This window comes from Roseibium sp. AWQ4_290, from assembly GCF_056160985.1.
The window spans coordinates 56,948-111,418 of the sequence record NZ_JBSWYG010000019.1; the positions used below are offsets into that span (position 1 = coordinate 56,948).

Consider the following 54,471-nt stretch of genomic DNA (forward strand, 5'->3'; position numbering starts at 1 on the left):
GCCATGTCCGATGAATGGCGCTGGCGATTCATGAATTATTCCTTCGCGACCCAGACGCCGCCGCCTCATGGGTCCACCTTGCGGGTGTCCCGGCACAAGAACGCACATTTCCATTTCGATCTGCCCGTGACCAAAGTTGAGGAGACCGGCCGGGGTCTGACGCTTTTTCTCGGCGGGAACAACATCTACGAGGCGGATTTTGTCATTCTGGGAACCGGCTTTTCCGTTGAACCCATGGCCCGGTCCGAATTCGGCCCGGCGGCCCGTGAAATCGAACTTTGGCGGGACGTCTATACGGCGCCGGATGAGGAAAAAAATGAGGACCTCAGCCTGTTTCCCTATCTGAACGGGGACTTCACCTTCCGGGAAAAGACACGTGGAAACGCGCCCTGGCTCGCCAATGTTTATTGTTTCAACTACGGCGCAACAGCCAGTCTGGGCAAGGTCTCCGGAGATATTCCGGGCATTTCTGACGGGGCCAGCTGGCTGGCCAAGGCCATTGCCTCCCAACTTTACCGGGAAGATACGCTGGTGCATTGGCAAGGGTTCTTGAACTATTCCAAGCCCGAGCTGGACGGATCTGAGTGGACGCCAACCCCGTTGCCGCAGCAGCCGTCGTACCCGGTAGGAGAAGTGTCATGAGCGCGGGCTGTCCTGAAAAAAGCACTTTGCTGGATCTGTTGGCCCCAGCGCGCACTGCAGCACTGTCGGATGCGCTTGACTTGCGCGGCAACATTCTGGCCCTGACCCAGGAGACGGAAGAGGCGGTTTTAACCCCTCAGGACCCGGGCGGCTGGACGCCTGATCTGCGGGCGGCGTTGTCCGCAAGGGTGGCCGCGCTTAATGGGGCGTTGGCCCTTTTTGACCGCTACAGGGCGCTGATCAGCGATCCGCACATCGCGAAGCTCGCCGATCCTGCTGAGACGGGCAGCGCGCTTGGCCTCGACCATGTGTGTGCCTTCATGGACAAAGTGACAGCCAAGACACGGGAGGTGGAAGCTGCGGACATCACGGCCCTGCAAGACAAGGGGGTGAGCGATGCGGACATCGTGCGCTTGTGTGAAATCAATGCCTTCATGTCCTATCAAGTCCGCGTCTTTGCCGGCCTGCAGCTGCTGAAAGGGATGGGGGCATGAGTGATGTCATCCGCAAGTTCACCCGGACCGTTCCCGAGTGGAGCCCAAGGGTGGCGCCGGTGAAGCTGGACGAGGCAACGCCCGAACAGCTCGACGCCCTGAAGGTGACCCCGTCCAACACGAAGGTCTCGGCCTATGTGCTGACGCTCGCCCATGATGTTGAAACGCTGAAAGTCCGCTCGCCGCTCTTCAACGCGATCATGTATGACAAGGGGGGACTGTCCCGGGACGAACGGGAGCTTGGCGCGCTTGCCGCCTCCATGGTCAATCACTGCATCTATTGCGCGGCTGTCCATGCCAGCCGCCATGTACAGATTGCCAAGGATACGGCAGTGACCGATGCGCTCTTTGCCAAAGGCACAGAGGCGGATCTTTCTGCCCGTGACCGGGCGATTTTTGACTTTGCCTATAGCCTGTCGAAAAGCCCGCCGGAGGCCGCGCCGGACCAGATATCGGCCTTGAAGGCGGCAGGTCTGGACGAAGCCGAGATCCTCGATCTTATTCTGTCCTCCGCCCTGTTTGGCTGGGCCAATCGCCTTATGCATGTGCTTGGTGATCCGGTACGAAAGGTGCCCTCATGATTGACCAGAAACCTCTCAAGGTCGGGATTGCAGGCGCCGGTTCGATCGCTTTCGGCACGTCAGCTCTGTTGCATCAATTGGGGCATGCGCCGATGCTCTGGTCGCCTTCCGGAAAAAGCACGGCGGGCCTTCGGGAAACGGGCACGCTAACCTCGTCCGGGGCCGTCGAACTCAGCTTTTCGCCCGCTATTGCGGTGTCGGCCCAGGAGCTGGCTGCAGCCAATGATGTGGTTCTCATCGCGGTTCCCGGCTATGGTCACAAACCGGTCATGGATGCCCTGGTGCCCCATTTGCGGGATCATCAGCCGGTGGTGATTTCCTCACATGCCTCTTTCGGAGCGCTTTATCTTGCCGATGCACTGGCCCGGCGCGGCGTTAGCCTGCCGGTGATCGCCTGGGGCACGACGGTGGTCACAGGGCGCAGACAGGGGCCGGAAAAGGTTCAGGTCAACACGGTGCGCTCTCTGGTCGACATGTGCGTGCTGCCGGAAAACGCGGTCGCTGCCGGTCAATCCTTGTGTGAACATATGTTCGGGAAGCGGTTTCAGCTGCGCGACGGGCTGCTCGCCATCAGCCTGTCCAACCTCAATCCCCAGAACCATATGGGCATTGCGCTGGCCAACATGACCCGCATGGAAAAGGGCGAAACCTGGGGCCAGGGCGAGAATGTCACGCCGACTGTTGGGCGGCTGCTGGAGGCGCTGGACGAGGAGCGCCTTGCCATTGCCCGCAAGCTGGGGCTGCCGGTCCGCACGATTTTCGAGCATTTTCATCTGTCCTTTCATGTTCCGGTGGCCTCCATCAGCGAGATGAACCAGGAAATGGACAAGCTGGGCCGGGGCGGCACCGGGCCGTCAACCGCCGACAGCCGCTATGTGACGGAGGATGTGCCGTTCGGCCTTGCCGTGACGGTTGCCTTTGGCGAACTGGCCGGATGCCCGGCCCGGCTCCACCGGGCTGGGGTCGAAATCTTCTCGGCCATGTATGGACGGGATTTTTTTGCTGAAAACGATCTGCTTCCCGCCCTCGGACTGGATAAGATGACGTTAGAGGACTTGTGCCGGGCGGCCCAGAGGGGCCACCTGGCGGGAGCGGCCGGTGAGGGCTGACCTGACCGGGCGGATGAGGGGACTGCGCCGCAAGACCGGACAACCGGCTCAAGGCGAAACATTGAGAACGACATGACCAAATTCACGTTGAACAGAAGAACCTTTCTTGGAACAGCTGCGGTCACCGGAGCCGTGCTGGCATCCCCAGCCTATTTGCGCCGCTCCCAGGCGGCTGGCGGGGAGGTGAATATCTGGACCTATGCCAATTTCGTCCCCGACGCGTTCAAGAAACAGTTTGAAGACGAGACCGGCATCAAGGTGAACATTCGTCTGGTGGATGATCAGGGTAAGCAGTTCAACCTGCTGGCGGCCGAAGCGGCGAACCCGACCGTCGACATCGTGACCGTGGCCGGTCACCGCTTCCTGCAATTCATCGACAGCGACCTTCTGGCCCCGCTGGACACCGGCCGTCTTTCCAACTGGGGCAATATCAACCCGGTCTATTCAGAAAGCGACTGGGCGACGATCAATGGCCACAAATGGGGGGCGCCGATCCTGTCCGGCATGGAGGTTCTGGCCTACAACACCGATCTGGTGTCGCCGGAGGATGCTGCAACCTGGGACACGCTGTTCTCTGAAAAATATGCCGGGCAGACCGCCTATGTGCTACAGGACATGATGTCCATCGTGATGCTGAAAATGGGCTATGACGGCAACATGGTCGCCTATATGGACGACCCGGAAAAAGCAGCCCGGATTGTTGCCGAAGCGCGAGACTATCTGATCGATAAGAAACCGCTGGTGCGCAAATATTATGACAGCGGCGCCGAGGTGCAGCAGATGTTCGTCAATCAGGACATCTCCCTCGCCTGTGCCTGGAACGGCCCGGTTGCCGCCCTGATGAATGACGGTTTCCCGGTCGCCATGAGCATTCCGAAGGAAGGCAGCTATGGCTTTGTTTATACTTATAACGTGGCCAACAATGCCCCCAACCCGGACAATGCCTATACGTTCTTGAATGCGCTGCTGGCATCGGGGGAAATCGGGGCGGAGATGACCAAGGCCTCGGGTTTCATCTCCACCTACAAGGACGCGTCGCAATTTCTGACGGATGCGGAAAAGGCCTCCACAAGCTTCCCGGAAGATCAGATTGCCAATCTGAAATTTTTCCGCGCCGAAGCCAACAAGATGAAATACGATCTTGTTGATCCGGCCGTGGAAGAGGTCAAGGCCGCCTAGGGACTGCCGCAGGGAGCTCCGCTTGCGGGGCTCCTTTGACGGATTGGCCGTCTTATTCAGCGCCGCTGCGCACAGGACTTGTTGCGCGGCGGCGGATATCAGATTTGCGGTCTGTTTAAAGGAAATATCAATGTCAGGAAAAGTTCCGCCTGGACCGGCGGCCGCTTCCCTGCGGCAGGATGATGACGGGCAAGACGGGCGCCATGACCGGCGGAGCTTTTGGGGCGCTGTCTCCAGCGCAGGGGTCTATCAGGCCTTTGCTGCTCTTCTGCTGAGTTCGCCCAGACGGCAATTCGCGCTTCTGGCGGCCTTCCCGGTGATCTGGGTGCTTACCCAGCATCTCGGGCCCATGATCCAAATGTTCTATGTGAGCTTTGTGGATGCCTATCCGGTTGCGCCCGGCCACCTGCATCACTACACGCTGGACAATTACACACGGTTTTTCGGCAGTTCCATTTTCCTGATGCCGTTTCTGCGCACGCTGCTCTTTGCCGCGACGCTGACCCTGGCCACCCTGATCCTGACCTATCCGGTCGCCTATTTTCTGGCCCGCCATGTGAAACGCTCCAACCAGATGGTGTTTCTGCTGCTGCTGCTGATCCCGTTCTGGGTTGGCGAGATCGTGCGCACCTATGCCGTCATGATCCTCTTGGGCAACAATGGCGCCGTGAACCTGGTGCTCAAGTGGGCGGGCCTGATCGACCGTCCGATCCCCTTCATGTATACGGGCTTTTCCCTGTCGGTCGGTATCATCTATCTGAGTGCGCTCTACATGCTGCTGCCCCTCTATTCGGCGCTGGAAAAACTGCCGCGCAGCTATACAGATGCCGCTGCGGATCTGGGGGCCGGGCCCTGGACGCGCTTCTGGCGGGTCACTCTGCCGCTGTCCCTGGAAGGGGTGTCGTCCGGCTGTACGCTCGTTTTCCTGATTTCGACCGGCTATTACGCCACCCCCATTTTGCTGGGCGGGCCTTCAACCACGGTCTTCGCCCAGACCATTGCCGGGTTTTTCCATACGGCCGGGGATGAATGGCCCACGGGGGCGGCCTTTGCCTGTCTGATGTTTGTCACCGCCCTTGCCATTAGCTTGGTCTTCGGCCGCCTGATGACGCGGCTTCAGAAGGGAACGCCCCGATGACCCGCCACACCCGCCTGATCATGGCGATGCTCTATTGGGCCTTTGTCCTTTATATCTTCGTGCCTCTGGCGCTGATGGTCCTGATGGGTTTCAAGGATTCCAAGTTTATCGGCTTTCCGATCCGCTCCTGGACCCTGGACTGGTACATGCGGGTGTTTGAAAACACTGAAGTCATGACCGCCTTCGGCTATTCCATGGTGATCGGGATAGCCTCCACCCTGGTGTCCCTGTGTGTCGGTGTCTGGATTGCGGTTCTGCTCAACGGGCGCGGTTTTGCCGGCAAGGGGCTGATTTACGGGCTGACGCTGCTGCCGGCTCTGATTCCGGGCATCATCTCGGCCATTTCCTTCCGGATCTATGCCCAGCTCTGGGGCATTCCTCCCGGTACCGGCGCCATCATCTGGTGCCACGCGGTGCATAATGTGCCCTTTGTCGTGCTGATCGTCTCCGCCCGGCTAAGCACGCTGCCGCCCAGCTATCTGGATGCGGCCCGGGATCTGGGGGCCGATCCGCTGATTGCCTTTCTCCGGGTGGTGCTGCCCTATCTGCGCCCGGCGCTGATCGGTGGCGGGGTGTTCTGCATGCTGATCAGTTTTGACGACTTTGTCCGCTCTTTCTTCCTGGGCGGCTATCAGCCGACCCTGCCGGTGCTGATCTTCGCCAAGTTGCGCTCGGGCATGTCTCCGGAAATCAATGCCATTTCAACCGTGGTTCTTGTTCTGACCGCCCTTTTGGGGATCTGGGCGGAACGCTCCATGCGCAGGCTGAAAAAAGGATAACAAGATGCCAGACATACATAACAGCTCTGCGCAAGACATCGTCCGGCTGGAGGGGGTCAGCAAGAGTTTTGGAGACACGCAGGCCCTTAAAAGCCTCAGCCTGTCGATCCGAGAAGGCGAGTTCGTCACCTTTCTCGGTCCGTCCGGCTGCGGCAAGTCGACCACCCTGCGCATTCTCGGCGGGTTTGAGACGCCGACCTCGGGCCGGGTGATCGTCAATGGTGAAGATGTCACCCGGCTGCCGCCGAACCGGCGCAAGGTCAATATGGTGTTTCAGGACTATGCCCTGTTTCCCCATATGACCGTGCGCCGGAACATTGCCTTCGGGCTGGAGCTGAAAGGGCTCGGCAAACGGGCGATCACCGCGCGCTGTGACGATCTGATGGGGTTTCTGGAACTCACCGCCCTGGCAGACCGGCTGCCCGATCAGCTGTCGGGCGGGCAGCGGCAGCGGGTGGCTCTGGCCCGGGCGCTGGCGCCGGACCCGGCGCTGTTGCTGCTGGATGAGCCCTTGGGCGCGCTGGATGCCAAATTGCGCGGCCAGGTCCAGGCGGAGCTGAAATCCATCCAGAGGCGCACCTCCAAGACCTTCTTTTTCGTGACCCATGATCAGGACGAGGCCTTGACCATGTCCGACCGGATCGTGGTGATGAACAAGGGCGTGGTCGAGCAGGACGGCACTCCGGAAGACCTTTATTTTCATCCGTCCTCACGCTTTGTTGCCGAATTTGTCGGCGAGACCAATCTGATCGAAGGGCAGGTAAATGCCGTCAATGGGGCTGATGTCACGTTGACGTGGCGCGGGCTGAAGCTGGCCGGGCGCCCGCCGATCTCCGGCGGGCTTCAGGAGGGACAGAACGTGGCCGCCTCAATCCGCCTGGAAGGGCTCATGCTGACCGCGGACAAGCCGGAAGCGGCACAGAACGCCGTGCCGGTTCACATTACCGGGCGAACCTTCAAGGGCAGCCGGATGGAGCTGGATTTGCGTGTGGCGGAGGCACCCGATGTCCTGTTGCGCGCCTATACAGACACATCAAAGGCGCGGGACTTGGGGGAGGCGGAGGTCTGGGCGAGCTGGTCTCAGGAAGCCATGGCGGTTTTACGGGACTGATCTTGCGCCGGGCTGCCGCCGGTTTTTGCGCCGGGAGCCGCTCACAGCCCAGGTGCGGACGCCGCCTGCCCATTCTTCAGGTTGTGGTTTCGCCGTGCTTTTTGTGGCAGTGCAGCATCTTGAGTGCTTTTTCTTGCCATGTGGGGTTTGAATTGGCCGTTTCAAGGCTGATTTTGCTTGAATTTCGCGGGGAAAGGATCATAGAGAGGGCACCTTTGGCGCCGCGGTCCGGTGCGTCCGGGCCGGTTTGCAAGACATCTCCTGGCCAGGTTCTGTTTGGACGAGCCGACCAGCCCGGCGAAGAAAATAGAGAAAGGACGAGATGGGACTGACCTGTCGCGATGTGATGGTACCGTCGCATATTCAGAAGACGATTCATCCGGATGAAAGCGTGTCCAGTGCGCTGGCGATCATCAAGGCCAGCAAGGCCCGGTTTCTGCCGGCAGTGGATGAAAAGGGCCTCTATGTCGGGCTCTTTTCCGCGCCGACCTTGTTGAAACTGATCTTGCCGAAAGCGGCGGCTCTTGGCTTTTCCTCCGGGCCCGGCCGTCTTCAGATGAGCAATCTCAGCTTCTTCAACCTGACCAAGGAAGACTTCAATACCCGCATTGCGCAGCTGAAGGAAGACAGGGTTGGCAACAACCTGTCAAACCCGGACAACATTCCCGTGGCCGCGCCGGACACCCCGGTGATGGAAGGGATTTTCCTGATCCATAACTACAAGCGGCACCTTGTGCTTGTCGAACCGGAAAGCTGGCGGTTTGTCGGCACGGTCAGCGCCAATTCCGTCCTCGACAACGTCCTCGACTGAACCTTCCTCCTGCGGACACTCTCCTCCCTCGGACCCTCCTATGACAACACACTCCATGCCTCACGGAGAGCACGCGTTCTCTGTTGCAGATTTGATCGGCATTTCCCCCCTCTGGCTCGCGACCGGCATCCTCGTCATCGTTTACGCACTGCTGATCACGGAAAAACTCAACCGTGCCATTCTTGCGATGCTTGGCGCATCGCTGATGGTCATATTCGGCATTCTCAATCAGGAACAGGCACTGGCCGGTGTTGATGCCAACACCCTGGCGCTTCTGATCGGTATGATGGTGATCGTTGCGATCACCTCCAAGTCCGGCCTGTTCCAGTTCGTGGCCATCAAGGCGGCGAAGTCGGTGAAAGCCAATCCGACCGGCATCCTGATCATGCTGACGCTGATCACGGCGGTTTTCTCGGCTTTGCTGGACAACGTGACCACGGTTCTTCTGATCGCCCCGATCACGCTGTTGATCACGGAAGCGCTGGAGACCCGGGTCTTCCCGTTCTTCCTGGCGGAAATCCTGGCCTCCAATATTGGTGGCACCGCCACCTTGATCGGTGATCCGCCCAACATCCTGATCGGCTCGGCCGCCGGGCTCTCCTTCAACCAGTTCCTGGTGAACCTCGCCCCGGTCTCAGCTGTCTGTCTGGTCGTGCTGACCGTGATTGTCTATTTCCTCAACCGCAAGGAACTGGCCGGAATTCCCCAGGAAGCCCGGGCGCGGATCATGGAATTCGATGAAAGCGGCGCCATCACAGATGCAAGGTTGATGGTCAAAGCCCTGTTCGTATTGGCCCTCGTCATTCTCGGCTTCACGCTTGGCCACAGCTATGGCATTCAGCCGGGCACGTCCGCGCTGTCCGGAGCTGCGCTGTTGATGCTGCTGGCCTATTGGGGCCAGGATGCAGAAGCCCAGTCGGAATCCGTGCACCACATTTTCGGCGAAGTCGAGTGGGTGACCATCCTGTTCTTTGGCGGCCTGTTCGTCATCGTGGCCGGCGTGGAAAATGTCGGTCTTCTGGAAATGTTCGCCGAATACGTTCTGCATGTGACCGCAGGCGATATGAAATGGACGGCGTTCCTGATCTTCTGGGCCTCCGGTTTGCTGTCGGCCATCCTCGACAACATCCCCTTTGTGGCCACCATGATCCCGCTGATCGAAGCAACGTCCGACACATTCGGCGCGCATGCCATCGAGCCGTTGTGGTGGTCGCTGGCCCTGGGCGCCTGCCTTGGGGGCAACGGCACCCTTCTGGGGGCAAGCGCCAACCTCACAGTTGCCGCCTTTGCCGAAAAGGCAAAGCAGCCGATCGGCTTCCTCACCTTCATGAAATACGCTTTCCCGATCATGCTGCTGACGCTGGTGATCGGAAACATCTATATCTGGCTGCGGTATTTCTAAGGCAAACCAGGTTTCAAGCCATAGGAACGCGGCCCGTTTCAAAGTCTTAAGAAGGGGGCGCTGGAGAGTTCTTCCAGCGCCCTCTTTGCGTTTTCCTGCCGCGCTGGCGGCACCGATCATGGCATTGTCTGGTGTTCCCGTCGAACGCCAGAAGAGAACTTCGCTCAGATGAGGTTGGTCTTACCCCCAGAAGCGCGGGGTCTCGCGCGTGGCGTCCCAATAGCCTTTTGCGTGCTGCCATTTGGTCTGGCATTGGGCCTCGTGCCAGCCGATGACAAAGCCGATGGCCTGGGTGGCTGCCAGAGCGGTCTCTGCGGGGAGTTTGCATTTTTCCGGCAGGCTTTCGGCCATGGCCACATCGTTGAGATAGCCAAAAATATCCTGCAGCTTCTTCATCCGTTTCAAAAACGGCTTCACCGTCTCTGGGGGGTAGAGGCTGCCGAAAAACTCAATGCCGTAGCGCATCTTCTTCATGGCCTTGCGCATGTCATGGCGCTCGGGAATGGTTAATTCTTCCAGGCGTTTGCCGTAGCCCAGAACCTTCTTCCACTGTTTGGCAAGCGCGCTTGAGGAGAAGGCCTCAATTGGCTGGGCCAGCAGCCCGGTCTGGCCGAAATTTTCCGGGTCCAGCCAGCCGCGCCCTTCCGTATAGGCGGCCAAGTCCAGAAGGAAACCATTGACCTCGGCAGAGCGCAAGTGCGTGGTAACCGCGCTGCGGGTGTCTTCACCGCGCGAGGCGCGCAGCGCATCCACAAGCGCGTCAAGGGGCACGCTGTCCGGGGCCTTGCCAATCAGCGGGGCCACGATCTCGTCTACGAGAACGTCCAGATCCCGCATGGATCCGGCTTCATTGGCAATGGTGCGGGCCATCTGGTCCAGGGGCGCTGCGGTTGCCGGGTTCAGCACGGGCTTGAACAGGCGGAAGGCGCTGCGCAGGCGCCGGAGGCCGACGCGCAGCTGGTGCGGGCCTTCCGGGTCCTCGCACGCCAGAACCGCTATTCGGTTTTCCGAGATCTGTTTCAGGCAGGAGCGCATGACATCGCGCAGGGCCAGTTCAACGCTGGTGCCCGGCGTGAAGGTGACCGCCTCGGCAAAAACCGGAGCGGGTGTTTCCGCCTGCTGGCCCTCGGCAAACCGGTAGCCGCGTTCGGCCTTGCTAAAGGGCGAAAAGCGAAAGGGCACATCCTTCAAAAGCGCTTTTGCAGCCTCGAAAATTGCCTGGCTTGGTCCCGATTTCAGCTCCATTTCCAGCTCCACAAGGGGCTGGCTGCCGGTGCCTGCCAGAATGTTGCCGGTGTCGAACGCCAATTCGATATGCGCGCCGTCGCTGTTCCGTGTCAGCTGGCGGGTGGTGCGTTTCATCACCGTCTCGAAACACTCGGACAAGGGCGCGTCGCCGATGATCCCGGCCAGGGTCTTGCTCACCTCCGGATCCTCAATCACCGAGAAGTCCAGCGCCCGGCCTTTCACGGGATGTTCCGCCTCCACGGCAGAAGACAGCCCGGCCACAACCCCGGTGCCGATCTTGACGGTTTGCACCCAGCTCTTGCCGGACTTGCGCACTCGCAACGAGACTTTCGCCTTGCGCAAAGCCTGGTCTGGCGTGTCGAAATAGATCGACTGCAAGGTCCTGGTCACTGCCCGGCTGGCGGTGAAGCCGTCAATTGTGCCGGACTGCTTCATGGCGTCCTGCACCGTTGGGTGCAGTTCGAGCTTGAGCTCGATCTCACGTGCTGATTTGCTCATGAATCCGTTTCTAGCCAAGGCACAAAAGCTTGTCCAGAAAAAGCGCACAATTTGCGCTTTCGTTCGCAGGCTAAGCAGTTGAGGTGAAAACCCGTTGCGGGACTGGAGGGGGAGGCGGCAGAACCCCAGTCACCTGATCTGGAGTTCGTCTCATTTTCCAGCGGGTTCAGAACGAACTTCAGGGTCATGAGGGTGACTAGCCAGCCTATGTTTCAAGTGTGGATTTCGGAATTGAAATACGGGCCGGCGCGCGCTGCGCAAACCAGGCTTGTTCAATTCCACCACACTAGCGCACTCCGCTCACCCAAGGGGTCTGCGCCGCCGGTGGATTCCGCCGCCGGTCAGGCAGCAATCGCTTGCATCGGCGAAACACCCATGATACCCACCCTCTCCGGTGTCAGTTGCCCCTCTGGCGGAACTGGTAGACGCGCGGGATTCAAAATCCCGTTCCTTCGGGAGTGCCGGTTCGATTCCGGCGGGGGGCACCATTTTCTTTGCGCTATCGCCTGTCGGCTGTTTGAGCGCTTGGATGGTCCCAGCGAATCCTTTCGCTTCCCTCTCTTGTCCCGCATGACCGCTTCAAGATCCGGCCGGCCGGTGAACTTTCCCAGCGATTGCTCGTTTGTGTGCAGCCGGTTTGAGACCACGGCCAGAACCTGTCAGACAACTTGCTGTCAATACCCTTTCGAGCGGCCCCTTGCCCGATGAGGGATCCGACATATTTACGTCACGATACCGTCCTACTGCGGCTTCATAGTTGATTTTGCGAAAGATTTTTTCGGTCTGCGAAGGGGTATCCCGATGAAACGGTTTTTGATGGTGTCTGTCCTCCTGTCCGCGATGGCGGGCCCGGCCCTGGCCTGGACAGTGCAACCTGAAGGTTCCAGCCTGTCCTATGTGTCCATCAAGAATGGAGACACTGGTGAGGTGAACAAGATTGCTGGTCTGAGCGGAAATGTTGAAGACGACGGGACTGCGGCGCTGGTGCTGGATTTGGCGACCGTGGATACGGGCATCGACATCCGCAACGAGCGCGTGAAGACAATTCTGTTCAATGTGGCTGAGATGCCGACGGCCGGGATCGCGGCGAAGCTGAACATGGCTGACTTCGAAGGCCTGAAGGCTGGGGATGTCGCAAAGGCGGAGTTTCCGGTCACCGTGACCTTGCACGGCCAGGAGGTCGAGTATGACGTCGACGCGGAAATTGCGCGCTTGAGCGACGATGAGGTTTTGGTCTCCACCACCGCGCCTGTTCTGGTGTCTGCGGAGGATTTTGAACTGACGGCCGGTCTGGATGAGCTGCAGAAACTGGCAGGACTGGACTCCATCTCACCGGTCGTTCCGGTAACGTTTACCCTGGTTTTGAAGCGCTGATCTTTTCAAAAGCCTCACCCGGTTTTGGCCGGGTGGGGCGCCTGTGTCTGCCCAGTCCGCTCGTCAAAGAGGGCTGATCCTGCTGTCAGACAGCGGGAGGCAAATCTGGTAGACCGTGATTTCCCGTCAATACACTGCGTCTCCGCATTCCCAAAGTCCCAAAAATATTCCACTCTCCAGATCTGGCCGGAAGGCGATCCTCCAACAGCTTAAAGGAGTGTGGAGATGTCGGGGCATGGGTATGAAACGGGCCGGTTGAACCTGCCCTTTGTCGGTATTTCCACCTTTGGCAAGCGGGACTATGTGGCCGACTGGGATGCGATTGACGCGGACGTGGCCGTGCTTGGGGCGCCGTTTGATTTCGGCTGCCAGTTCCGCTCGGGGGCCCGTTTCGGGCCACGTTCCGTGCGCGAAGCCTCAACCCTGTTCAGCTTCGGACATGCGGGCGCCTATGACCACGAGGACGATGCCACCTATCTCGGGAAAGACGTACGGATCGTTGACATTGGCGATGCGGATATCGTGCACACCAAAACGGAAGAAAGCCACGCCAATATCGAATACGGGGTGCGCAAGATCCTGATCGCCGGCGCGCTGCCGGTGGTGATTGGCGGTGATCATTCGGTCAACATTCCCTGCATCAATGCCTTTTCAGACGATTGTGCAAAGAAGGGCCCGCTTCATGTGGTGCAGATCGATGCGCATCTGGATTTTGTTGACGAGCGCCATGGGGTGACGGACGGTCATGGCAACCCGATGCGCCGGGCGATTGAAAAGGACTATGTGTCCGGCATGACCCAGCTTGGCATCCGCAATGTCTCGTCCACGGCGAAAGAAGGCTATGACGACGCCCGCGCCCGGGGCTCGGATATTCTGTCCGTGCGCCAGGTGCGCAAGCTGGGGCCTGAGGCTGTGCTGGCGCGCATTCCTGAAGGCGTCCGCTATTATGTAACGATAGATATCGACGCCTTCTGCCCGTCCATTGCGCCGGGCACCGGCACGCCAAGCCATGGCGGGTTTCTCTATTATGACGTTCTGGAATTGTTGCATGGCCTTGCCAAGAGAGGGCAGGTCGCCGGGATTGATCTGGTGGAAGTGGCCCCGGATTACGATCCGGGCCAGAGTACCCAGATCCTGGCGGCGCAGATCCTGCTGAATTTCCTTGGCTTCATCTTTCATCACCGGCGCACGGTTTCTTGAGAGACGCAGGGCGGGGGCGTCTGGCGGCCTGTTCGAGGCCTTGGCTCTAATCCAAAGACACCCAGAGAACCTTGGCATCCTCCGTGCTGGTGGACACGCAACCATGACCCATGCCGCTGTCATAATAGACGCTGTCCCCAGCCTTCATGGGCAGGGGCTTGTAATGCTCGGTGAAGAAGGTCAGCTCGCCGCTGATCACATACATGAATTCTTCGCCCCGGTGCCGGATCCAGCCGTCAAATTCAGACACGTCCCGGACCTTGATCGTGCTGATATAGGGGAACATGCGCTTGCTGGTCAGCTCCGTGCACAAAAGCTCGTGGCTGTAGGTCGGAGTTTCCTGCAGCTCGCCCGCGCCGGACAGGGTTACGTCCCGGCGGCCGGAAATATCGCTGGGGCCCGATTGCACAAAAAGCTGTGGTGTCTTCAGCTCAAGGGCTTTGGTCAGACGGCGCACAATGTCGAAACTCGGCCGGGTCTGGCTGTTTTCGATCTTGGACAGGGTTGAACGGCCGATCCCGGCCGCCTTGCCCGCTTCTTCCAGTGTCCAGCCTTTCTGCAAGCGCGCTTCGCGGATCATCTTGCCCAGATGCCCTGCGTCATTGGCGCCTGGGCGGTCGTCCTCGCCGGTCTGGGAAACGGGGCTGCTGTGGGAAGCGGGGTCCATGTCCGGCCTTTCTTTTGCGTGCCCGCTGTTTCGCATACCCGCCAAACAGCGTCAAATTTCTCAAACGCATTCTTTCGTTGCGTATGATGGAAAAGTTTCTTATAGGAAACAAATTGCAGATTAAGGGAGCGTTGTGGCGTTTGCGAACGCAGGCCGGGGTGATACCCTGCGCCGGACCGTGGAGGCCACAGGCACTGTCCATCCGCAGGATGGGCAGCAGGAGGCGCCAAAGGATAGACTTGGGGAGGAGCCCCTGAGAGGCGTATCCGGACTGTCTGAGGACGCTGCCCCCGCTGGAACCACAAGAGGACCGGTCTCATGGCTGATGCCCCCAAACGCACACCGCTTTACGATCTTCACCTGGACCTTGGCGGCAAGATGGTCGATTTTGCCGGTTGGGAAATGCCGGTGCAGTATCCGCTCGGCATCATGGGCGAGCACAAGCAGTGCCGCGAAAAGGCCGCGCTGTTCGATGTCAGCCATATGGGCCAGGTGATCCTGCGCGGGCAGGATGTTGGCCAGAAGCTTGAAGCCCTGTGCCCGCAGGCGTTTGCCACGCTGAAAGAGGGCAAGGCCCGCTACGGCTTCTTCACCAATGAGGCAGGTGGCATCATGGATGACCTGATCGTCTCCAATGCGGGCGAACATTTTTTTGTGGTTGTCAATGCCTCCATGCGACATCAGGACATTCCCCATATGGCGACCCATCTGGACGGGGTTGAGGTGACGGAGATATTCGACCGGGCGCTGGTGGCCGTTCAGGGCCCGATGGCAGAAGAGGTGGTTGGTAGCCTTTGTCCGGCCGTGCGGGACCTCACCTTCATGGAAACCATGACCGGCGACATTCTGGGCGCGGACTGCCGGATCTCGCGGCTTGGCTATACCGGGGAAGACGGGTTTGAAATCTCGATCCCGCAAGACCAGGCTCTGAAGATTTCCCGCGCGTTTCTGGCCCATGAAGCCTGTGAAGCGGCCGGGCTGGGTGCGCGCGACAGTTTGCGCCTGGAAGCGGGTCTGTGCCTTTACGGCAATGATATCGGCCCCGGGACATCACCGGTGGAAGCCTCTCTTACCTGGGCGATCCAGAAGCGGCGGCGCGAAGAGGGCGGTTTTCCGGGGGCAAGCCGCATTCAGCGTGAGATTGCCAGCGGACCGTCGCGCAAACTTGTCGGCATCCGGCCGGACGGCCGCGCACCGGCACGCCAGGGCGTGCGCGTTGCGGGCGCGGGCGGGGCTGATATCGGTGTAATCACCTCCGGCGGCTTCGGCCCGACGGCCGGTGGCCCGGTGGCCATGGGCTATGTGGAGGCGGCCTTTGCGGATGCGGGAACCAAAGTCGACCTGATCATCCGGGGCAAGACCCAGCCGGCCGAAATTGTCCCGCTGCCCTTCGTGCAGCAGAATTACAAGCGCTAAACCCGAGAGAGACCGCCATGACCACCTATTTTTCCGAAGAGCACGAATGGATCACCGTTTCCGGCGACACGGCGACGGTCGGCATCACGGCCCATGCGGCTGAACAGCTGGGTGACATCGTTTATGTGGAACAGAAAGACGCAGGCGACACGTTTGCCAAGGCGGATGAAATCGGCGTCGTGGAATCGGTCAAAGCCGCTTCGGAAATCTATGCCCCGGTGGATGGCGAGATCACCGAGGTGAATGCGGCATTGGCCGACAATCCGGCGCTGTTGAACGAAAGCCCGGAAGGGGAGGGCTGGCTCTACAAGATCAGGCTGTCGGCCCCGGACCAGGTCTCCGGTCTCATGGATCTGGATGGCTACAAGGCGTTTATCGGCTAACGGAAAGGGCTGCAGATGGCTTTCGAACTTACCACCTACCAGGCCTATGACTTTGCCAACCGACGCCATATCGGCCCGTCTCCTTCCGAGATGGACGAGATGCTGAAGCTGATCGGCTTTGACAGTCTCGATGCGCTGATTGATGCAACTGTTCCTGCGGCGATCCGCCAGCAGGAGCCGCTCGACTGGGGTGGACCGGGCCTGTCGGAACGTGATGCGCTGTTCCATATGAAAGAGGTCGCTGGCAAGAACAAGGTGCTGACCTCCCTGATCGGCCAGGGCTATTACGGCACGACCACCCCGGCGCCGATCCTGCGCAACATTCTGGAAAACCCGGCCTGGTATACGGCCTATACGCCCTATCAACCGGAAATCTCCCAGGGGCGGCTGGAAGCGCTGCTGAACTTCCAGACCATGGTGTCCGACCTGACTGGTCTCGACATTGCCAATGCGTCTCTGCTGGATGAAAGCACGGCGGCGGCCGAGGCCATGACCATGGCCAAGCGCTCTGCCAAGTCCAAGGCGGCGGCGTTCTTTGTGGACACCAATTGCCATCCGCAGACCATCGCCGTCATCGAAACCCGGGCCGAGCCATTGGGGATTGAGGTGATTGTCGGCGATCCGGACATGCTGGACCCGGAGACTGTCTTCGGCGCGATTTTCCAGTATCCGGGCACCTATGGCCATGTGCGTGACTTCACCGATGTGATCGCAGAGCTTCATGCCCATAAGGCGCTGGCCATTGTGGCGGCTGATCCGCTGGCTCTGGCGCTGCTGAAGTCCCCGGGGGAAATGGGGGCGGATATTGCCGTCGGCTCCACACAACGCTTTGGGGTGCCGATGGGCTATGGCGGCCCGCATGCGGCCTATATGGCCTGCCGGGATGCCCTGAAGCGCAGCATGCCAGGCCGGATCATCGGCGTGTCCGTGGACAGCCGGGGCAAGAAGGCCTACCGGCTGGCGCTTCAGACCCGTGAGCAGCATATCCGCCGGGAAAAGGCGAATTCCAACGTCTGCACGGCCCAGGCCCTGCTTGCGGTGATTGCCTCCATGTATGCGGTCTATCATGGCCCGGACGGCATCAAGGCAATTGCCCAGTCGGTGCACCGCAAGACGTCCCGCCTGGCCACGGGTCTGGAATCCCTTGGCTTCAAGGTGGAGCCGGAGGTGTTTTTCGACACGATTACGGTTGAGGTGGGTGCGCTTCAGGGCGTTGTCCTGAATGCGGCGGTTGCCAATGGCATCAACCTGCGCAAGGTCGGCGAGACGAAAATCGGCATTTCGCTGGATGAGCAGACCCGCCGGGAAACCATCGAAGCGGTCTGGCGCGCCTTTGGCGGCGACATGCTGGATGAACGCAAGATGAAGAGCGACTACCGCTTGCCGCAGCATGCTTTGCGTGAAAGCGCCTACCTGACCCATCCGATCTTCCACATGAACCGGGCCGAAGCGGAAATGACACGCTACATGCGCCGTCTGGCGGACCGGGACCTGGCGCTTGACCGGGCGATGATCCCGCTCGGTTCCTGCACCATGAAGCTGAATGCGACGATTGAGATGATCCCGGTCACCTGGCCGGAATTTGCCAGCCTGCATCCCTTCGTTCCGGAGGATCAAGCCGGTGGCTATCACGAGATGATTGCCGACCTCAATGACAAGCTGTGCCGCATCACCGGCTATGATGCGATCAGCCAGCAGCCCAATTCCGGCGCGCAAGGGGAATATGCGGGGCTGCTGACGATCCGCAACTACCACCAGGCGCGCGGCGACGGGCACCGGGACATCTGCCTCATTCCGACCTCGGCCCACGGCACCAATCCGGCTTCGGCCCAGATGGTTGGCTATAAGGTCATTCCGGTCAAATCGGACGACAAGGGCGATATCGATCTGGAGGATTTCCGGGCAAAGGCGGAAACCTATTCCGAAAATCTTGCAGCTTGCATGATCACCTATCCCTCCACCCACGGGGTGTTTGAGGAAACCGTGCAGGAGGTGTGCCGGATCACCCACGACCATGGCGGCCAGGTCTATATCGACGGGGCCAATATGAACGCCATGGTCGGTCTGTCGCAGCCCGGCGAGATCGGCGGTGATGTCAGCCATCTCAACCTGCACAAGACTTTCTGCATTCCCCACGGGGGCGGCGGGCCGGGCATGGGGCCGATTGGCGTCAAGGCCCATTTGGAGCCTTTTCTTCCCGGCCATCCGGAATATGGTTCGGCGGTCGGTCCGGTCTCGGCAGCGCCGTTCGGGTCACCGTCAATCCTGCCGGTCAGCTGGGCCTATGTCCTGCTGATGGGCGGGCCGGGGCTCACCCAGGCCACCAAGGTCGCGATCCTGAATGCCAATTACATCGCCGCCCGCCTCAAGGACGCTTATGGCATTCTCTATACGTCCGAAACCGGGCGGGTGGCCCATGAGTGCATTCTTGACACCCGTCCGCTGGCCGACAGCGCCGGGGTGACTGTCGAAGACATTGCTAAGCGTCTCATGGATAGCGGTTTTCATGCACCCACCATGTCCTGGCCTGTGGCCGGCACGCTGATGGTGGAGCCGACGGAATCCGAGCCGAAGGCGGAGCTGGACCGGTTCTGCGACGCCATGCTGTCCATCCGGGCCGAAGCCCAGGAAATCATCGACGGCAAGATTGATCCTGAGAACAACCCGCTGAAGAATGCGCCGCATACTGTCGCTGATCTGGTTGGGGACTGGGACCGGCCCTACAGCCGGGAAAAGGCGTGTTATCCGGCAGGGTCGCTGGATGTCGATAAATACTGGGTGCCGGTCAACCGCATCGACAATGCTTATGGCGACCGCAATCTGATCTGCACCTGTCCGCCCATGTCGGACTATGCCGAGGCGGCAGAATAGAAAGGTCCGGGTGGCGCCTGTGGCGCCACCTTTCCCGCCCGGCCAGGTTCAGGGCATTCAATGCCGGACTGTGGGCTGCACGAACTTTCGGCAAAGGGGTGCGACAGGCGTTTGACGGCAGAGTTTTCCTTGCCCTGGCGGGCGGGATGCTCTAACGGATTTGCCATGATCAGACGCCTCTATGACTGGGCCTTGTCCCTTGCCGCCGGACCTCGTGCACCTGCCGCGCTTGGCTCCGTTTCTTTCGTTGAAAGTTCGTTCTTTCCGATCCCGCCGGACATTTTGCTGATCCCCATGGTGATCGCACGGCGCGAGCGGGCCTGGTGGTATGCTCTGCTGTGCACGGTCACGTCCGTGCTGGGAGGCGTGCTCGGCTATCTCATCGGCATGTTCCTGTTCGAACAGGTGGCGGAACCGATCCTCACCTTCTACGGCAAGATGGACAAGTTTGACGAGTTCAGCGCCGTCTTCAACCATTGGGGCTGGTGGTTTGTCTTTATCGCCGGTCTGACCCCCTTTCCCTATAAGGTGATCACCATCGCCTCCGGAGTGGCCGGGCTCAGCCTGCCGGTCTTCATTCTGGCCAGCATCGTGTCCCGGGGGCTGCGCTTCTTTGTGGTCGCCGGGTTGCTGTATTTTTTCGGACCGTCGATCAAGGACTTTATCGAAAAGCGGCTCGGTCTCATGTTCACCCTTTTCGTCGTGTTGCTGGTCGGCGGATTTGTTCTGCTGCGCTATCTGTGATGAAGGAAACCCGATGACCCAAGAGCGTCTGGCGAGCAGCCTTTCCGGTCTTGTCCTGTTTGGCGGGCTTGCGGTGATTGCAACAGCCTGGGGGTTCCAGCTGTTTGGCGGCTATGTGCCTTGCAAATTGTGCCTAGAACAGCGTGTGCCGTATTATGCCGGATTGCCGTTGACGGCAATTGCCCTGGTGCTGATGGCGCAGGGGCGTGCGCGGCTGGCCCTGCTCATCCTTCTGGCGGTGGCAGCCGTCTTTGCGTATGGCGCGGGGCTTGGGGTCTATCAGGCCGGAGCCGAGTGGCAGTTCTGGGCAGGCCCAAGTGACTGCGGCGGGGGCACGGCAGCCCCGGCCTCTGCGGCCAATATGCTGCAGGCACTGCAGAATACGCGGGTTGTCAGTTGCACGGAAGCCAGCTGGCGCCTGGCTGGTCTTTCCTTTGCCGGATGGAATGCTGTTGCGTCCGCAGGACTGGCCGTTTTGAGCCTGTTTGCCGCTCTCCTGTTGAAACATAGGTGGAACAGGTCCACTTTAGCCGGATGAGCAGAAAGAAACAGCTGGATGATCAGCGGCGCGCAGAAGCGCTGAGGGCGATTCACAGGGTGCAGGCGGAAAGTGAATCGCTCGGCAGTTCGAGCTTTCGGCGTATGGCCGACAGGGCTAGCTCGCATTTGAGGGGCGCCGACAAGGATCAGGACGATCAGATAGAGGTATGGGGAACCCGGATCGGCCGGACCGCCGGTGTGATCTTTGCCCTGGGGCTGCTGATCTATCTGGCCGCCACGTATCTTTAGGCATTGTGACGTTCATTTTAAGAGCAGGCTACAGGCCGTCGGATTTGCCTTCCGCCGTTTGAAACCGGAGATTTCAACGCCAAAGCAAACCTGATTGAGCTTGAACCAAACGCGCCCGCTTCAAGGCCAAGGCAGAGACCCATGGCATCCGTCCGACCGATCAGCCGCAGTGGCTGGTCAGACCGCAAGGCTCCAGAGCTGTCCGATTTCGAGGAGATGGCAAGCGAAGTGCTATCCGGCCTGCCGGATGATGTGCTTCTGCGCTGTGGCCATATCCAGGTTAGCCTGGCCGACTATGCACCGGATGATGTTCTGGATGCCCTGTCCATCGAAGATCCGCACGATCTGTTGGGTCTGTTTGAAGGCCAGGGATTGGCCCAGGGCGGTGATGCGCAGTTTACCGGCCAGATGCCCAACCGCATCTGGCTGTTCCGCAGGCCCATTCTGGATTATTGGGCGGCCATGGACGAATCCCTGGGGGATGTGGTTGCCCATGTGCTGATCCATGAGATCGGCCATCACTTCGGACTGTCCGATCAGGACATGGAGCGCATTGAGGCCGCTGCGGATCTTTAAGGCGCACCGCGTTTTTTCAAGATCAATCTATTTTTCCGTTTGCGTTGAAATCTTTGAATTCAGGACGCGATAGAAAATCCGATTGAACGCGATGTGCTTTGAAGATCCGCACCGGCCCCGGATCCTGGATCAAGGCTGAGGGGCTGTCCCCCCAGCTTTATTCGGCAGCTTCCGTCCGGGCGCGCTCGATGGACTCAACGATCAGCTTCTTGGCTGCTTCCACGCCTTCCACACCGGTCACTTTTACCCATTTGCCGGGCTCCAGATCCTTGTAATGCTCGAAGAAGTGCTTAACCTGATCAACTGTGATCTGCGGCAGGTCGGTGATGTCCTGGACATGCTCGTAGCGTTTGGTCAGCTTGTTGCCGGGCACGGCGATGATTTTCTCGTCCTGGCCTGACTCGTCTTCCATCATCAGAACGCCAATCGGGCGGCAGGACATGATCGCGCCCGGAACGATGGGCCTCTGGTTCACGACCACAACGTCGATCGGGTCGCCATCGCCGCACAGCGTATGGGGCACGAAGCCGTAATTTCCGGGGTAGCGCATCGGCGTATAGAGGAAGCGGTCGACATACATTGCGCCTGCCTCCTTATCCATCTCGTATTTGATCGGCTCGCCGCCGACAGACACTTCTATGATGACGTTGATGTCTTCCGGGGGATTCTTGCCAATCGGCACCGCGTCGATACGCATCGCATAGCTCCTGTTGAATGTTGCTGCGTCTATCGCAATCCCGCCGGAGAAGTTCAAGCCCCAAATTTTGCATTGCACCTAATGGCGGAGAGGTGGGCGCAGCAGATTTGATGGAATGCGGACGCGGAACGCAGGTTGCCGGGTTGGGCTGATCGGTGGAGGCGTGCCGGGCAGGCTCACGTCAGGCCGGTTCCGGCGGGCCAGCAATAGATGGAAAGTTCCAGCCGGCGGCCACCAAGCCGGTGCCAGGACTTGGCCATGCGCTTGCCGCCAAGGGCGCGGTAGAAGTTGCGCGCAGGTTCATTGTCGCTCAGAACCTGTACGGCAAGGCCCGGCATGTTGCGGGCCTTGAGCGTGGTGCGGACCCGGCCAAACAGGGTGCGGCCGAAGCCGAGCCCCTGATATTCCGGCTTCAGGTACAATTCGTAGATCTCGCCTTCCATGGACGTGCCGCTGAGGCGGCAGGGGCCGAATGTGGCATATCCGGCTGGCGTGTCGGCCACGCTGAGCATCATGATGTCGACGCCCCGGGTCAGGGCGCCGCGCCACCAGCCTGTTCCCCTGCGGGACACCATCTTTTGCAGGTCGACGCCATTCAACACGCCCCGATAGGCTCCGAGCCAGGCTTCGTTGTGAATGCCGGCAAGCGCTTCGCAATCGGCGGCTCTGGCCGCCCGAAGATCGATCAGGTCCGTGGTCATGACACAAAAAAGGATACAACATGTCTGTCATCTGGAAAGAGGGAATCGGGGCGCGCGCGGAAAAAACCGTCCAGCGTCAGGTTCAAAAAACTGCCGTAGGGCAGGCAAGGTGGTCTCGGACGGGGTGGCGGTAAGGCGTGAAGGTCCTGGAAGGGGCGCGGGGCGCGGCCTGGGCAGGGCTTTGGAGCGGCTGCTGACGGACGGTTGCGTGTGCAAGCACCAGAAGGCTGAAACATCGGAAAAATAGGAAAAGGGCCGGCTTTTTGGCCGGCCCTTCAGTTGCCCTGATGTTTGACTCATTAAATCTGGTAGACCTTTAAGGACCCCGGGGGGCTGGGGGGCTAATGCATTCCGCGATCCTTATCGGTCTCACCCATCAGGGTATGATTGGAATATGGGAGTTCAAAATGGCTGGCCAAGGGCTGGATTGCGGCGAAATCATGAAATTTTGTTCATTCTTTCTGGGCAAGCTTGAAAGCGTTGCGTCAACCGGAAAACGTGCAACACTTGCCTTGTCAGAACTGCGGATTTTCTAAGCCGGAAAAATGTTTCTCCTGTCCCGGACTTGCCATTTCCTTCAAAGGAGACGCATCATGCAGACAGCGCGGTGCTGCTCAATGGCGGTCTGACAGGATTTTGAGCGTGCTGCGTGCGCTGCCCGGGCATCCGTCCCATGGCGTGGCAGGCGCGACAACAGATTGGAGGTGGAATGAGCGAAGCCGATGACAGCGCGTCCCAGCGCGGTGCGGTCCATACGCCGCAGCCGCACAGCCAAACGGCCTTGCCTTCCAGACCCGTCGTTTCCTTCAACCGGCGAGAACTTGATACGATCCTGCGGCTTTATGGCCGCATGGTTGCTGATGGGGAGTGGCGGGACTACGCCATTGACCTTCTGAAGGATCGGGCGGTGTTCTCCGTGTTCCGGCGCTCTTCGGAAATGCCGCTCTACCGCATCGAGAAAGACCCGAAACTGGCCCGGCGCCAGGGTGCCTATTGTGTGGTCGCCGCCGGGGGCATGATCCTGAAGCGCGGCCATGATCTGAGCCAGGTGCTGCGGGTGCTGGAGAAAAAGAAGCACCTTCGCGTCGTCGATGCCTGACCAGAGTGTGCCGGGCCGAGCCGAGGCCACTCTGTTTTTGCGTTTGGGTTGAAGTCTGTGGTTTCAGGCGGCGCAAAACAATCCCGATGAAACGCGACGCGCTTAGTGCGAAAAGTCTGCACCATTTGATGCTGTAAAGCAGATCTTTCGGCAAGGCGCTTCGCGCAGCGCTGCCGATGGGCTGCTTTCCAGCACCCGAGGGGCGGTCTGCTTTGCCTGCTGACATCGTTGGATCGAACTTGTGGTATAAAGCCTGGAAGGAGCTTTTGGCTCTTCATTTCCCTTGCACCGGCGTTCCGCGCTCCCTCATCTTGAAGAGGGCCTATGGACCGTCTCGAAAGATGGGCCGCAGAAACGGAACAAGGAGCCCGGCCTTTGAGGCAGGCTTGCGGCCGTCCTCTGGATGGGGATCGGTGTATGGCAGGCGTTGGAAAGGACCTCATTCCCTTGCATTCGGCACCGGCTTGATCGGGGACCCACGCACTCTTCCTGGATGAGGCTGTGGCTTGCAGTCCACATTGCCGTCATTGGTACAAGCGGTTGAACTACAGCGCTGCTGGACAACAAAAAAGCCCGGCGGGGAGCCGGGCTTTTCGCGTTTGGATGACATTTGCGCTGATCAGTCGCGGTTTCCGAACAGCTGCAGCAGCATCAGGAACATGTTGATGAAGTCCAGATAGAGGCGCAGGGCGCCCATGACCGACTTCTTGGTGGCGACTTCGCCGCTGTCACCTTCGTAATACATCTCCTTGATCTGCTGAGTGTCATAGGCGGTCAGGCCGGCAAACACGAGCACGCCTATCACGGACACGGCGAATTGCAGGGCGGAAGACGCCAGGAAGATGTTCACGATCGAGGCGATTACAATGCCGATCAGGCCCATGAACAGGAACGAGCCCCAGCCTGACAGGTCCTTCTTCGTGGTGTAACCGAAGAGGCTAAGGGCGCCGAACGCGGCCGCGGTGATGAAGAAGACGCGTGCAATCGATCCGCCGGTATAGACCAGAAAGATCGAGGACAGGGACACGCCCATCAAAGCCGAATAGATGAGGAACATCGTACGGGCGGAAGACGCGCTCATGGACTGAATGCGGAACGAGAGCCACATCACCATTCCGAGCGGGGCGAGCATCACGACCCATTTCAGCGGGCTGCCATAAAGGGCAACGCCGAGCTGTGTCAGCATCTGGCCATTGCCAAGAGCGGCGGCTGCGGCGTTCTGATCGTTTGTTGTTGCCAGCATCATGGTGGCAAGAGCAAAGAAACCGGTCAGCGCCAGGCCAAAGGTCATATAGTTGTAAACGCCCAGCATATAGGCGCGCAGGCCCTGATCGATGCCGGCCTCGGCGCGCGAGCCGGCAACGGTGTAGGCGCCTTGAGATTGACGGTCAAAGGTCGACATGGTTGTGTGAATCCCCTTCTAGAACGATTAGTGCACGCACCATTACATGCAACACAACTCTCTCAACATATGGGAAAATATGGCTGGAATCACAAGATCAGATTTCCGAAAAAATCGATATCTTTCTGCTCCCGGCCGCATTTCAGGTCCCTATACTTAAGATATCGCGACTATTTCATCGCTTTCAGGCGCGAGGCGATCTGCCGGTCACAGTCGCCGCCCGGGTTGCGGACGATCTCTTCGGAGGCAAAATCGAGGATTTCCCGTTCCTTGTCACGCATCTGCTCCTCGGTCACACCCGGCTTGAACCACTGCAGTACCGCATAGTCTCCCCCCGCATCGGTCAGGAAGGCCAGTGGTTTGCCGCCTTCGGTAATGCCCATACGGCCGACCCGCACTTCCTCTATGGCTACGTCGCGGGCCTTGCCGTCAATCGTGATCTTGCTTTTGCCGACATTCAGTTTCTTGAGTGTGGAGCCGCTGGTGCCGACCCAGTTGCCAAAAAAACGCTTGCCCTTTTTCTCCACCGACAGGCACGAATTGATGAAATTGGGAATCGACAGGCGCACCGCAGAGACTTCCACCGGATCCTTGCCCTTTGGCGCAAGCGTGTATTTCATGGCGTTGTCGCCGGTCCGGTACACGCGGATGCCGACGGGCGTATAGCCGGAGTCGCCGATGGTCCGGCTGAAAAAGTCAAACTGGTTGGCATCATTGGTGCCCGCGCGCCGGTACAGCCAGCGCTTCGGCAGGCCGTCTTCAAACACCAGCCAGTCGCTGACCACAAGGCCGCGCGGCCCTTCCGGGGTGTTCAGCTGCCATACGCCGGTGTGAAAGGGGCTTTCCGCAAGAGCTGGTGCTGTTGTTGAAAACAGAGCGGCCGCAGCTGTCAGCACGCCTGCCGTAGCGAATTTCAAAATGGATTTGCCCGTAACTTCAAACATCGAAAGTGCCCTTCTTCTTTCATCCCCGACCTTCTTCGGATAGCCAAGAATAGAAGTTGACGCAAGGTAATATTGCCGGAAGTTCTCCTGTGCCTTTAAGCATGTCCCTTGTTGGCGGGCGTGCCTTGGGGCGTGTCTTGGGGCTTTTCTGGGCGGCGAGCCGGAGGAAGCGGGCTTCGGGCCGTGATCTAGAGATTCCGCAGGACCGGCGCCGGCTTCTCCCCCAGAATGCGCCAGGTGCCGATCAGGCCGAAGCCAACGGTCAGTACCAAGGCCACCAGGGCGGCGCCAGCGGCGGTGACCGGCAGAAGCACGAACTCCCCGTCCATGATCCGGGTGATCACGAACCAGGCGGCGGCAGCACCGGCAACCAGCGCGAAGAGGGCGGTGGTCAGGCCTAGGATCGCATATTCCAGGCCATAGGCCAGGATCAGGCGGGGCCGTGTGGCGCCAAGGGTTTTCAGGATGACCGCATCATAGATCCGGCTGCGGTGACCTGCCGCCAGCGCTCCGGCCAGCACCAGAATGCTGGCAATCAGCGTGATCGAGCTGGCTCCGCGAATGGCCCAGGCCAGCTGGGCGACCAGATCGTTGACCTGGGCAAGGGCGTCTTTCACCCGCACAGCCGTCACGGTTGGAAAGGCATTCGAGACGGTTTTCAAGAGCGCCAGCTCCTGGGCCTCCGGCACATCCTGGTCCCAGCCGAGGGTCATCAGATGGGCGTGGGGCGCTCCGGCAAAGGTGTTGGGGGAAAACACCATCACAAAATTGATGGACAGGGACTGCCATTCCACGTCCCGCAAGTTGGCGATTTTGGCTGTGATCTTGCGGCCGAGCACGTTCACGGTCACCATGTCGCCGATCTTCAGGCCAAGATCGGTGGCCGCTTCCGCGTCAAAGGAGAGCAGAGGTTCCCCGGAATAGTCCTGCGGCCACCAATTGCCTGCGGCCAGTTTGGAGTTTTTCGGCAGTGTGGCCTCGTAGGTGATGCCCCGGTCGCCGCGCAGCACCCAGTCGGATCCTTCCCGGGCGGGCTTGAAGTCGCTGGAGGGAATGCCGTTCAGGCTGACGATCCGCCCGCGCAGCATGGGCACGCTCTGGATCTGCGCGCCGGGGGCTTCCTGTTTCAGGAGTGCTTCAAATGCGTCCCGTTCATGGCTCTGGATGTCGACGAAGAAAAAGCTGGGCGCCCGCTCGGCCATGGTGGCGGTCAATTCCCGCCGCAGATTGCCGTCAATCAGGGCAAGCGCCACCAGCAGCGACAGGCCAAGGCCAAGCGACAGCACCACGGAGGGGGTCAGCGCACCGGGGCGGTGAATGTTGGCAATGGCCAGCCGTAATTCGGTCGAGCGTACGGAGGGCAGGCGCCGTGCGGCCACCATGATGACCCGGGCCACGGTGACCAGCAGGACAAAGGCGCCTGCGGAGGCGGCGATATAGACCGTGGCAATGAAGCGGTCATGGGACAGCAGAACGGCAATGCCTGCCAGAAGCAGAACGGTGACGGCGGTGGCGGCCAGATAGCGCTTGCGCGGCCATTTCGCTCCGCCGGTCACGATGTCCCGGAAGAGGGCTGTGGGTGGAACGTCATGGGCCCGGCCCAGCGGCCAGAGCGCAAAGGCGAGCGCGGTCAGGAGGCCGTAGACAAGCCCGAGCCCCAGCTCCGCGGGATAGATGCCGGTGGCAAGCTGCACCGGCAGCACACTGGCAAGCGCAGCGCCTGCGACAAAGGGCAGAACAGCGCCCACTGCAAGGCCGATGACAATGCCGATCAGGGCAATCACCAGCATCTGCACGAGATAGATCTGGAAGACGAACCCGCCGGTGGCCCCGAGGCATTTGAAACTGGCGATCACCTCGCGTTTTGTGTCCAGATAGGCCCGGATTGCATTGGCAACGCCAACGCCGCCGACCACCAGGGCGGTCAGCCCCACAAGCGTGAGAAACTGGGCAAAGCGGCCGATGCTGCGCTGCAGCCCGGGCGAGGCATTGGCCCGGGAGCGGATGCGCCAGCCCGCATCCGGTTCTGCAGCCTTGGCGCTGGCAATCAGAGCATCCAGATCCTGAAGGTCCGGGGCAGGGGACATGCGGATCCGGTGGTGCCAGCGCACCAGGCTGCCGGGCTGAACCAGACCCGTATCGCCAATCGCGCTGTCGGAAATCATCAGGCGCGGGCCGAATTCCATGCCGCTGGCCAGTTTGTCCGGTTCCTTGCCAATCACATCGGTGATGCGCACGGTGGTGCGCCCAAGGGACAGGGTGTCGCCCACCGACAGATCCAGACGGGCCAGAAGGGCCTGATCGGCCACAGCCCCCCACATGCCCTCCCGCTTTGCCAGCGCCTGATCCAGCTTTTGTCCGGACACAAGATCCAGCGTGCCATAAAGCGGATAGGCATTGTCGACGGCCTTCAATTCCACCAGTGCCTGATCGCTCCCGTCCTGTCGCCGCGCCATGGCCCGAAGCGTTGCCACGCGGGACACGCTGCCAAGCGTGTCCAGAAAGACGGTTTCCGTGGCACTGGCTTCCCGCAGGCTCAGCGAAAAGGCAAGATCCCCGCCGAGGATGGCCTGTCCCTCATTGGCGATGCCATTGGTCAGGGCGCGGGACAAGGAGGTCACCCCGGCAATGGCGGCAACGCCAAGGGCAATGCAGGCGATGAAGATGTAAAAGCCTTTCAGGCCGCCGCGCAGTTCGCGCAAGGCAAAGCGGGCAGCAAGTGGAAAGCTCTGCCTGCCCTCTTGAAGGGTCCCCGGCACGAAGCTGCTCATGCAGACACCTCTTGTGGTGCGCTTTGCCGGGGGCTACCCGCTTCTTCGATCTGGCCGGAGCGAACCCGGATCGTCCGGTCGCATTTTTCCGCAAGGTTCGGGTCATGGGTCACGAGAACCAGGGTTGTGCCCCGCTCCTGGCGGGCCTTGAACATCAGGTCGACAATCTGGTTGCCGGTGCTCTCGTCCAGATTTCCCGTCGGCTCATCCGCAATCAGGATTTCCGGCTCCACCACGAGCGCGCGCGCAACGGCAACCCGCTGCTGTTCGCCACCGGACATCTGGGCCGGATAGTGATGCAGCCGGTGGCCGAGGCCGACTGCGTCCAGCTCCGCTTCCGCCTTCTTGAAGGCCGATGCATCGCCTGCCAGCTCCAGGGGGACGGCGACATTTTCCAGAGCGGTCATGTTGGGAACCAGATGGAACGACTGGAAGATGATGCCCACATTGCGGCCTCGGAACTGGGCCAGCTGATCTTCCGAGAGCGGGCCGAGATCCGACCCGGCCACCTTCACGCTGCCCCTGTCGGCTCGTTCAAGACCGGCCATGACCATGAGAAGCGTTGACTTGCCGGACCCGGACGGGCCGACCAGTCCGGCGGAGGCTCCTTTTTCGATGTCCAGATCAATCCCTTTGAGAATATGGACCCGGCCGGCGCCTTCACCGAGGGTCAAATGCACATTTTTCAGGGAAATCGCTGGAGAGTTTGTCATACTATGGCCTTTACAAGGGGCGGTGCTGGCGTTTTTCCTTGAAAGAACCACCCTCGACATCCGGACGCTCTGCGACCATATGGGCTTCAGGCGATTGATCTTCCAGTCCTGAAAGAGTCTTTAACGTGACACGACTATATGCCATCTGTTGTTTCCTTTTTATTTTCGTGAGCACCGCACCGGTCCGGGCTGCGGATCTGACCCTTGTGGTGCTGGGCGACAGCTTGTCGGCCGGGTATCAACTGGCACCCGGTGACGGGTTTCCCGAACAGCTGCAAAAAGCGCTGGAGGCCCGGGGCCAGCCGGTGGAAGTAATCAATGCAGGTGTCTCCGGCGATACGACGTCCGGCGGGCTGTCCCGGCTTGACTGGTCGGTGGGGGAGGGGGTTGATGCGGTGATTGTGGAGCTGGGAGCCAATGACGCTCTGCGCGGCATTGCCCCGGCGCTCACACGGCGGAATCTGGAGGAAATCACCAGCCGCCTCAGGGCGCGCGGCATAGAAGTGCTGCTGGCCGGGATGCTGGCCCCCCGCAATCTGGGCGAGAAGTATGCGAAAGAGTTCGATCCGATCTATGCGGATCTGGCCAAGGCCCATGGGGCACTGCTCTATCCTTTCTTTCTGGAAGGGGTTGCGCTCAATCCCGATCTTAATCTATCCGACGGAATGCATCCCAATGCCGATGGCGTTGCGGTCATCGTTGAGAACATCCTGCCGAAAGTGGAAGAGCTTTTGGCAAAAGCCCAGTCTTCTTGAGGCGCAGCGCGCAGCCCTCTCTCCCCGGCTTGCGCCGCGCCGCCACTCAGTTTTTTGAAGGGAAACCCGATGGAACAGCGTCCTCTTGGCCGCACCGATATAAAGGTGAGTGCCCTTTGCCTCGGAACCATGACATTCGGCGAACAGAACACGGAAGCCGAAGGCCATGCCCAGATGGACTATGCCCTTGAGAAGGGTATCAATTTCTTCGATGCGGCAGAACTTTACCCGATCCCGCCGAACAGGGAGACCCAGGGGCGGACGGAGCGCATCATCGGCAGCTGGTTTCAAAAAACCGGCCATCGGGACAAGGTCGTCATGGCGACCAAGGTGGTTGGCCGCACCGTCATGGACTGGTTCCGGGAAAATGGTGAAACCGGTGAGCTGAGTCGCAAGCAGATTGAATTTGCGGTCGATCGGAGCCTGCGCAATCTCCAGACCGACTATATCGACCTCTACCAGATCCATTGGCCGGACCGGACTGTTTCGGGCTTTGGGTCCAATCCGTCGCGCTGGCAGGACGTGGAGCCGGTGGAGAATGAAAACAGCATCCAGTCGACGCTGGAAGTCCTGGGAGATTTGGTGAAGGCAGGCAAGATCCGCCATGTGGGCCTGTCCAACGAAAGCGCCTGGGGAACCATGCGTTTTGTCACCGCGTCAGAGCAGTCCAATGTGCCCCGGGTTGTCTCCATCCAGAACGCCTATTCCCTGATCAACCGGACCTTTGAAACGGCGCTTGCGGAGGTGGCCCATCGTGAGGGGGTCGGCCTTCTTGCCTATTCTGCGCTGGCGCAAGGCTATCTGACTGGGAAATACCGGAACGGTGCCCTTCCGGCAGGGGCCCGCAAAACCCTCTACAACCGGCTGCAGCGCTATGAGCAGGCCGGCTCAAGTGAGGCGGTGGAGGCCTATTTTGCGCTTGCGAAAGATGCGGGTCTTGATCCGGCGCAGATGGCCATTGCATTTGCCATGTCGCGCAGCTTCATGACCTCCGTGATCCTGGGCGCCACGCGGATGGACCAGTTGGAAACGGATATTGCTGCCGCTGATCTGACCTTGAGCGCCGATGTTCTGGAAAAGATCGACGCGCTGCACCAGGAATTCGGCAATACGGCGCCGTAACCTCTCCCGCCGGGGTGGTCTGCGCTCCGGCTATTGGGGAAATTGACGAGACCGGGCCTGCTAACAATCTGTCCTGTAAGGCCTTTTAAGAGAATCAATTGCCGCTTTTCAGGTGGGCCTGGGGCAAATCCCGCCCGCATGGCCCGTCTCTGCGGTGCAAAATCGGTTACAGAGGCAACAACTTAGAATTTTGTCTTGCGATTTTCATGAAGTTGATTCCTCATGGCTTTTGTCAGCGATTGCGGAGGGAGACCCCATGCCGCGCCTTTTTACAGGCCTCGAGATCCCGTCTCAGACCGGCCTCATGCTTTCGATGCTCAGGGGAGGCCTTCGGGGCGCCCGCTGGATCGATCCGGAAAACTATCATCTCACCTTGCGGTTCATCGGCGATATCGATGACCGGACAGCGGACGAAGTGGTTGCCGCCCTGGACCGGGTGCGCCGGGAGCCTGTTGAGATCCACCTGAACGGACTGGGCTCTTTCGGCAACGGCAAGCCCCACGCAGTCTGGGCGCGGGTGGAGCCAACATCTCAGCTTGCCGAGCTGCAGGCCGAGCAGGAGCGCATCCTGCAACGGCTGCATCTGCCCGCCGAGCGCCGGAAATACATTCCCCATGTCACGGTGGCCCGCTGTAAGACCTCCACCAATGATGATGTGGCCAAGTGGCTGAGTGAGCGCGGTAATTTCCAGGCACCGCCCTTTATTGCCGGCCGGTTCGTGCTGTTTTCGGCAAAGTCGAGTGTTGGCGGCGGGCCCTATCTGGTGGAAGAGGCCTATCCGCTTGCGGCGTGAGCGGGCTGGCTCCTGGCAGCGGTGACCGGCGCGCCCAGCAGACCTTCGTAGACGGCCAGGGTGCGGGAGCACATTGTCTCAACGGAAAAATTCCGGCGCACATGGTCCAGCGCCCGGCCGGTCATGGCCTCCCTTTCCTCCGGGGCCTGGTCCAGCGCGTATTCGATGGCCTGTGCCAGGGCGGCGGCATCTGCGGGCGGCACCCGCCAGCCGGTACGCTCGGCCTCTGACGTTTCCGGCGGGGCGAGCACGGTTTCCGGCACGGCGCCGTGGTTGGACACAATCACCGGCACACTGGCAGCCTGCGCCTCAACAGCGGCGCGCCCGAAGGCTTCCGGTTCAATTGAGGCCACAACGGATAGATCCGCCAGGGCCAGGGCGGCCGGCACATCGGCGCAATGGCCCACAAGGCGCACCTGGTCCTGCAGGCCTTTGTCCGCAATCAGCTCCTTCAGGTCGGCCACATAGGCCTCCCGGCCCTGGGCATCGCCCGCGAGAATGGCGAGCGGCTCCTTGCGCCCGCTCTCCTTTAACAGCGCCATGGCCTCAATCAGAACCTTCTGGCCTTTCCAGCCCGTCAGGCGCGCCATATTCAAGATGATAGGCCGTCCCGCCGGTGCGCCCCAGCTGTCTTTCAAGGCCTGCTGGCGCAGGGCGCTGACGGTTTCCGGCGCAAGGCTTTTCAGGTCAGAGCCGCGCTGGATCACGGTGACCCGGCCTTTTGCCACCGGGTGCCGGTCCTCAATCAGGCTTGCAATGAAATGGGAATTGGCGATCACGGCATCGCCCCGGGCCATCACGGAGTTGTAGAAGGCTTTCAAGGCGTTCGACTGGTTATAGGTGCCGTGATAGGTGGTCACGAACGGGATTTTGGTGCGCCGGGCGGCCCAGAGCGAAGACCAGGCCGGAGCCCTGCTGCGGGCGTGGACAAGGCTGACCTTTCTACGCCCGATGATCTCCGACAGGGCGGCCGCGTTTTTCCAGAGAGTCAGCGGGTTCTTGGACTTCACCGGCAGGCTGAGATGTTCCGCGCCGCTTGCCTCCAGCTCCGGAACAAGCTGGCCGCCCTGGCTTGCGACCAGCGCCTTTCCGCCAGCCTCCACGATGGCTCTGGCCACATCGAGCGTTGTGCGTTCCGCCCCACCGGAGCTCAGGTCCGGGATCACCTGCAAGACGGTTGTTGAAGGCGGCAGTTGACTCACTTCACTTCTCCGGCGGGCTTTTCAAGCGGGGGTGACTGTGCCAAAGGCAGGGTGGACCAAAAAACATTGGAATGAGAGCCATAATATGGGTGGGCCGGAACCGCAATTCATTCAGGTGGGAAAAGACGGGGCTGAACGCCGGATTGCTGTTGATGTCAGAAAGGGGAAAGCGCCGGGTCTTTTCTGGCTTTCCGGGTTTAAATCGGACATGAGCGGCACCAAGGCGGAAGCGCTGGCCGAATATGGGTGCAGGCAAAACCGGGCCGTTGTCCGCTTTGACTATTCCGGCCACGGGCAGTCGGGTGGTGTGTTCGAAGAGGCCTGTGTTTCTGACTGGCTGGAAGACGCGCAAGCCGTGTTCGACCGGTTCTGCGCGCAGGAGACGATCCTGGTCGGATCGTCCATGGGCGGCTGGATTGCGCTGCTTCTGGCACTCAGCCGCAAGGAAACTCAGCGGATCAAGGGGCTTGTCCTGATTGCTCCTGCGGTTGATTTCACCGAAGAACTGATGTGGAAACAGCGCTTTACCGATGGCATCAGTGAGGAAATCCTGTCCAAAGGCGTCTGGGCGCAGCCGTCTGCCTATGACGATGAGCCCTATGTGATTACGCGCAAGCTGATCGAAGACGGCCGGAACCATCTGCTGTTTGGTCAGGCACTGCATCTGGGTGTGCCGGTGACCATCTTGCAAGGGGGCTGTGATCCGGATGTTCCCGCCGCCCATGCTCAGCGGCTGGTCGAAGCCCTGCCGCAGGACGATGTCACGTTCAGTCTTGTTCCCGATGGCGATCACCGGTTGTCCCGGCCACAGGACCTGGAGCTGCTGCTGCGGGCCGTTGCGGCACACACGGCCGGATGAGGTCTTTTTGAGGCGCGCCCGACTCAAACCGGCAGCGTCTCCCGTCCCTCTTTTTGCACCTTGTACCAGGCCCAGAACAGCCGTGCGGCAATGGCGCGGTGGGGGGCCCAGGCTTCGGCGATGGTATCGACCTCTTTTGCCGCGGGGCGCCCGGGAAGGTTAAGCGCCGCGCCGACGGCAATCTGGAGGGCAAGATCCCCACTTGGAAAAACATCCGGATGCCCGGCGCAGAACAGCAGGAAAATATCGGCGCTCCAGCGCCCGATTCCCTTGATGGTACACAGGCGCGCATGGGCGTCTTCGGCCGGGCAGGTCGCAAGTCCTTCAAGATCCAGTCCCTGATGGCAGGCCTGTGCCACGGCGCGCAGCGTTTTGATTTTGGGGCGCGACAGGCCGGCTCCGGCAAGGTCTTCATCGGTGAGCCCGTTCAGGGCCTTGGCATCCAGGGGCTCTGCCAGAGCCTTGACCCGCTGGAAAATCGCTGAGGCGCTTGCGACCGAGACTTGTTGGGCGGTGACGATCTGCGCAAGCCCTTCAAAGTCGGCCGGCCGGCGGCGCAGGGGCAGGGGGCCTGCGATCCGCGCGATTTCTTTCAGGCGCAGGTCCTGGGCGATGAGCTTTTCAAGGCCTCGGGCAATATCGGCAGTGGATTGAATCGGCATCATGTCTGCTTGGTCTCAAAAATGTCGCTTCGCGCTGTTTGATTTCCGACTTCGTGCCAGCTTCCTGCTTGCGTCTAGGCGTGTTGAGGCGGGAATGCTAGGTAAAATTGGAGTTTCAGTCTGCACCGGGTCCGGCCCTTTTGATGACCACGCCTGTTTTTCGTTTTGCCCCGTCTCCCAATGGACATCTGCATCTTGGCCACGGGCTGTCGGCGCTGTTGAATGCGCGGGCAGCGGTCGCTCTCAAAGGCCGTTTTCTGGTGCGGGTGGAAGATATCGACCAGACCCGCTGCACGCCGGAGCTGGAAGCGGACATGTTTGAGGATTTGGCCTGGCTTGGGGTGCCGATAAAAGAGCCGGTGCTGCGGCAGTCGGAGGCCTTTCCCCGCTACCGGGATGCGCTGGAACGGCTGCAGGACATGGGGCTTGTTTATGCGGGCTTTCTCACACGAGCCGAAATCAAGCGGTTCGTGGCGGAGCAGGAGGCCAGCGGAACGCCCTGGCCGCGGGATCCGGATGGCGCGCCGCTTTATCCCGGCGATGCGGCGGTTTTGCCCCATCAGGAGCAGAAGGCACGGGCGGACAGCGAAGCACCCTTCACCCTTCGGCTCGACATGAAAAAGGCGCTGGCCCATATCGGCAAGGATCTTGTGTGGGAGGAATTCGGCGCTGAAGGCCCGGCCCTGTTCGATGCCCCCCGCAAGGTGCCGGTGCAGGCTGCTGCCTGGGGCGATGTGGTGCTTGCGCGCAAGGACACGCCAACCAGCTATCACCTTTCTGTTGTGCTTGATGATGCCTTTCAGGGCATCACCGATGTGTTGCGTGGGCAGGACCTTTTCCACGCCACCAGCGTGCACCGGGTTTTGCAGGACTTGCTCGGCCTGCCAGTGCCCAAATACCGGCATCACCGGCTGATCACAGGGCCGGATGGGCGCAAACTCTCCAAGTCGAACCAGGACACAAGCCTGAGGACGCAGAGGGAGATCGGCCTGACCCATAAAGACCTGCGCCGTCGTCTTGGTCTGTGAGGGACCTTCTCAATCTCACCTGATAGCGCCCCCTCTGGCTGGTTTCGGAGGTCTTTCGGTGAGGCGCAGATCGCAGCGTGTTACGGGCATCGGGCAAGGTCTGCTCCTGTGCCCTCACTTTGAAGTCCGGCCTTATTTGAGGGCGGGCTTCGGACGAACGTGACAGTCACCGCACTAGTGAAGGGCGGGGCCAAACCAGATGTTCAAAAGTCCGATCCACAGGCTCATGGTCACGACCGCGCTCAAGGTGGTCAGGGTGATTGCATTGGCTGACATCGCGTGGCCCGTGCCGTAACGGTTGGCAAAGACATAGGCATTCACCCCGGTCGGGCATCCTGCGGCAAGGGTCGCGGCTGCGGTCCAGAAGGGTGGCAGATGGAACAGGAAAGCGGCCGCCAGAAACACGGTCAGCGGCATGATCAGGACTTTGATGACGCTGAGCAGCAGGCCCGGCAGCACATTGCCGCGCATGCCATATTTGACAAGGCTCATACCCAAGGACAACAGTGCAAGCGGCAGGGCAGTTGACCCGATCCGGCCCAGAACGTCATCGCCGAGGCTGGGAAGGCTCAGCCCGGTCTGCCGCCAGACAAAGGCGAGAAAGATCGTGATCACCAGCGGGTTGGAGACAATGCTGCGTCCCGCATCCCGTGCCAGCCGTCCAAGCGGCGGCTGGGCGCCGCCGCTATCCTGGGCCGCGGAGCGTTCCATTGCAAAGGCTGTGACCAGCGTCATGGTTGCCAGATGAATGGAAATGATCAGCAGTACGGGGGTCACGCCGCGGTCGCCGTAAACGGCGGAAATCACCGGAACCCCCACAAGCAGCAGGTTGGAATAGGACGATGAAATGCCCCCGATGGCCCCGGCCCGGGCCTCCCGTCCGAAGGCCTTGCGGATGATCACGGTGCCCAGCACCCAGGCGCAGGCTACCCCCAGAAAATAGCTGCCCCACAGGGCAAAGGGCAGTCCGGCGGACAGGTCCGCAGTGATCAGGGAGCGGAAGACCAGAATGGGCAGGGCGACGATAAAGACGAATTGGCCGAGCGCATCGCCGATCCCGTCGCCCAGGACCTTGAACCGGGCGAGGGCATAGCCGACCCCGATCAAAAGAAATACCGGAGCAACGATCGTGAGGGTTTGGAAAAGCATGCGGGCGGACCGGGTCTTGATGTGAGACGGGGAAAGACAAGGGCCGAAGGGCACCTGTGGTGGCGGCTGGGTGGGCCTTGGGCAGGCGCACCTTGCTGGCGGAAGACAATTTGCAGTTGGCAACTGCTTTTGGGGATTGGATGGCGCGCGGTCAAGCTTCAAGATAGAAGGCAGAAGGGTCAAGCTGTTTTTGCCGTTTACCGGGCAGAGCTTTTCGGCCCTTCTCCTGCGTCGGGTCCAGAAAGGAAGAGGGCGACATGGCAGAACGAGAGGACGAAAGCGTCAGGCTTGCGCTGCTGGCCCACGATCTCAGAACGCCGTTGACGGCCATGCGCCTGACGGCGGAACTGATTGGCAGCGAAGCCTTGAGTGAGGCGCAGGCCGATCATCTGGCCATTCTGGTCCGCTCCATCGACGCCCTGACCGGCATGACCGGCAAGCTGGTGCAGGTGGCCGATCCGGGCGGGACGCCGGAGGCGGCACCGGAGCAGATTTGCGACATCGTCAATGACTGTACCGGCCTGTTCCGGGTAGCGGCTGAAGCGAAACAACTGACGTTGGTGGTTGAGATTGCGAAGGCGGCACGGCCCCTTGTCACGGTCTCAGGGGCCGAGCTGCGCCGGATCATCACCACGCTTCTCGACAATTCCGTCAAATACACTGCGTCGGGGCACATTCTTGTTGAAGTGTCTGACGTGCCGCCAGAGGACGGCAAGGGGGCGGGGGCTGCCGACCCGGAACTGGTGCGGATTTCCGTGACCGATACCGGACCGGGGATCGATGCGGAGGAAGAAGCGGCGCTGTTCCAGCCTTTCGCGCGCGGACGGCAGGGCCTGTCCACCGGGCCGGGCACCGGGCTGGGGCTCTGGGGCGCTGAGCGGCAGGCGCGGGCGCTGGGCGGGGAGCTGAAACTGGTCCAGCCCGAGACCGGCGGTAGCCGGTTCGATGTTCTGGTGCCGATATCTGGAGACGGCGCAGGTATCCCAAAGGGCGCGGAGGCTCAAACCTTTGGGGGGGAGGGCGGTTCCGGATTTGAGCCAGGCGAGGGGCTTCAGGCCCATGTGCTGATTGTCGATGACAATGACATCAATTGCCGGCTCCTGGCCGCGCTGTTGGAATCTTTTGGCATGTCCTGTGAGATTGTGCGCTCCGGAGAAGAGGCGCTGGCGCATGCGCAGATCGACGGCTTTGATGTCATTCTGCTGGATCTCAATATGCCCGGTTTGAGCGGGCTGGAAACGGCGGAGGAGTTGCTCCGTCGCGTACCCGGCCGCCGTCTGCCGCTTGTGGCCGTCACCGCTTCGCTGGAAGCGGTCGGGGAACAGCGGCTGACGGATGCCGGGTTTCTGGACGTGGTCACCAAGCCCCTGTCACCGGCTGTGCTCTATCAGGCGCTGGAACGGATCTGTGCAGTGCGGCCGTGAAAGACACATGACCGCCTTTCCCTGATGCTGTTTATGGCGATAGGCTCACGGCCATTTCGATCGCCTGCTCCAGCCGGTCGTCCCCCCAGAACAGGGTGCCGTCTTCCAGCACGAAACTTGGGGCGCCAAAGATGCCGAGCTGTTCGGCTTCGGCGACGGCGGCTCTCAGACCGATTTTTGCTTCGGAGGTTTGGGCCGTTTCCAGCGCCTCCCGGGCCGGGGCGCCGGTTTCCAAAAGTAGATCTGCCATCAGGCTTTCGTTCGAAATATCAAGGCCTTGGCCAAATTGAGCCACATAGACCGCCCGGGAAAAGGCACCGACCCAGGGTCGCTGGCGGCCACTATGGGCAATCCGGGCGGCCATCAGGCTGTTCTGAGGGAAGGGGTCCGGCATGGAAAAGGGCAGGCCGTAGCGCTGGCACTGGCGTTCCAGGTCTTGCCACATGTAGCGGCCCTTGGCGGGCTGAAGGTTGAAGGGGGACGTGTCCCAACCCTGTTTCTTGAACAGGGGCCCAAGCAGGAACGGGCGCCAGAGAATGTCGATCTCCGCCTCCCGGGACAGGACTTCAAGACGCATGGCCGAGAGATAGCTGTAGGTGGAAGCGAATTCGTACCAGAAGTGCAGCACCGGGCGTCGCCCGGGCCGGATCGGCACGATTTTGGTGTCGTCGGAGGAAGGGGGCTGGTGGCTCATGGGCACCTTGTTATCCTGCGCAGCGCGCCGGCCTTGTCTGTCAGGGGATTGGATGATGACGGGGGATGGGGTAGATCATGCATTCCTGAACTGGTCTGAAATGAAGTGATGACACATTCCGATCCCCTCCAGAATAGACCGAAGTCCCGGGGCCGCAAGGCGGTTGACTGGTGTCTGGCCCATCCGATGCTTGCGGTTACGGGCTATATCTGCATCGTGTCCCTGTTTTTCCTGATTTTCCCGGGCGCTGATTTTTGGGCGAGCGGGCTGTCTTATTCTGAGAATTCCGGGTTCTGGGCGCAGAATGAGCCGTTCCTGCGGGAGGTCCGGCATCTGGGGCCGTTTCTCGTCAGGGTGATCGCGGTGACATGTGTCGCGGTTCTGGTGTTCAAGCTTCTTGTGCCGGGACGGCCGCCGCTGATGCCGCTCCGCCAGCCGTTGTTTCTGCTGACCACGCTCATTCTGGGGCCGGGCGTTCTTGTCAATGCCGTTTTGAAGGACAATTGGGGTCGGCCGCGGCCGCGCTATGTGGATACTTTCGGCGGAGATCTGCCCTACCAGCCGGTCTGGAAGATTACGGATTATTGCCAAAGCAACTGTTCCTTCGTGTCCGGAGAAGCATCGGCGGCCATTTGGCTGACGTCTCTGGCGCTGCTGGTTCCGGCAACGTGGCGCAAGGCGGCGTTGTGGTTTCTGGTGCCGCTGTGCCTGATCCTGTCGGCGAACCGCGTTGCATTTGGCGGGCATTTCTTCTCCGACACCCTGATTTCCTGGGGTGTGACCCTGCTCTTGATCCTGGCCGTCTACCATCTGTTTTACCAAAAGGTGCCACCGCTGGTGAGCGACCGGCAACTGGATGAATGGTTCACGGTCCGGGGGCGCCGGCTGCAGCGGTTCTTGCGCCGAATGGCTCATCGCGCCCGCAAGGCCCATGGCAAAGCGTTGAAGGCGTTTTCCGACCACTGACCAAGCCAAACACGCGTGAAGGGGCAGGTGTCTGATCAGGCCAGCCCTTCCGGATCACCCGGCGGGAGCTTCTTTCTGGGGCGTGTGCGTTTCAGGATCCGGGCAAAGCGCAAGGGCGACCGGTTTTCCACCCAGGTGATGACCTCGTTCAACGGCGGGGTGGAGCGCCGGCGCTTCCGCAAAAGCCGGGCAGCGCTTCGGCTGGTGCCGATGATCACGATCAGTCCGAGCGCCAGCAGGGGAACGCCGGTGGGAATGGGCAGCCAAACCGTCGCCAATCCAAGCAGAATGAGCATGGTGGCCAGCGACCACCAGAGGAGTTTCATTGCGTTGCCAAGCCTCTGGATCAACCGGTCGCATCTCAGTCCGGTTGATCGCCTGCAAAGAGTTTTTAAACTGGGCTTCAAGACCCCGGTCTTTCCACCCATAAGCAGGCTCCAAGACGGATTTATGAACCTGCCGGACCGATCCTGGAGCGCGTCATCTTCCTATGGAACCGAATCGTTTTGTCTTTTGTGCTGAAATTCCCGATTTCAGGCAGCGCGAGGCAAAGCCGATTGAAGGCCACTTGCTTTAGTCTCTGCGCAAGGTGTTGAGAAAGTTTTCACAGCCGGACCAGAGCAGCTGGTAGACATCTTCAAATCCGCCTGGGCCGCCATAATAGGGGTCCGGCACATCTTGTGCCGGAGTGTCGAGCAGCAGGCGGAGATCCGCCCCGGTGCCGGTGTCCAGGGCCTCCAGCGTTGCCAGATTGCTGCGGTCCATGGCCAGGATTGTGTCGAAATCGCCGAAATCGGTGGCAGCGATCTGCCGGGCCCGCTGGGTGGAAATGTCGATCCCGTGCTGAGCCGCCACCTGGATGGAACGGGGATCCGGTGGCTTGCCCACGTGCCAGGGGCCTGTGCCGGCGGAGTCTATGCTGAGCGCACCGGCAAGCCCGGCGGAACCGGCCTGAGCCCGAAAAATGCCTTCTGCCAGGGGGGAGCGGCAGATATTGCCAAGGCAGACAAACAGAATTCTCTGGGGCATTGTTTTCTCCTGGTCCTGGCTACGTTGCGGCAAAGGTGTTGTGTTTTCGCGGGAAAGGCAATGGCAGGGCGGGAGGCGCGCCTTCGCCCGTCGCCTTCGCCCGTCGCCTTCGCTCTGTCATCGCGATAGGATAGGTCTCTATCAATTGTGATTGATATGCGGCTGCGGTCGGCAACAGATTACAAAACGCAGCCCCCATTTTGAGGAGGACACCCATGGCCGAACGGCTGAAACCGGAAGAACGGGCAGCGGGGCTCTCAGCCTTGCCTGACTGGAAACTGTGCGACGGGCGGGAAGCAATTTTCAAGTCCTTCAGGTTCCGCGACTTCCGCGAAGCCTTCGCCTTCATGACCCAGGTGGCGCTGGTGGCGGAAAAGATGGACCATCATCCGGAATGGTCCAATGTCTACCGGACCGTTGACGTGACGCTCGCAACCCATGATGCCGGTGGCCTGAGCTGCCTGGATCTGGAACTGGCCCGGGAGATGAACCGGATCGCTGGTCAGGGCTGAGGCTTTCGCAGGGCGGGCGGCGTCAGCTGCCCTTGGCCAGTTCGAACCGGTGGCCAAAATCCGTGCGTTCTCCAGAGACCAATATGTGGCCGTTCTCCTGGCAGAAATGGGGGATGTCGATTTCTGCCATCGGATCTGTTGTCAGCACAACCAGCCGGTCCCCACCGGACAGGCTGGAAAGGGCTTTGCGGGTCTTGAGAACGGGAAGCGGGCATTTCAGGCCCTTCAGATCCAGCACTGTTTCGCTCACGGGGTTGGCCTTCTGCATTCCTATTGGCTTATTGAAAACCGCGTTTCATCGGATTTGCCTTTCGCTTCTTGAAACCAGAGGTTTCAGCGCGCGGGGCGAAACGATTTGACACCGGATGACCGCGGCACGCTTCAAGCGCTGAAAAATATTCCAGAATGTGACGGATTCCAATTGTTTAAACTTGATAAAAGGGTCAAACTTCAAACGAAAATCAAAAGCCGCTTCCGTAGAGCGTGTTGCGCGTTCTTGCAAAGTTCTGTTTTGGAGGAGGTGATGACATCTGGGATGTTGAAAGTTCTGGTTGCAGGTGTCCTTGTTGGACTGGCCTGGCTGATACCAGCTTCTGCTGCCCCCAATGAAATACGTATCATCGCCCAGAATTTTGCTCCGCTCCAATGGAACAATAACGGTGTGCCGGACGGCTATGTCACCCATTTCATCGAAGCTGCGGTCGCGGGAGTGAATGAGCACTACCCGGTGAGGGTCAGGTCTTTTGAGTTTCTGCCCTGGAAACGGGCCATGCTGCTGGCGGAAACCGAGCCGGATGTGATGTTCTTTTCCATCTCCAGAACGCCCGACCGGGAGGACCGGTTCCAATGGCTGGGAGAGGTGTCCCCTTACGGGCAATATCTGTTTCAGCTGTCCTCCCGTCCCGGGATTCCGGTCGAAACCCTGACTGATTTATTGGATCTCGACGTCAAGATCGGTGTTCAGGACGGCAGCAACGTTCAGACCTATTTTGCCACCCTCGGCCTGGACGCAAAGGGACGGCTGATCCCGGTCATCAATTATCAGCAGGGCATCGAGATGCTCTATCATGGCCGGATCGATCTCCTGCCCCTCACCGGATTTCTGGCCCAGGCGTCTGCCTGCAGACAGGGTTATGATGGCCGCCGTCTGCAGCCGGTTGTGTTTATTGAGGCCCTGGCCAAGCCGCTTTGGGCGGTGTTCAGCAAAGGGACCGATCCGGTGCTGGTGGAGGCTTTCCGCTCCGAGATGGCCCGGTTGACGGAAAATGGTCTGAAGGGCGAGCTGACACAGCGTCATCGCAGTGCCTGGCTGGCCCAGGCCTGCCAATAGCCAACCCGCTAAGGTGACTTTTCCTGCCATGCATTTGGGAGTAACTGTTAAGCCTCTTCTGTTCAGGCAACTCACAGACCCCCGGAGCCCCCATGACTGATGCTCTCCCGATCTCCCCGCAGGATGTGCTCGATTTCTGGTGGCGGGCCGGAGCGGCCAAATGGTTTGCAGGGGACGAGACCTTCGATGCCGAATGCAGCAACGGTTTCCGCAGTGCTGTGCAGGAGGCCCGGGCCGGGGCGCTGGATGGCTGGGCAGAGACGGCGGATGGAGCCCTGGCGCTGATCCTTCTGCTTGATCAGATGACCCGCAATATTGACCGTGGCACGCCGGATGCCTTTTCGGCGGATGCCAAGGCGCTCGCCCTTGCTGAAGCGGCTCTGGAGCGCGGCTATGACCGGGCCTTTCCCCTGGATGTGCGCGTTTTTTTCTATCTGCCGTTCGAGCATTCGGAAAACATGGCCCATCAGGAGCGCGCGGTGGATTTGTGCCGGCAGCTGGGCAATACGGAGTTTTACCACTACGCCCTGATCCACATGGATGTGATCCGGCGGTTCGGCCGCTTTCCCCACCGCAACACCGTTCTCGGGCGCGTGTCGACGCCGGAGGAAACCGCTTACCTCCAGACGGGCGGGTTTTCTGCCTGACGGTGAGTGAGCCAGTCCATTCTGTGGCTTTTTCAGAAAATTGCGGCCGTTCAGATGGCCGAAATGGGGCGCTGCCTTTTTTCTGAGCGGTTGCCAGGCAAACGATATGCCCTATTTTTGGGCTTCTGCTTGTTTTTTGTCTATTTTTTATGCGTTTTCAAGTTTTGGGCACAGGCCGTCTCTCAGGCTTAACGCCGCTTTTTTTGGCTGCTTTTGAATAATAGTTTGAAATTATTACATTTTTCTCATGGCTCCTGCCATTTGGCACGGTCCTTGATTAACAAAGGGCGACGCCGCGCCGGTTTTCCAGGCCCAGGCGGTCTTGCGACCTGAAAAATCCCTTCCAGAGGGGACTCCATAACAACAGGCGCAATGCTGGCGCGGACGGCTGGCTTCTTCGAAGGGAAGGGGCGCAAAAAAGGGGAATGGTACGAGCAATGAAGATAGTGATGGCCATCATAAAGCCGTTCAAGCTCGACGAAGTGCGTGATGCCCTGACCGGCATCGGCATCCAGGGTCTGACGGTGACCGAAGTGAAAGGCTATGGCCGCCAGAAGGGGCACACCGAAATCTACCGCGGGACGGAATATGCGGTGAGCTTCCTGCCAAAGCTGAAAATCGAAGTCGCTGTCGACAGTTCTGCTGTCGAACAGGTTATCGAAGTCATCTCCGGTGCGGCCAAGACGGGTCAGATCGGAGACGGCAAGATTTTCGTTCACTCGATCGATCAGGCTGTGCGCATCCGCACGGGCGAAACAGACGCCGAAGCTCTGTGATTTAGGTAAGGAAACGTATCATGAAAAAACTAGTCGCAAAGAGCGCGGCGACACTTGCCCTGTTGAGCCTGTCGGCTCTTCCGGCCTTCGCTCAGGACACGGAAACTCCGGCTGTTGCTCCGGAAGTTGCTTATATCTTCAACACGCTGCTGTTCCTCATGGGCGGCTTTCTGGTCATGTTCATGGCCGCCGGATTTGCCATGCTGGAAGCAGGCCTTGTCCGGTCCAAGAACGTCTCCATGCAGTGCCTGAAGAACATTGTGCTCTACTCTGTGGCAGGCATCATGTTCTGGATCACCGGTTACAATCTGATGTACACCGGCGTTGACGGCGGCTTTATCGGCTCCTTCGGCCCGTATTCGTTCGATCCGGTTGGTGGCGACGCCCTCGATACCGGCTACTCGACCGCCTCCGACTGGTTCTTCCAGATGGTCTTTGTGGCGGCAACCGCTTCCATCGTGTCCGGCACCGTGGCCGAGCGTATCAAGCTGTGGCCTTTCCTGATCTTCACCGCGGTCCTGACCGGTGTTCTTTACCCGATTTCCGGCTCCTGGCAGTGGGGTGCTGGCTGGCTCTCCGAAATGGGCTTCTCCGACTTTGCCGGTTCCACGATCGTTCACTCCGTTGGTGGCTGGGCGGCTTTGGCCGGTGCCATCATTCTTGGCGCCCGTAAAGGCAAATACGGCGCTGACGGCTCCGTGCATCCTTTCCCGGGATCTTCCATGCCGCTGGCAACCCTCGGCACGTTCATCCTGTGGCTCGGCTGGTTCGGCTTCAACGGGGCGTCCCAGCTTGCCATGGGCTCCATCGGTGACGTGACCGACGTCTCCCGCATCTTCGCCAACACCAACATGGCCGCTGCTGCCGGTGTTGTGGTTGCTGTCATCCTGACCCAGGTCCTTTACAAGAAGGTCGACGTCACGATGGCTCTGAACGGCGCGCTGGCCGGTCTGGTCTCCATCACGGCCGAGCCGCTTGCTCCGAGCATGTGGCAGACCCTCCTGATCGGTGGCGTTGGTGGTGCAATTGTCGTCTTCGCTGTGCCGATGCTCGACAAGCTGAAGATCGACGACGTTGTCGGCGCTATCCCGGTTCACCTTCTGGCGGGTATCTGGGGCACGCTCATTGTGCCGCTGTCCAACGATGGTGCGTCCTACGGCACGCAGATCATCGGGATTGTCTCCTACGGTGCCTTCACCTTTGTGGCCAGCGCCATTGTCTGGTTCGTCCTGAAGGTCACCATCGGAATCCGGGTTACCGAGGAAGAAGAAGCCCTCGGTCTGGACAAGGCCGAAGTCGGTGTCGAAGCCTATCCGGAATTCGGTACGGGCTCCCAGCGTCTCTGACCAAAGAGACGCGGAGAATATCTCCCAGGCGGTCTTTTGGCTCAGACCGCAAACTGGAAACCCGGGGGCAACCCCGGGTTTTTTTGCTTGCCGCAGGCTTGCCCCGAAAGAAGAGCAGCGCCACCCCAGCTGCCGCTCTCTCAAGAGAGGGCTGAGGCAGTTCCGAAAGGTGAGGGAGAGGGGGCAGGTTCGTGAGACCGGTCTATCACCGCGCCTCAGGGTGTCTTCCCCGGTTCGAGCGGGGACCCACGCGCCTGTCCAAAGAGCATTCTCCATTTTGTGTCAAAAGCTCGTGTGAGCGGCATGTCCGGCCTTACGGCGTATCAGGACATGGGGACGCCACCCTAGCGGGCCAAGCCGGATCAAACCGCTAGAGCATCGTGCGATCAGTTTGCACCATTTGATGCTGAAAAGCAGATCATTCGGCAAGGCACCTTGCGCAGCGCGATCCGCCTCCTCAGCAGACAAAGCAGATCCGGTTAAATGGTGCAGACTTGTCGCACGATGCCCTAGCTCTGAACATGAGGGTCTTTATTTTCAAAAACGCGCGCAAGCGCCGTCTCTAGGGCTACGCGGTTTCCGTGTTCCCAAGAAGCAGTCCGGCCAGATTGCCGTGGCTGTCAACGACCTTGTGGGCGCCCGCGTCCAGAAGCTGCTGTTTGTGGGTGGCATGGCTGTGGGCGCCGCCGACAAACCCCCACACCGTCATGCCGGCCGCCAGTCCGGCCTTGACCCCGTTGGCGCTGTCCTCGATCACCAGCGTGGTGGCCGGATCCGCGCCGAGTTTGGCGGCGGCAAACAGGAACAGGTCCGGGGCGGGCTTGCCGTTTTCGACCTGCTCGCCGGAATAGATATGGGGCGCGAAATAGTCGTGCAACCCGGTGTGCTGAAGCTTGTGAATCAGCCGGTGCAGGCGGGAGGACGAGGCAACGGCCCTCGGTCCCCGATGGACCTCCAGAAACTGCTTGATGCCGGCGATTTCGGACAGCTCGGTGTTGATCCGCTCAAGGGTCGCCCGATCGAGATCAGGGCCGAAACTGTCCGGCAGAGGCCCTTTGCCAAGGGCGGTGTAATCGGCTTCGATGGCTGCCCAGAAATCGGTACTGCCGAGCCCCTGGAACCGGTCCATATAATCGTCCAGGGCATAGGCCAGGCCGATCCTGGCCAGATGCTCCCGTTCCACTTCCACATAGATCTTTTCTGAATCCACCAGAACGCCGTCGCAATCGAACAGGATCGTCTCAAATACCATGCAGATAGTGCCTCCTTCACGTCTTTGGCGAAATCCAGGGCCGCTGTTTCCGTCCAAAACCGAATCCTAATGTGGTGGAATTGAAATACGCCTGATTTGCGCAGCGCGCGCCGTGGCGTATTTCATTTCCGAAAACCACACTAGAAACATAAGCTTTCTAGTTCCCCTCATGACTCTGAAGTTTGTTCTGAACGCGCTGGAAAATGAGACGCACTTCAGATTCGGGTGACTAGGGCGTGTACTCATAAACTGAAGGGTAGCGACGACAGGCGTCAAACGTCCAGATCAGCAACGCGGACAGGACCGTTCTACTTGACTTTGATCGGTTTGCGCATGGTGATAGATGTCGGTCGATCAAAACCGTCGTGTATGCTTTCTCCAGTCTTAACAAAACCAAGACGCCGAAAGGTCTCGTGATTTTCAATCAGCTCAATTCTAGTTTCCAACTCCAATCCTGATAAACCACGTGATCTTGCGCGCTGTTCAGCCAAATCAACCAAGCTCCTCGCAAGGCCCCGCCCCCTCATATCTTCTTGCACGGCAAGTTTGCCAATGTAGAGGTATTCACTCTTTACGCTAAGAAACACACAGGCGCTTGGTCGTTCGCCAATCGCCCAAATTTCCCCCTCGCTGCATTGATCCTGGATTTTTTCAACTGTCAAACGATGCATTGAAGATGGCGGGTTGATGCGCGGCTCCATAAAGGCAAAGGTGCGCTGTATCAATTCCAGAATGCTCGGAATTGAGGGGCAATCAGCAGTTACTCTGACGGGCAATAAGTCTTCCATTTTGGCTCCAACATCAAAAAATCAAAACGGCTTGGCCAATAGCTCTACCGCACAAGTCAAAAGTGTCAAGTTGGCTAGAATTAGTTACCTCGCGTTGCTGCCTTTGTTGATCTTGAGGCAAAGCAACCATTGAAATTCAGCATGTTGGCGTGATTCAAGCTCCAAAAGGAGTCTTGTAAATGAGATACGCCCTTTCCGATTTAGAATGGCAGTCGATCGCGCCAGTCCTTCCCCACAAATCGCGAGGTATCCCTCGGGTGAATGACCGGCGAGTCCTTAACGGCATATTCTGGGTTTTAAGGTCAGGAGCGCCTTGGCGCGACCTACCCGAACGCTACGGCCCTTACACCACTTGTTACAATCGCTTCGTACGATGGCGTCGTGCGGGAGTTTGGGATTGTGTCCTCACCGCTATCTCTCAGCGGAGCGTTGCTGAGGTTCAAATGATAGACAGCACAATTGTCCATGCTCACCAACACGCGAGTTGCGTCGCGAACCATAAAGGGGAGGGCTTTGGTCGTTCGCGCGGAGGTTTAACTACCAAGATCCACGCCGTTGTCGACGCGCATGGATTACCAATAAATGTCGCAATTACTGGCGGACAGCAGCATGACAGTGTCGCGGCCTGTGCTATGCTCGAAGGCCTACCCAGCGGCGGTTTGGTTCTTGCAGACAAGGCTTACGATGCAGCTGAGATAAGAGCTTTTGTCAATTCACGTGGTGGCTGGGCGAACATCCCACCACGTCGGAACCGACGGGACCCAATCTGCTTCAGCCCGTATCTATACCGCCAAAGAAATCATGTTGAGAGGTTCTTTAATCGGATTAAGCATTTCAGGCGCATTGCTACGCGATACGAGAAGCGCGCTGACAACTTCCTAGCGTTCGTAAAGCTTGCTGCCATTCGGCTCTGGCTACGAGTTTATGAGTCCACAACCTAGTGTGAGCCGTCAAATAACCCTTTAACGACCTGTCTTTGAAAGAAGATGACAAGAAGGGACGGCGGGACAAGAGCGAGGATGGCAAGCATCATGCCGGGGAGGCTGGCCTGGCCGAAATACTGCATGCCACGCACCAGCGTGTAGGTCTCTTCCCGGGAGGTGACCATGACCGGCCACAGATACTGGTTCCAGCCATTCACGAAGAGGACCAGGAACAGGGCCGCTGCGGTCGGTGCTGACAGGGGCAGGAGAATATCCTTGAAGAATTTGAAAGGACCGGCGCCGTCCAGGCGGGCGGATTCCAGCAGCACATCCGGCACAGTTCTTAAAAACTGCCGGAAAAACAAGGTGCCCAGGCCGGAGGCCACCAGAGGAAGGATCAGCCCGGCCCGGGTGTTGACCAGGCCAAGCGCCGCCACAACGTCATAGGTCGGCAGGAAACGGGATTCCAGCGGCAGCATCAAGGTCAGCAGCAACAGGGCGAAGATCACGCTGGCGCCTTTCACCCGGAAATAGAGCAGCGCATAGGCGGTCAGCAGCGACAGCGCGGTTTTCAGTGCTGCAAATCCGGCACCGAGCACAAAGGAATTCCAGATCATGCCCGCAACTGTCACATCCCCGGAAAACCCGGCGCTGGACGCCAGAAACTGACCGTAATTGCCGAAAGCGGCCGCCCCCAGATCGAAACGCGGCTCCAGCGGGGTGCCGGGCGCTTGGGTGGTGGCGGCAAAGATCGCGTAGACCGGCAGGCACATCACAAGAGCACCGGTCATCAGAATCAGATGATCAATCACTTGCGCGGGCCATTTGGGGAAAGGCGGCATCAGAACGAAGTCCAGTTGGGTGTGGCAGCCTGGACGGGCATGTGCTCATCAGGCTTGCTGGTCGGGCGCGGGGCGGACGCGGTTGCCCCAAATCAAGGACCGACCATACCGGAAAGTATCGTCTTGTGAATGGGGTGGTGCCTGAAACCAGCCCTGACGATTTGTTTCCAACCCAGGTGCGTCCGGAGCGCTACAGAACCCATTCGGCCTTCATGCTTCTTTGATACTGATAGCGCAGCAGCCATTTGGGAAGAACTTTCAGCATTAGGTTCCGCCGTTTGAAGGCGCTGGTGCTTTGCGGAACGTACCATCTGGCGAGTTTGCGGCTGCGCGCCTGCAGGCTGTCGATGGCCGGGCGCATCTGCTGTTCATACAAAAGGACCGCGTCTTTGGGCGCATGGTCGCGCAATTTGTCGGCGAGGATCTTCGCGCCCGTCAGCGCCATACCCGCCCCTTGTCCGGACACAAGGCTCAACGCGTGCGCCGCGTCGCCCAGAAGCACGGCCCGGGAGGCTGACCAGGTGGGCAGAACGGTCATGGACAGGGTGTCGACAACAAAGGTCTCACCGTCTGCTTCGGCCTTCGAAATCAGTCTGTTGATTAATGGATGCACACAGGAAAACGCCTCCTTCAGGTGCGCGGGGGCGTGCCTTGGGTCCAGTTTGCCGCTGTCCGGGCTGTTCCACACCAGAAGCGTGAGTGTGCGGGACGGCGTGATGCCATAGACCTCAGCCATATGGCCGGGCGCAATATAGGACTTCAAGATGGTCTGGCTGGCGTCCTCGTGCTGCGTTTCGAAAAGAGCGAATCGGTATCCCAGGCTTTCGGTTGCCATCGTCTGGCCGGGGAACATGAGGGTGCGCAGCCTTGAGCGCATGCCATCGGCCCCGATCAGAAGATCTGCTTCGGCAGCGCTGCCGTCCGACAAATGCACGGCGATCCTGTCTTCTGTCTCCTCAAAGGACATGACCGACGTTCCAAATTCGATCGGGCTGTTGTCTTCGACCAGGCCGGCCAGAACCTGGACGAGATCGGAACGCCGTATCATGACAAAAGGCATGTCACCGATGAGATCGGTGTGTTTCAACCGCAGGATTTCCTGGCCGTTTCGGTCCAGGCAAATATTCTCGCACGCCTGCCGGGCGAAGGGCTGTAACTGCTCGAAAATGTTCATCTCCTCGAGGGCTTTGTAGCCGGGACCCGACAGGCCCATGAGATGGCCGCCAAAGCGCAGGGACGGTGCCTTTTCCAGAAGGCGGACAGACCAGCCGTTGCGTGTCAGCCAGAAGGCCGCGGCCAGTCCGGCTACACCGGCTCCGGCAATCACTGCGTTACGTCGTTTCATCTTGAAAGGCCTTTTTGAGCAAATCGCGGTTCACAGGATTTATCTTTCGCTGCCTGACGTCAGAGAGACCGGGGGTGAAAGACGATACGGTTTGGATCCTCAGGTCTCCTGCACGCACTCGTCTGAGCGGATGCGGTTAAGAAGAAGAGGAAGGGTGACCAGGGCCAGGAGGCTTGCGGCGGCTGCCAGGGCGAAACTGGCCGGGTAACCGGCCGCCTGGGCAATCTGTGCTGCGGTCACGCCCAAGACGGCTGCCGTAAGGGCGCCGGCCGACTGGAAGAGGGAAAAGTCCACCCCGGCTTGTTTCAACGACGCCAGATCCATTGTGACTGAATAAACGGACACAAAGCCAAAGGCGCTGATCACCATGCTTAAGAGCATGAGCCCCGCCACAAGCAGAAGCGGGGCGTCCCCAAATGCCGCCGCAGCCAGAACCAGCAGGGTCGCAGTTTGCAAAGTGACTGCTGTTTTCACGGCGGCCGGGGCACCGAATCTTGCAACGGTTATCCCGCCCAGGAGGGTCCCGAAGAGGCCTGCTGCGGCTCCTCCGGCGCCATTGAGCACCCCAATCCACGCCAGGGGGGCTCCCTTGTCGACCAGGTAAAGGCTCATCAAGGGCATGACGAGGCGGATGCCAAGCTCAAACAGAATGCTGATCAGGAGGCCCAGGCGGACCTTTGAATTGCGCAACGCGCTCCGTAGGCTGGGCCGCTCTGAAGGTGTCTCTTTTGAGGGGGCTGCGGCCCTCTCTGGCGGGGTCAACAGAAAGAGCAGCGTTCCGAGGGTCACGACAAGACACAAGGCCAGGGTGGCCACGGTCCAGCCGGTTTGGGCCACGAGAACGAGAAACAGGCCGCTGCCCAGAACGAAGCCGGTATAGCCGCCTCCGACCTGTGCGATGTTGCCCAGAGCGCGCAGGCGGCCTGGGAAATTCTCGATTGTATAGGCGTCACAGGCGATGTCCGTGCAGGTGGAGGCGAGCGCCATCACCGTCAGCGCTGCCGCCAGAACAAAAACGGCGTTCAGCTCTGACAGGGCCGCCACCGCCATTGCGGCAATGGCCGCAGCCTGACACCAGAGGATAACCACCCGGGTTCTTCTGGCCCGCTGAGAGGGCTGGCGGATGCGTTCCACCACAGGCGCCCAAAGAAACTTCAGACCCCATGGCAGCATGAGCAGCGACACCAGGCCGATCAGGCCAAGCGAAACACCCTCTGTTCTGAGCACCGAAGGCAGCCCCACAAAGGTGAACCCGCCGATCAGGCTCTGGACAGTATAGATACCGGCAATCGCCGGAAAGGTTCTGGCGAGCGGGGCAGCCGGTTGCGTGAGCTGAGACATGTTCAGGGGCCTCGCTTCAGAAGGTCATGTTCAAAGACAGACCGAAGGTTCTTCCCTGGGAAACCGTCGAGCGGATGTCTCCGCTTCCAAAGTCAAAGCTGGAGGTTCTATAGAGCTCGTCGGCGATGTTTTCGACAAACAGGCTGGCGGAAATTTGGTTTTCCAGGGCCACATCAAGTCCGGCGTTAAAGGTCGTGACAGCGTCTTGCGACAAGGTGTTTGCCTCGTCGAAATACTGTTTGCCGGTGAAATTGGCACTGCCATAGACAGACATGTCGCCGTCAAACCATTGCTGGTCCAGAAAATACCGGATCTCCGCGCGTCCGGTTACGTCCGGTGCGTAGGGCAGATGATTGTCATCATAGGTTTCGCCGGTGAGCGGATCCGTGAAATCGGTGAAGATCGACCGTCCCGCATTCAAGGTCCCGCTGAGCTGGAGGCTGGTCACCGGACGCCACAGGGCGCTCAGTTCCACGCCTGAACTGGTGGCTTCCCCCGCATTCTGGATGACCTGGGAGCCAACCGGGCCCACATAGATCTGTTTGTCGGTGGAGATGATGTGATAGGCAGCCGCCGAGAAGGTTACGGCGTCCTGAAAGAGACTTCCCCTGGCGCCAATTTCAAAGTTCCAGGCGGTTTCCGGATCATAGGAGGCGCTGTCCGCGCTTGACGAGACCGCATGGTTGAATCCGCCCGGCTTGTATCCGCGCGAGGCAAGGCCATAGAAATGAAGGCTTTCTGTTGCGGAATAGCCAAGTGAAATCTTTGGTTCGAAACCGACAAAACTGTCTGAGTTTGTGAACGCGAAGCCATAGCCGTTGCTGTAGATATCGGCCCGGTCAAAATCGATGGAGGACCGGTCATAGGACAGCCGGCCACCGGCCGTGACATCAAATTTGGGTGCAAATTGCCAGCTTGCCTCGGCGAACCCGGCCAGGCTGTCGGTTTCAACAATATTTGCAGACGGGCCGTAAAAGCCGGAATAGCCGTCTTCATCAACGCGCTTGAAACGGTCGTGCTGATAGAAGGCCCCCGCCAGCCAGGTGACGGCCCCACCGGCATCATAGGCGGCGCGGATCTCCTGAGACAGGGCAAGATCCGTTTCCGTGAAGGGCAGTACAATGCCACCGCTGACAAGGTCGCGTTCCGACTTTACATCCTGCACCGTCGATATGCCGGTGACCGTGATATCGGACAGGTGCCAGTTCCACTTCGCCGCGCCTGTTGCTGTTGTCCGTTTCAACAGGGGATAGGGGCCATAGCGCGACTGATCATAGGTCCGCGTATCGAACGAGCCATCCGGCAGGTAGAATTCCTCGCGTGTGTAAAGGCGTTCAAACGAGCCGGAAAGGTCTGCATCGAAAGCGCTGCCAAGGGGCCGGTAGCGGAGCCGACCGCGGACCAGCACATCACTGGACCCGTTGATATTGCTTTCGCCGGTCGAAATGTTGTCCAGTTCGCCCTGATAGAGGTCCCCTGCAACAGACGCGTCAAGAAACAGGGTGTCCGGCACAACAGGCAAGGTTGCTGCACTGTGGCCAAGCACCTTGTTGTTGGTGATTGTCACGCCGGTGCTGAGGCGCTGCCGGTCTGGCGACCTGGTCACAATATTGATGACCCCGGCGAGTGCGTTGCGCCCGTAAAGTGTTCCCTGCGGCCCTTTCAGGAACTCGACCCGCTCAATATCGGCAAGCGGTTGCGCAATGGCAGATGGCTGCTGGGGTATGCCGTCAATATAGACCTGTACGGCGGGGCTGTAATAGTCCGGTGAACTGATGCCCCGGACGGTGAAATTCGCAAAGGCCCGGTTACCCCGAGTGCGGATCACCAGTCCGGGAAACACCTTTTCCAGATCCCCAACGGTCTGGACATTTGCGGCCCGCAAGTCGTCTCCTGTCTTGACCGCAATGGCGCCGTCAAACGTCTGGATGTCTTCCTCGATTTTGCTGGCGGTCACTGTGATGGTTTCAAGAAGAATGCTCTCTTCCGCCGCAGCTGGACCGGCGCAGGCAAGGGTCAGGCCACAGCCCGCGACTGATGACATGAGACCCCGAAATATTAGTTTACTGGCCACGTTGACCGTCCCCGTGCTTAAACTTGACTATATTACTCATGTATAATAGGTGGCGGGTGGCGTACTAACATGATCGGGGCCGGAATTGACGGAATCGGAACTATTTGTTGACCCGGCCGGGGCACCGTTGGGCGGCGCAGGGGCTGTGACGCCCAAAAAGTGGCTGCAGAGCTTTTCCAGTGACCTGGAACATCTGGGCTGGGAAGAGGGCTGTCAGCTCGACGTCATGGAGGACGGAACGCTGCTGTCGAGTTTCAAGATTGACCCGGCAGA

General features: G+C 59.8%; 57 protein-coding genes and 1 tRNA gene (2 of these 58 only partly in view). 36 read left to right on the top strand and 22 right to left on the bottom strand.

Features of this window, described 5'->3' with window-relative positions; all coding sequences use genetic code 11:
* From ACXAH0_RS18735 to ACXAH0_RS18770, 8 genes are all read left to right on the top strand, one after another.
* Nucleotides 1-642, top strand: partial view of an NAD(P)-binding domain-containing protein gene (locus ACXAH0_RS18735; protein ID WP_475194109.1) — the final stretch only. It extends 846 nt beyond the left edge of the window; the window shows 642 of its 1,488 coding nt (coding positions 847-1,488); its start codon lies off the left edge, out of view; the stop codon is at nt 640-642.
* On the top strand, nt 639-1,136 hold the full coding sequence (locus ACXAH0_RS18740) for a hypothetical protein (RefSeq protein ID WP_475175920.1): 498 nt from the start codon (nt 639-641) through the stop codon (nt 1,134-1,136). The genes ACXAH0_RS18735 and ACXAH0_RS18740 overlap by 4 nt, the downstream gene beginning before the upstream one ends.
* A complete protein-coding gene (locus ACXAH0_RS18745) occupies nt 1,133-1,717 on the top strand; it encodes a peroxidase-related enzyme (RefSeq protein ID WP_475194111.1) in 585 nt (194 codons plus the stop codon). The genes ACXAH0_RS18740 and ACXAH0_RS18745 overlap by 4 nt, the downstream gene beginning before the upstream one ends.
* Nucleotides 1,714-2,826 (top strand): NAD/NADP octopine/nopaline dehydrogenase family protein, encoded by a 1,113-nt coding sequence (locus tag ACXAH0_RS18750; RefSeq protein ID WP_475194113.1) that lies wholly within the window; start codon nt 1,714-1,716, stop codon nt 2,824-2,826. The genes ACXAH0_RS18745 and ACXAH0_RS18750 overlap by 4 nt, the downstream gene beginning before the upstream one ends.
* Before the next feature lie 72 nt (nt 2,827-2,898).
* Nucleotides 2,899-4,005, top strand: a complete 1,107-nt coding sequence (locus tag ACXAH0_RS18755; protein WP_475194114.1) for an ABC transporter substrate-binding protein — start codon at nt 2,899-2,901, stop codon at nt 4,003-4,005.
* A gap of 130 nt (nt 4,006-4,135) precedes the next feature.
* Nucleotides 4,136-5,143, top strand: a complete 1,008-nt coding sequence (locus ACXAH0_RS18760; RefSeq protein WP_475194117.1) for an ABC transporter permease — start codon at nt 4,136-4,138, stop codon at nt 5,141-5,143.
* Nucleotides 5,140-5,922, top strand: a complete 783-nt coding sequence (locus ACXAH0_RS18765) for an ABC transporter permease (protein ID WP_475175937.1) — start codon at nt 5,140-5,142, stop codon at nt 5,920-5,922. The genes ACXAH0_RS18760 and ACXAH0_RS18765 overlap by 4 nt, the downstream gene beginning before the upstream one ends.
* 4 nt (nt 5,923-5,926) lie before the next feature.
* Entirely contained in the window at nt 5,927-7,033 is a 1,107-nt protein-coding gene (locus ACXAH0_RS18770) for an ABC transporter ATP-binding protein (protein WP_475194120.1), read from the top strand.
* A 76-nt stretch (nt 7,034-7,109) separates the two neighbouring features.
* On the opposite strand, the gene ACXAH0_RS18775 is transcribed toward ACXAH0_RS18770, so the two are convergent.
* Complete coding sequence (locus ACXAH0_RS18775) at nt 7,110-7,286, bottom strand: hypothetical protein (RefSeq protein ID WP_475175945.1); 177 nt, start codon at nt 7,284-7,286, stop codon at nt 7,110-7,112.
* A gap of 69 nt (nt 7,287-7,355) precedes the next feature.
* Here ACXAH0_RS18775 and ACXAH0_RS18780 point away from each other — a divergent pair, with 69 nt between their 5' ends.
* Complete coding sequence (locus tag ACXAH0_RS18780; RefSeq protein ID WP_475194123.1) at nt 7,356-7,844, top strand: CBS domain-containing protein; 489 nt, start codon at nt 7,356-7,358, stop codon at nt 7,842-7,844.
* 40 nt (nt 7,845-7,884) lie between these two features.
* On the top strand, nt 7,885-9,246 hold the full coding sequence (locus ACXAH0_RS18785; RefSeq protein WP_475175953.1) for an ArsB/NhaD family transporter: 1,362 nt from the start codon (nt 7,885-7,887) through the stop codon (nt 9,244-9,246).
* A 180-nt stretch (nt 9,247-9,426) separates the two neighbouring features.
* Here ACXAH0_RS18785 and ACXAH0_RS18790 read toward each other — a convergent pair whose 3' ends face one another.
* Entirely contained in the window at nt 9,427-10,992 is a 1,566-nt protein-coding gene (locus ACXAH0_RS18790; protein ID WP_475194125.1) for a CYTH and CHAD domain-containing protein, read from the bottom strand.
* Between the two features lie 403 nt (nt 10,993-11,395).
* Between ACXAH0_RS18790 and ACXAH0_RS18795 the strand changes: the two genes are divergently transcribed.
* The 3 genes from ACXAH0_RS18795 (at nt 11,396) to speB (ending at nt 13,566) form a co-directional block, all read left to right on the top strand.
* A tRNA-Leu gene (locus tag ACXAH0_RS18795) sits at nt 11,396-11,480 on the top strand.
* Between the two features lie 313 nt (nt 11,481-11,793).
* Nucleotides 11,794-12,366, top strand: a complete 573-nt coding sequence (locus ACXAH0_RS18800) for a YceI family protein (RefSeq protein ID WP_475175981.1) — start codon at nt 11,794-11,796, stop codon at nt 12,364-12,366.
* Between the two features lie 225 nt (nt 12,367-12,591).
* Nucleotides 12,592-13,566 (top strand): agmatinase, encoded by a 975-nt coding sequence (gene speB, locus ACXAH0_RS18805; RefSeq protein WP_475194127.1) that lies wholly within the window; start codon nt 12,592-12,594, stop codon nt 13,564-13,566.
* A 46-nt stretch (nt 13,567-13,612) separates the two neighbouring features.
* On the opposite strand, the gene ACXAH0_RS18810 is transcribed toward speB, so the two are convergent.
* Complete coding sequence (locus tag ACXAH0_RS18810; protein ID WP_475194129.1) at nt 13,613-14,233, bottom strand: helix-turn-helix domain-containing protein; 621 nt, start codon at nt 14,231-14,233, stop codon at nt 13,613-13,615.
* Nucleotides 14,234-14,551: 318 nt separating this feature from the next.
* Between ACXAH0_RS18810 and gcvT the strand changes: the two genes are divergently transcribed.
* The 7 genes from gcvT (at nt 14,552) to ACXAH0_RS18845 (ending at nt 21,012) form a co-directional block, all read left to right on the top strand.
* On the top strand, nt 14,552-15,649 hold the full coding sequence (gcvT, locus tag ACXAH0_RS18815; RefSeq protein ID WP_475194131.1) for a glycine cleavage system aminomethyltransferase GcvT: 1,098 nt from the start codon (nt 14,552-14,554) through the stop codon (nt 15,647-15,649).
* Between the two features lie 17 nt (nt 15,650-15,666).
* Entirely contained in the window at nt 15,667-16,032 is a 366-nt protein-coding gene (gcvH, locus tag ACXAH0_RS18820; protein WP_475194133.1) for a glycine cleavage system protein GcvH, read from the top strand.
* Between the two features lie 15 nt (nt 16,033-16,047).
* Complete coding sequence (gene gcvP, locus ACXAH0_RS18825) at nt 16,048-18,903, top strand: aminomethyl-transferring glycine dehydrogenase (RefSeq protein WP_475194135.1); 2,856 nt, start codon at nt 16,048-16,050, stop codon at nt 18,901-18,903.
* A gap of 165 nt (nt 18,904-19,068) precedes the next feature.
* On the top strand, nt 19,069-19,647 hold the full coding sequence (locus ACXAH0_RS18830; RefSeq protein ID WP_475194137.1) for a YqaA family protein: 579 nt from the start codon (nt 19,069-19,071) through the stop codon (nt 19,645-19,647).
* Nucleotides 19,648-19,660: 13 nt separating this feature from the next.
* On the top strand, nt 19,661-20,185 hold the full coding sequence (locus tag ACXAH0_RS18835) for a disulfide bond formation protein B (RefSeq protein WP_475194139.1): 525 nt from the start codon (nt 19,661-19,663) through the stop codon (nt 20,183-20,185).
* The gene (locus tag ACXAH0_RS18840; protein WP_475176010.1) at nt 20,182-20,436 is read left to right on the top strand and encodes a hypothetical protein; all 255 of its coding nucleotides are present in this window, start codon (nt 20,182-20,184) and stop codon (nt 20,434-20,436) included. Before ACXAH0_RS18835 ends, ACXAH0_RS18840 begins: the two co-directional genes overlap by 4 nt.
* Nucleotides 20,437-20,577: 141 nt before the next feature.
* Complete coding sequence (locus ACXAH0_RS18845; RefSeq protein ID WP_475176015.1) at nt 20,578-21,012, top strand: metallopeptidase family protein; 435 nt, start codon at nt 20,578-20,580, stop codon at nt 21,010-21,012.
* Between the two features lie 157 nt (nt 21,013-21,169).
* Here ACXAH0_RS18845 and ppa read toward each other — a convergent pair whose 3' ends face one another.
* Together ppa and ACXAH0_RS18855 are read right to left on the bottom strand one after the other, a co-directional pair.
* Nucleotides 21,170-21,709, bottom strand: a complete 540-nt coding sequence (ppa, locus tag ACXAH0_RS18850) for an inorganic diphosphatase (RefSeq protein WP_475176018.1) — start codon at nt 21,707-21,709, stop codon at nt 21,170-21,172.
* 176 nt (nt 21,710-21,885) lie between these two features.
* On the bottom strand, nt 21,886-22,410 hold the full coding sequence (locus tag ACXAH0_RS18855) for an N-acetyltransferase family protein (protein WP_475176023.1): 525 nt from the start codon (nt 22,408-22,410) through the stop codon (nt 21,886-21,888).
* 344 nt (nt 22,411-22,754) lie between these two features.
* Between ACXAH0_RS18855 and ACXAH0_RS18860 the strand changes: the two genes are divergently transcribed.
* Entirely contained in the window at nt 22,755-22,946 is a 192-nt protein-coding gene (locus ACXAH0_RS18860) for a hypothetical protein (protein ID WP_475176027.1), read from the top strand.
* 173 nt (nt 22,947-23,119) lie between these two features.
* A complete protein-coding gene (locus ACXAH0_RS18865; protein ID WP_475176030.1) occupies nt 23,120-23,509 on the top strand; it encodes a DUF2794 domain-containing protein in 390 nt (129 codons plus the stop codon).
* A gap of 619 nt (nt 23,510-24,128) precedes the next feature.
* On the opposite strand, the gene ACXAH0_RS18870 is transcribed toward ACXAH0_RS18865, so the two are convergent.
* The 4 genes from ACXAH0_RS18870 to ACXAH0_RS18885 form a co-directional block, all read right to left on the bottom strand.
* Nucleotides 24,129-24,911, bottom strand: a complete 783-nt coding sequence (locus ACXAH0_RS18870) for a Bax inhibitor-1/YccA family protein (RefSeq protein WP_475176034.1) — start codon at nt 24,909-24,911, stop codon at nt 24,129-24,131.
* A gap of 170 nt (nt 24,912-25,081) precedes the next feature.
* On the bottom strand, nt 25,082-25,855 hold the full coding sequence (locus tag ACXAH0_RS18875; protein ID WP_475194140.1) for a hypothetical protein: 774 nt from the start codon (nt 25,853-25,855) through the stop codon (nt 25,082-25,084).
* A gap of 188 nt (nt 25,856-26,043) precedes the next feature.
* Entirely contained in the window at nt 26,044-28,626 is a 2,583-nt protein-coding gene (locus ACXAH0_RS18880; protein ID WP_475194141.1) for an ABC transporter permease, read from the bottom strand.
* Nucleotides 28,623-29,339, bottom strand: coding sequence for an ABC transporter ATP-binding protein (locus tag ACXAH0_RS18885; protein ID WP_475176047.1), 717 nt, complete (start codon nt 29,337-29,339; stop codon nt 28,623-28,625). Before ACXAH0_RS18885 ends, ACXAH0_RS18880 begins: the two co-directional genes overlap by 4 nt.
* 125 nt (nt 29,340-29,464) lie before the next feature.
* Between ACXAH0_RS18885 and ACXAH0_RS18890 the strand changes: the two genes are divergently transcribed.
* From ACXAH0_RS18890 to thpR, 3 genes are all read left to right on the top strand, one after another.
* Nucleotides 29,465-30,094, top strand: coding sequence for an arylesterase (locus ACXAH0_RS18890; RefSeq protein ID WP_475176050.1), 630 nt, complete (start codon nt 29,465-29,467; stop codon nt 30,092-30,094).
* A 69-nt stretch (nt 30,095-30,163) separates the two neighbouring features.
* Nucleotides 30,164-31,216: an aldo/keto reductase gene (locus ACXAH0_RS18895; RefSeq protein ID WP_475176055.1), complete on the top strand. Its 1,053-nt coding sequence runs from the start codon at nt 30,164-30,166 to the stop codon at nt 31,214-31,216.
* A gap of 256 nt (nt 31,217-31,472) precedes the next feature.
* Nucleotides 31,473-32,009, top strand: a complete 537-nt coding sequence (gene thpR, locus ACXAH0_RS18900; RefSeq protein ID WP_475194144.1) for an RNA 2',3'-cyclic phosphodiesterase — start codon at nt 31,473-31,475, stop codon at nt 32,007-32,009.
* Here thpR and ACXAH0_RS18905 read toward each other — a convergent pair.
* Complete coding sequence (locus ACXAH0_RS18905) at nt 31,991-33,211, bottom strand: glycosyltransferase family 4 protein (RefSeq protein WP_475176061.1); 1,221 nt, start codon at nt 33,209-33,211, stop codon at nt 31,991-31,993. The genes thpR and ACXAH0_RS18905 overlap by 19 nt on opposite strands.
* Before the next feature lie 85 nt (nt 33,212-33,296).
* Between ACXAH0_RS18905 and ACXAH0_RS18910 the strand changes: the two genes are divergently transcribed.
* Complete coding sequence (locus ACXAH0_RS18910; protein WP_475194147.1) at nt 33,297-34,070, top strand: alpha/beta hydrolase; 774 nt, start codon at nt 33,297-33,299, stop codon at nt 34,068-34,070.
* Between the two features lie 23 nt (nt 34,071-34,093).
* Here ACXAH0_RS18910 and ACXAH0_RS18915 read toward each other — a convergent pair whose 3' ends face one another.
* Nucleotides 34,094-34,735, bottom strand: coding sequence for a DNA-3-methyladenine glycosylase family protein (locus ACXAH0_RS18915; RefSeq protein WP_475194149.1), 642 nt, complete (start codon nt 34,733-34,735; stop codon nt 34,094-34,096).
* Nucleotides 34,736-34,875: 140 nt separating this feature from the next.
* Between ACXAH0_RS18915 and gluQRS the strand changes: the two genes are divergently transcribed.
* On the top strand, nt 34,876-35,760 hold the full coding sequence (gene gluQRS, locus ACXAH0_RS18920) for a tRNA glutamyl-Q(34) synthetase GluQRS (RefSeq protein ID WP_475194150.1): 885 nt from the start codon (nt 34,876-34,878) through the stop codon (nt 35,758-35,760).
* A 174-nt stretch (nt 35,761-35,934) separates the two neighbouring features.
* On the opposite strand, the gene ACXAH0_RS18925 is transcribed toward gluQRS, so the two are convergent.
* Nucleotides 35,935-36,909 (bottom strand): AEC family transporter, encoded by a 975-nt coding sequence (locus ACXAH0_RS18925; RefSeq protein ID WP_475176073.1) that lies wholly within the window; start codon nt 36,907-36,909, stop codon nt 35,935-35,937.
* Nucleotides 36,910-37,166: 257 nt separating this feature from the next.
* Between ACXAH0_RS18925 and ACXAH0_RS18930 the strand changes: the two genes are divergently transcribed.
* Nucleotides 37,167-38,333: an ATP-binding response regulator gene (locus ACXAH0_RS18930; protein WP_475194155.1), complete on the top strand. Its 1,167-nt coding sequence runs from the start codon at nt 37,167-37,169 to the stop codon at nt 38,331-38,333.
* Nucleotides 38,334-38,364: 31 nt separating this feature from the next.
* Here the strand turns inward: ACXAH0_RS18930 and ACXAH0_RS18935 are convergent, their stop codons facing one another.
* A complete protein-coding gene (locus ACXAH0_RS18935) occupies nt 38,365-39,027 on the bottom strand; it encodes a DsbA family protein (protein WP_475176082.1) in 663 nt (220 codons plus the stop codon).
* 108 nt (nt 39,028-39,135) lie between these two features.
* Here ACXAH0_RS18935 and ACXAH0_RS18940 point away from each other — a divergent pair, with 108 nt between their 5' ends.
* Nucleotides 39,136-39,993 carry a phosphatase PAP2 family protein gene (locus ACXAH0_RS18940; RefSeq protein ID WP_475194157.1) on the top strand — a complete coding sequence of 286 codons (858 nt, stop codon included), beginning with the start codon at nt 39,136-39,138 and terminating at the stop codon, nt 39,991-39,993.
* A 35-nt stretch (nt 39,994-40,028) separates the two neighbouring features.
* Here the strand turns inward: ACXAH0_RS18940 and ACXAH0_RS18945 are convergent, their stop codons facing one another.
* Together ACXAH0_RS18945 and ACXAH0_RS18950 are read right to left on the bottom strand one after the other, a co-directional pair.
* Nucleotides 40,029-40,319 carry a hypothetical protein gene (locus ACXAH0_RS18945; protein ID WP_475176091.1) on the bottom strand — a complete coding sequence of 97 codons (291 nt, stop codon included), beginning with the start codon at nt 40,317-40,319 and terminating at the stop codon, nt 40,029-40,031.
* A gap of 247 nt (nt 40,320-40,566) precedes the next feature.
* Nucleotides 40,567-41,022, bottom strand: a complete 456-nt coding sequence (locus ACXAH0_RS18950; protein WP_475194160.1) for a low molecular weight protein-tyrosine-phosphatase — start codon at nt 41,020-41,022, stop codon at nt 40,567-40,569.
* 215 nt (nt 41,023-41,237) lie between these two features.
* Between ACXAH0_RS18950 and ACXAH0_RS18955 the strand changes: the two genes are divergently transcribed.
* The gene (locus ACXAH0_RS18955) at nt 41,238-41,534 is read left to right on the top strand and encodes a 4a-hydroxytetrahydrobiopterin dehydratase (protein ID WP_475176102.1); all 297 of its coding nucleotides are present in this window, start codon (nt 41,238-41,240) and stop codon (nt 41,532-41,534) included.
* A gap of 22 nt (nt 41,535-41,556) precedes the next feature.
* Here the strand turns inward: ACXAH0_RS18955 and ACXAH0_RS18960 are convergent, their stop codons facing one another.
* Entirely contained in the window at nt 41,557-41,784 is a 228-nt protein-coding gene (locus ACXAH0_RS18960; RefSeq protein WP_475176104.1) for a sulfurtransferase TusA family protein, read from the bottom strand.
* A gap of 273 nt (nt 41,785-42,057) precedes the next feature.
* On the opposite strand from ACXAH0_RS18960, the gene ACXAH0_RS18965 reads away from it, so the two are divergent.
* From ACXAH0_RS18965 to ACXAH0_RS18980, 4 genes are all read left to right on the top strand, one after another.
* The gene (locus ACXAH0_RS18965) at nt 42,058-42,864 is read left to right on the top strand and encodes a substrate-binding periplasmic protein (RefSeq protein ID WP_475194161.1); all 807 of its coding nucleotides are present in this window, start codon (nt 42,058-42,060) and stop codon (nt 42,862-42,864) included.
* A 92-nt stretch (nt 42,865-42,956) separates the two neighbouring features.
* The gene (locus tag ACXAH0_RS18970) at nt 42,957-43,511 is read left to right on the top strand and encodes a DUF924 family protein (RefSeq protein WP_475176112.1); all 555 of its coding nucleotides are present in this window, start codon (nt 42,957-42,959) and stop codon (nt 43,509-43,511) included.
* Between the two features lie 425 nt (nt 43,512-43,936).
* Nucleotides 43,937-44,287, top strand: coding sequence for a P-II family nitrogen regulator (locus ACXAH0_RS18975; protein ID WP_475176117.1), 351 nt, complete (start codon nt 43,937-43,939; stop codon nt 44,285-44,287).
* 20 nt (nt 44,288-44,307) lie between these two features.
* A complete protein-coding gene (locus tag ACXAH0_RS18980; protein WP_475194163.1) occupies nt 44,308-45,633 on the top strand; it encodes an ammonium transporter in 1,326 nt (441 codons plus the stop codon).
* A gap of 568 nt (nt 45,634-46,201) precedes the next feature.
* Here ACXAH0_RS18980 and ACXAH0_RS18985 read toward each other — a convergent pair.
* Both ACXAH0_RS18985 and ACXAH0_RS18990 read right to left on the bottom strand, forming a co-directional pair.
* Complete coding sequence (locus tag ACXAH0_RS18985; protein ID WP_475194166.1) at nt 46,202-46,885, bottom strand: HAD family hydrolase; 684 nt, start codon at nt 46,883-46,885, stop codon at nt 46,202-46,204.
* Nucleotides 46,886-47,193: 308 nt separating this feature from the next.
* Nucleotides 47,194-47,673 (bottom strand): GNAT family N-acetyltransferase, encoded by a 480-nt coding sequence (locus ACXAH0_RS18990; protein WP_475176128.1) that lies wholly within the window; start codon nt 47,671-47,673, stop codon nt 47,194-47,196.
* Nucleotides 47,674-47,852: 179 nt separating this feature from the next.
* On the opposite strand from ACXAH0_RS18990, the gene ACXAH0_RS18995 reads away from it, so the two are divergent.
* Nucleotides 47,853-48,614, top strand: a complete 762-nt coding sequence (locus ACXAH0_RS18995; RefSeq protein WP_475194167.1) for an IS5 family transposase — start codon at nt 47,853-47,855, stop codon at nt 48,612-48,614.
* Here the strand turns inward: ACXAH0_RS18995 and ACXAH0_RS19000 are convergent.
* From ACXAH0_RS19000 to ACXAH0_RS19015, 4 genes are all read right to left on the bottom strand, one after another.
* Complete coding sequence (locus ACXAH0_RS19000; RefSeq protein WP_475176133.1) at nt 48,611-49,408, bottom strand: carbohydrate ABC transporter permease; 798 nt, start codon at nt 49,406-49,408, stop codon at nt 48,611-48,613. The genes ACXAH0_RS18995 and ACXAH0_RS19000 overlap by 4 nt on opposite strands.
* Nucleotides 49,409-49,628: 220 nt before the next feature.
* Complete coding sequence (locus ACXAH0_RS19005) at nt 49,629-50,783, bottom strand: FAD-dependent monooxygenase (RefSeq protein ID WP_475194170.1); 1,155 nt, start codon at nt 50,781-50,783, stop codon at nt 49,629-49,631.
* 99 nt (nt 50,784-50,882) lie between these two features.
* The gene (locus tag ACXAH0_RS19010; RefSeq protein WP_475194173.1) at nt 50,883-52,124 is read right to left on the bottom strand and encodes an MFS transporter; all 1,242 of its coding nucleotides are present in this window, start codon (nt 52,122-52,124) and stop codon (nt 50,883-50,885) included.
* Between the two features lie 16 nt (nt 52,125-52,140).
* Nucleotides 52,141-54,168, bottom strand: coding sequence for a TonB-dependent receptor (locus tag ACXAH0_RS19015; protein ID WP_475194175.1), 2,028 nt, complete (start codon nt 54,166-54,168; stop codon nt 52,141-52,143).
* Between the two features lie 115 nt (nt 54,169-54,283).
* Between ACXAH0_RS19015 and ACXAH0_RS19020 the strand changes: the two genes are divergently transcribed.
* Nucleotides 54,284-54,471: the start of a helix-turn-helix transcriptional regulator gene (locus ACXAH0_RS19020; protein WP_475194179.1), read on the top strand. 793 nt of this gene lie beyond the right edge of the window; the window shows 188 of its 981 coding nt (coding positions 1-188); it begins with the start codon at nt 54,284-54,286; the stop codon falls past the right edge of the window.

Excerpts from the sequence above, each read along its gene's own strand:
- ACXAH0_RS18740 (WP_475175920.1), top strand. The coding sequence starts at position 639 with ATGAGCGCGGGCTGTCCTGAAAAAAGCACTTTGCTGGATCTGTTGGCC.
- ACXAH0_RS18745 (WP_475194111.1), top strand. The coding sequence starts at position 1,133 with ATGAGTGATGTCATCCGCAAGTTCACCCGGACCGTTCCCGAGTGGAGC.
- ACXAH0_RS18750 (WP_475194113.1), top strand. The coding sequence starts at position 1,714 with ATGATTGACCAGAAACCTCTCAAGGTCGGGATTGCAGGCGCCGGTTCG.
- ACXAH0_RS18755 (WP_475194114.1), top strand. The coding sequence starts at position 2,899 with ATGACCAAATTCACGTTGAACAGAAGAACCTTTCTTGGAACAGCTGCG.
- ACXAH0_RS18760 (WP_475194117.1), top strand. The coding sequence starts at position 4,136 with ATGTCAGGAAAAGTTCCGCCTGGACCGGCGGCCGCTTCCCTGCGGCAG.
- ACXAH0_RS18765 (WP_475175937.1), top strand. The coding sequence starts at position 5,140 with ATGACCCGCCACACCCGCCTGATCATGGCGATGCTCTATTGGGCCTTT.
- ACXAH0_RS18770 (WP_475194120.1), top strand. The coding sequence starts at position 5,927 with ATGCCAGACATACATAACAGCTCTGCGCAAGACATCGTCCGGCTGGAG.
- ACXAH0_RS18780 (WP_475194123.1), top strand. The coding sequence starts at position 7,356 with ATGGGACTGACCTGTCGCGATGTGATGGTACCGTCGCATATTCAGAAG.
- ACXAH0_RS18785 (WP_475175953.1), top strand. The coding sequence starts at position 7,885 with ATGACAACACACTCCATGCCTCACGGAGAGCACGCGTTCTCTGTTGCA.
- ACXAH0_RS18790 (WP_475194125.1), bottom strand. The coding sequence starts at position 10,992 with ATGAGCAAATCAGCACGTGAGATCGAGCTCAAGCTCGAACTGCACCCA.
- ACXAH0_RS18800 (WP_475175981.1), top strand. The coding sequence starts at position 11,794 with ATGAAACGGTTTTTGATGGTGTCTGTCCTCCTGTCCGCGATGGCGGGC.
- speB (WP_475194127.1), top strand. The coding sequence starts at position 12,592 with ATGTCGGGGCATGGGTATGAAACGGGCCGGTTGAACCTGCCCTTTGTC.
- ACXAH0_RS18810 (WP_475194129.1), bottom strand. The coding sequence starts at position 14,233 with ATGGACCCCGCTTCCCACAGCAGCCCCGTTTCCCAGACCGGCGAGGAC.
- gcvT (WP_475194131.1), top strand. The coding sequence starts at position 14,552 with ATGGCTGATGCCCCCAAACGCACACCGCTTTACGATCTTCACCTGGAC.
- gcvH (WP_475194133.1), top strand. The coding sequence starts at position 15,667 with ATGACCACCTATTTTTCCGAAGAGCACGAATGGATCACCGTTTCCGGC.
- gcvP (WP_475194135.1), top strand. The coding sequence starts at position 16,048 with ATGGCTTTCGAACTTACCACCTACCAGGCCTATGACTTTGCCAACCGA.
- ACXAH0_RS18830 (WP_475194137.1), top strand. The coding sequence starts at position 19,069 with ATGATCAGACGCCTCTATGACTGGGCCTTGTCCCTTGCCGCCGGACCT.
- ACXAH0_RS18835 (WP_475194139.1), top strand. The coding sequence starts at position 19,661 with ATGACCCAAGAGCGTCTGGCGAGCAGCCTTTCCGGTCTTGTCCTGTTT.
- ACXAH0_RS18840 (WP_475176010.1), top strand. The coding sequence starts at position 20,182 with ATGAGCAGAAAGAAACAGCTGGATGATCAGCGGCGCGCAGAAGCGCTG.
- ACXAH0_RS18845 (WP_475176015.1), top strand. The coding sequence starts at position 20,578 with ATGGCATCCGTCCGACCGATCAGCCGCAGTGGCTGGTCAGACCGCAAG.
- ppa (WP_475176018.1), bottom strand. The coding sequence starts at position 21,709 with ATGCGTATCGACGCGGTGCCGATTGGCAAGAATCCCCCGGAAGACATC.
- ACXAH0_RS18855 (WP_475176023.1), bottom strand. The coding sequence starts at position 22,410 with ATGACCACGGACCTGATCGATCTTCGGGCGGCCAGAGCCGCCGATTGC.
- ACXAH0_RS18860 (WP_475176027.1), top strand. The coding sequence starts at position 22,755 with ATGCATTCCGCGATCCTTATCGGTCTCACCCATCAGGGTATGATTGGA.
- ACXAH0_RS18865 (WP_475176030.1), top strand. The coding sequence starts at position 23,120 with ATGAGCGAAGCCGATGACAGCGCGTCCCAGCGCGGTGCGGTCCATACG.
- ACXAH0_RS18870 (WP_475176034.1), bottom strand. The coding sequence starts at position 24,911 with ATGTCGACCTTTGACCGTCAATCTCAAGGCGCCTACACCGTTGCCGGC.
- ACXAH0_RS18875 (WP_475194140.1), bottom strand. The coding sequence starts at position 25,855 with ATGTTTGAAGTTACGGGCAAATCCATTTTGAAATTCGCTACGGCAGGC.
- ACXAH0_RS18880 (WP_475194141.1), bottom strand. The coding sequence starts at position 28,626 with ATGAGCAGCTTCGTGCCGGGGACCCTTCAAGAGGGCAGGCAGAGCTTT.
- ACXAH0_RS18885 (WP_475176047.1), bottom strand. The coding sequence starts at position 29,339 with ATGACAAACTCTCCAGCGATTTCCCTGAAAAATGTGCATTTGACCCTC.
- ACXAH0_RS18895 (WP_475176055.1), top strand. The coding sequence starts at position 30,164 with ATGGAACAGCGTCCTCTTGGCCGCACCGATATAAAGGTGAGTGCCCTT.
- thpR (WP_475194144.1), top strand. The coding sequence starts at position 31,473 with ATGCCGCGCCTTTTTACAGGCCTCGAGATCCCGTCTCAGACCGGCCTC.
- ACXAH0_RS18910 (WP_475194147.1), top strand. The coding sequence starts at position 33,297 with ATGGGTGGGCCGGAACCGCAATTCATTCAGGTGGGAAAAGACGGGGCT.
- ACXAH0_RS18915 (WP_475194149.1), bottom strand. The coding sequence starts at position 34,735 with ATGATGCCGATTCAATCCACTGCCGATATTGCCCGAGGCCTTGAAAAG.
- gluQRS (WP_475194150.1), top strand. The coding sequence starts at position 34,876 with ATGACCACGCCTGTTTTTCGTTTTGCCCCGTCTCCCAATGGACATCTG.
- ACXAH0_RS18925 (WP_475176073.1), bottom strand. The coding sequence starts at position 36,909 with ATGCTTTTCCAAACCCTCACGATCGTTGCTCCGGTATTTCTTTTGATC.
- ACXAH0_RS18930 (WP_475194155.1), top strand. The coding sequence starts at position 37,167 with ATGGCAGAACGAGAGGACGAAAGCGTCAGGCTTGCGCTGCTGGCCCAC.
- ACXAH0_RS18935 (WP_475176082.1), bottom strand. The coding sequence starts at position 39,027 with ATGAGCCACCAGCCCCCTTCCTCCGACGACACCAAAATCGTGCCGATC.
- ACXAH0_RS18940 (WP_475194157.1), top strand. The coding sequence starts at position 39,136 with ATGACACATTCCGATCCCCTCCAGAATAGACCGAAGTCCCGGGGCCGC.
- ACXAH0_RS18945 (WP_475176091.1), bottom strand. The coding sequence starts at position 40,319 with ATGAAACTCCTCTGGTGGTCGCTGGCCACCATGCTCATTCTGCTTGGA.
- ACXAH0_RS18950 (WP_475194160.1), bottom strand. The coding sequence starts at position 41,022 with ATGCCCCAGAGAATTCTGTTTGTCTGCCTTGGCAATATCTGCCGCTCC.
- ACXAH0_RS18955 (WP_475176102.1), top strand. The coding sequence starts at position 41,238 with ATGGCCGAACGGCTGAAACCGGAAGAACGGGCAGCGGGGCTCTCAGCC.
- ACXAH0_RS18965 (WP_475194161.1), top strand. The coding sequence starts at position 42,058 with ATGACATCTGGGATGTTGAAAGTTCTGGTTGCAGGTGTCCTTGTTGGA.
- ACXAH0_RS18970 (WP_475176112.1), top strand. The coding sequence starts at position 42,957 with ATGACTGATGCTCTCCCGATCTCCCCGCAGGATGTGCTCGATTTCTGG.
- ACXAH0_RS18975 (WP_475176117.1), top strand. The coding sequence starts at position 43,937 with ATGGTACGAGCAATGAAGATAGTGATGGCCATCATAAAGCCGTTCAAG.
- ACXAH0_RS18980 (WP_475194163.1), top strand. The coding sequence starts at position 44,308 with ATGAAAAAACTAGTCGCAAAGAGCGCGGCGACACTTGCCCTGTTGAGC.
- ACXAH0_RS18985 (WP_475194166.1), bottom strand. The coding sequence starts at position 46,885 with ATGGTATTTGAGACGATCCTGTTCGATTGCGACGGCGTTCTGGTGGAT.
- ACXAH0_RS18990 (WP_475176128.1), bottom strand. The coding sequence starts at position 47,673 with ATGGAAGACTTATTGCCCGTCAGAGTAACTGCTGATTGCCCCTCAATT.
- ACXAH0_RS18995 (WP_475194167.1), top strand. The coding sequence starts at position 47,853 with ATGAGATACGCCCTTTCCGATTTAGAATGGCAGTCGATCGCGCCAGTC.
- ACXAH0_RS19005 (WP_475194170.1), bottom strand. The coding sequence starts at position 50,783 with ATGAAACGACGTAACGCAGTGATTGCCGGAGCCGGTGTAGCCGGACTG.
- ACXAH0_RS19010 (WP_475194173.1), bottom strand. The coding sequence starts at position 52,124 with ATGTCTCAGCTCACGCAACCGGCTGCCCCGCTCGCCAGAACCTTTCCG.
- ACXAH0_RS19015 (WP_475194175.1), bottom strand. The coding sequence starts at position 54,168 with ATGTCATCAGTCGCGGGCTGTGGCCTGACCCTTGCCTGCGCCGGTCCA.